At 41.6% G+C, this 57,671-nt stretch carries 33 protein-coding genes, 7 pseudogenes and 1 riboswitch (2 of these 41 cut by a window edge); of the genes and pseudogenes, 14 read left to right on the top strand and 26 right to left on the bottom strand.

The window, feature by feature from the left end; translation table 11 throughout:
* The 5 genes in view from JCM10512_RS08075 to JCM10512_RS08060 are tightly spaced (at most 28 nt apart) and all read right to left on the bottom strand, a layout consistent with a single transcriptional unit that may run on beyond the window.
* Positions 1–164 carry the 5' portion of a DUF5017 domain-containing protein gene (locus JCM10512_RS08075; protein ID WP_044162019.1) on the bottom strand. It extends 769 nt beyond the left edge of the window, so only the first 164 of its 933 coding nucleotides appear in the window; its start codon is at positions 162–164; its stop codon lies off the left edge, out of view.
* 28 nt (positions 165–192) lie between these two features.
* Entirely contained in the window at positions 193–1,821 is a 1,629-nt protein-coding gene (locus JCM10512_RS08070) for a RagB/SusD family nutrient uptake outer membrane protein (RefSeq protein ID WP_044162090.1), read from the bottom strand.
* 26 nt (positions 1,822–1,847) lie between these two features.
* On the bottom strand, positions 1,848–4,898 hold the full coding sequence (locus JCM10512_RS08065) for a SusC/RagA family TonB-linked outer membrane protein (RefSeq protein WP_200869097.1): 3,051 nt from the start codon (positions 4,896–4,898) through the stop codon (positions 1,848–1,850).
* The gene (locus JCM10512_RS24560) at positions 4,879–5,010 is read right to left on the bottom strand and encodes a hypothetical protein (RefSeq protein ID WP_262482592.1); all 132 of its coding nucleotides are present in this window, start codon (positions 5,008–5,010) and stop codon (positions 4,879–4,881) included. Before JCM10512_RS24560 ends, JCM10512_RS08065 begins: the two co-directional genes overlap by 20 nt.
* 27 nt (positions 5,011–5,037) lie before the next feature.
* Positions 5,038–6,195, bottom strand: coding sequence for a glycoside hydrolase family 88 protein (locus JCM10512_RS08060; RefSeq protein WP_244437015.1), 1,158 nt, complete (start codon positions 6,193–6,195; stop codon positions 5,038–5,040).
* Between the two features lie 280 nt (positions 6,196–6,475).
* Here JCM10512_RS08060 and JCM10512_RS23600 point away from each other — a divergent pair.
* A pseudogene (locus tag JCM10512_RS23600) lies at positions 6,476–10,535 on the top strand (hybrid sensor histidine kinase/response regulator transcription factor).
* Between the two features lie 498 nt (positions 10,536–11,033).
* Here the strand turns inward: JCM10512_RS23600 and JCM10512_RS08050 are convergent.
* From JCM10512_RS08050 to JCM10512_RS08035, 4 genes are all read right to left on the bottom strand, one after another.
* Complete coding sequence (locus tag JCM10512_RS08050) at positions 11,034–11,873, bottom strand: histidinol-phosphatase (protein WP_044162017.1); 840 nt, start codon at positions 11,871–11,873, stop codon at positions 11,034–11,036.
* Between the two features lie 52 nt (positions 11,874–11,925).
* Entirely contained in the window at positions 11,926–13,809 is a 1,884-nt protein-coding gene (locus JCM10512_RS08045; protein WP_044162016.1) for an ABC-F family ATP-binding cassette domain-containing protein, read from the bottom strand.
* Positions 13,810–13,823: 14 nt separating this feature from the next.
* Complete coding sequence (locus JCM10512_RS08040; RefSeq protein ID WP_148298323.1) at positions 13,824–14,633, bottom strand: DUF3805 domain-containing protein; 810 nt, start codon at positions 14,631–14,633, stop codon at positions 13,824–13,826.
* A gap of 98 nt (positions 14,634–14,731) precedes the next feature.
* Complete coding sequence (locus JCM10512_RS08035; RefSeq protein WP_044162012.1) at positions 14,732–15,928, bottom strand: hypothetical protein; 1,197 nt, start codon at positions 15,926–15,928, stop codon at positions 14,732–14,734.
* Between the two features lie 1,122 nt (positions 15,929–17,050).
* Here JCM10512_RS08035 and phoB point away from each other — a divergent pair.
* The 6 genes and pseudogenes from phoB to JCM10512_RS08005 all read left to right on the top strand — a co-directional run bounded on the left by phoB (position 17,051) and on the right by JCM10512_RS08005 (position 23,855).
* A pseudogene (gene phoB / locus JCM10512_RS08030) lies at positions 17,051–17,739 on the top strand (two-component system response regulator PhoB).
* A 14-nt stretch (positions 17,740–17,753) separates the two neighbouring features.
* Entirely contained in the window at positions 17,754–19,535 is a 1,782-nt protein-coding gene (gene phoR, locus JCM10512_RS08025; RefSeq protein WP_044162086.1) for a two-component system sensor histidine kinase PhoR, read from the top strand.
* A gap of 68 nt (positions 19,536–19,603) precedes the next feature.
* Positions 19,604–20,539, top strand: a complete 936-nt coding sequence (locus JCM10512_RS08020; RefSeq protein WP_044162010.1) for a DUF5106 domain-containing protein — start codon at positions 19,604–19,606, stop codon at positions 20,537–20,539.
* Positions 20,540–20,557: 18 nt separating this feature from the next.
* Positions 20,558–20,773, top strand: a riboswitch (cobalamin riboswitch).
* Between the two features lie 284 nt (positions 20,774–21,057).
* Positions 21,058–21,927 carry a hypothetical protein gene (locus tag JCM10512_RS08015; protein ID WP_044162008.1) on the top strand — a complete coding sequence of 290 codons (870 nt, stop codon included), beginning with the start codon at positions 21,058–21,060 and terminating at the stop codon, positions 21,925–21,927.
* A gap of 178 nt (positions 21,928–22,105) precedes the next feature.
* Positions 22,106–23,479 (top strand): tryptophanase TnaA, encoded by a 1,374-nt coding sequence (gene tnaA, locus JCM10512_RS08010; protein WP_044162005.1) that lies wholly within the window; start codon positions 22,106–22,108, stop codon positions 23,477–23,479.
* A gap of 82 nt (positions 23,480–23,561) precedes the next feature.
* Positions 23,562–23,855, top strand: coding sequence for a GNAT family N-acetyltransferase (locus JCM10512_RS08005; RefSeq protein ID WP_044162003.1), 294 nt, complete (start codon positions 23,562–23,564; stop codon positions 23,853–23,855).
* An 18-nt stretch (positions 23,856–23,873) separates the two neighbouring features.
* Here the strand turns inward: JCM10512_RS08005 and JCM10512_RS08000 are convergent, their stop codons facing one another.
* From JCM10512_RS08000 to mutY, 4 genes are all read right to left on the bottom strand, one after another.
* Positions 23,874–24,500, bottom strand: coding sequence for a 4'-phosphopantetheinyl transferase superfamily protein (locus JCM10512_RS08000; protein WP_044162000.1), 627 nt, complete (start codon positions 24,498–24,500; stop codon positions 23,874–23,876).
* Positions 24,501–24,502: 2 nt separating this feature from the next.
* Positions 24,503–25,855 (bottom strand): gliding motility-associated protein GldE, encoded by a 1,353-nt coding sequence (locus tag JCM10512_RS07995; RefSeq protein ID WP_044161998.1) that lies wholly within the window; start codon positions 25,853–25,855, stop codon positions 24,503–24,505.
* 79 nt (positions 25,856–25,934) lie between these two features.
* Complete coding sequence (locus JCM10512_RS07990; RefSeq protein ID WP_044161997.1) at positions 25,935–26,378, bottom strand: single-stranded DNA-binding protein; 444 nt, start codon at positions 26,376–26,378, stop codon at positions 25,935–25,937.
* Between the two features lie 135 nt (positions 26,379–26,513).
* The gene (gene mutY, locus JCM10512_RS07985; RefSeq protein WP_044161995.1) at positions 26,514–27,557 is read right to left on the bottom strand and encodes an A/G-specific adenine glycosylase; all 1,044 of its coding nucleotides are present in this window, start codon (positions 27,555–27,557) and stop codon (positions 26,514–26,516) included.
* Positions 27,558–27,770: 213 nt separating this feature from the next.
* On the opposite strand from mutY, the gene JCM10512_RS07980 reads away from it, so the two are divergent.
* Positions 27,771–28,046, top strand: a complete 276-nt coding sequence (locus tag JCM10512_RS07980; RefSeq protein ID WP_044161994.1) for an HU family DNA-binding protein — start codon at positions 27,771–27,773, stop codon at positions 28,044–28,046.
* 284 nt (positions 28,047–28,330) lie between these two features.
* A pseudogene (locus JCM10512_RS07975) lies at positions 28,331–29,904 on the top strand (Rne/Rng family ribonuclease).
* 1,004 nt (positions 29,905–30,908) lie between these two features.
* Here the strand turns inward: JCM10512_RS07975 and JCM10512_RS07970 are convergent.
* The 10 genes and pseudogenes from JCM10512_RS07970 to JCM10512_RS07925 form a co-directional block, all read right to left on the bottom strand.
* Positions 30,909–33,455, bottom strand: coding sequence for a zinc-dependent metalloprotease (locus JCM10512_RS07970; protein ID WP_044161991.1), 2,547 nt, complete (start codon positions 33,453–33,455; stop codon positions 30,909–30,911).
* Positions 33,456–33,840: 385 nt separating this feature from the next.
* Positions 33,841–34,776 carry a phosphoinositol dihydroceramide synthase gene (locus JCM10512_RS07965; protein ID WP_081741255.1) on the bottom strand — a complete coding sequence of 312 codons (936 nt, stop codon included), beginning with the start codon at positions 34,774–34,776 and terminating at the stop codon, positions 33,841–33,843.
* 21 nt (positions 34,777–34,797) lie between these two features.
* Positions 34,798–35,466 (bottom strand): CDP-alcohol phosphatidyltransferase family protein, encoded by a 669-nt coding sequence (locus tag JCM10512_RS07960; RefSeq protein ID WP_044161990.1) that lies wholly within the window; start codon positions 35,464–35,466, stop codon positions 34,798–34,800.
* Positions 35,467–35,488: 22 nt separating this feature from the next.
* Positions 35,489–35,980: a GtrA family protein gene (locus JCM10512_RS07955; protein WP_044161987.1), complete on the bottom strand. Its 492-nt coding sequence runs from the start codon at positions 35,978–35,980 to the stop codon at positions 35,489–35,491.
* Positions 35,965–36,444, bottom strand: coding sequence for a phosphatidylglycerophosphatase A family protein (locus JCM10512_RS07950; RefSeq protein WP_044161985.1), 480 nt, complete (start codon positions 36,442–36,444; stop codon positions 35,965–35,967). Before JCM10512_RS07950 ends, JCM10512_RS07955 begins: the two co-directional genes overlap by 16 nt.
* 114 nt (positions 36,445–36,558) lie before the next feature.
* Positions 36,559–37,846: pseudogene (locus tag JCM10512_RS07945) on the bottom strand (inositol-3-phosphate synthase).
* Between the two features lie 108 nt (positions 37,847–37,954).
* Positions 37,955–40,507: a DUF5686 and carboxypeptidase-like regulatory domain-containing protein gene (locus JCM10512_RS07940; protein ID WP_044161983.1), complete on the bottom strand. Its 2,553-nt coding sequence runs from the start codon at positions 40,505–40,507 to the stop codon at positions 37,955–37,957.
* Between the two features lie 82 nt (positions 40,508–40,589).
* A pseudogene (locus JCM10512_RS07935) lies at positions 40,590–43,195 on the bottom strand (sensor histidine kinase).
* A gap of 179 nt (positions 43,196–43,374) precedes the next feature.
* Positions 43,375–44,761, bottom strand: a pseudogene (locus tag JCM10512_RS07930) (NAD(P)/FAD-dependent oxidoreductase).
* Positions 44,762–44,838: 77 nt separating this feature from the next.
* Positions 44,839–45,744: a glucosaminidase domain-containing protein gene (locus JCM10512_RS07925; RefSeq protein WP_044162081.1), complete on the bottom strand. Its 906-nt coding sequence runs from the start codon at positions 45,742–45,744 to the stop codon at positions 44,839–44,841.
* A 111-nt stretch (positions 45,745–45,855) separates the two neighbouring features.
* On the opposite strand from JCM10512_RS07925, the gene cdd reads away from it, so the two are divergent.
* The 5 genes from cdd (at position 45,856) to nudC (ending at position 51,551) form a co-directional block, all read left to right on the top strand.
* Positions 45,856–46,338, top strand: coding sequence for a cytidine deaminase (gene cdd, locus JCM10512_RS07920; protein WP_044161981.1), 483 nt, complete (start codon positions 45,856–45,858; stop codon positions 46,336–46,338).
* Positions 46,339–46,340: 2 nt separating this feature from the next.
* The gene (locus JCM10512_RS07915) at positions 46,341–47,180 is read left to right on the top strand and encodes a helix-turn-helix domain-containing protein (protein WP_044161980.1); all 840 of its coding nucleotides are present in this window, start codon (positions 46,341–46,343) and stop codon (positions 47,178–47,180) included.
* Between the two features lie 119 nt (positions 47,181–47,299).
* Positions 47,300–48,670 (top strand): FAD-dependent oxidoreductase, encoded by a 1,371-nt coding sequence (locus JCM10512_RS07910; RefSeq protein WP_044161978.1) that lies wholly within the window; start codon positions 47,300–47,302, stop codon positions 48,668–48,670.
* Between the two features lie 348 nt (positions 48,671–49,018).
* Positions 49,019–50,614, top strand: coding sequence for an ABC-F family ATP-binding cassette domain-containing protein (locus tag JCM10512_RS07905; RefSeq protein WP_044161976.1), 1,596 nt, complete (start codon positions 49,019–49,021; stop codon positions 50,612–50,614).
* Positions 50,615–50,726: 112 nt separating this feature from the next.
* On the top strand, positions 50,727–51,551 hold the full coding sequence (nudC, locus tag JCM10512_RS07900; RefSeq protein WP_044162080.1) for an NAD(+) diphosphatase: 825 nt from the start codon (positions 50,727–50,729) through the stop codon (positions 51,549–51,551).
* Positions 51,552–53,370: 1,819 nt separating this feature from the next.
* Here nudC and JCM10512_RS07890 read toward each other — a convergent pair.
* The 3 genes and pseudogenes from JCM10512_RS07890 to JCM10512_RS07880 all read right to left on the bottom strand — a co-directional run.
* Complete coding sequence (locus JCM10512_RS07890) at positions 53,371–55,131, bottom strand: phospho-sugar mutase (RefSeq protein WP_044161973.1); 1,761 nt, start codon at positions 55,129–55,131, stop codon at positions 53,371–53,373.
* A gap of 105 nt (positions 55,132–55,236) precedes the next feature.
* Positions 55,237–56,877: a C69 family dipeptidase gene (locus JCM10512_RS07885; RefSeq protein WP_044162078.1), complete on the bottom strand. Its 1,641-nt coding sequence runs from the start codon at positions 56,875–56,877 to the stop codon at positions 55,237–55,239.
* Between the two features lie 22 nt (positions 56,878–56,899).
* Positions 56,900–57,671: pseudogene (locus JCM10512_RS07880) on the bottom strand (M23 family metallopeptidase); it runs 880 nt beyond the window's last position.

Raw genomic sequence — 57,671 nt, 5'->3', positions numbered from 1 at the left:
GCCGGATTACCACTAAATTCGAACGTAACATCATCTTCTACATAAATCTCTTTCAGGTTATTGCTGATAGTCACATCGAAATCAACATCATCCACTTTCTCGGAATCACAGGAGACCAGCAGTCCGCCTGTTACTATTAATAGTAAGTATAAATATCTTTTCATGGTTCTATTCTATTATTAAGGTTCATAATTACCAATTCGGGTTTTGTCCGCAAGTGGGGTTTGTATTCAGCTCTGCCTGAGGTATAGGGAAGTAAAGATGTTTTTCCACTACATTAAGACCCGGAACAGCTTTCACACTTGTAACATCATAACCAATCTGACTACCGTTTTCATCTTTAGCTTGTTCGCTTAACAGTCGGATGCGGTCGATATAATACTGCTTACCCCAACGACGAAGTTCCATACGGCGTGGTACCTCAAAGCACAACTCACGCGCACGCTCTTCCCGAATAAACTCTCTGAACTCCTCTGCTCCTGCAAAGTCGCCCAAGCTAACCTTACTAGCTCCTGCACGCTCCCGCACCAGATTAACCGCATCAATCGCTTCTTGCGTAGGATTCTTCGAGAATTCGTTCGCAGATTCGGCAATCATCAACAACACATCGGCATAACGCATGATTGGGTAATTGATGGAAGAGTTGTTCCGCGCCCAAGGACGAACCGGATCATATTCCGCACGCCATTTACCAGGGTTTCCATCTGTCTTAGTTAGTTTCTCCATCTCGGTAAACATTGTCTTTGTCACTTTATTGTTTACGAGTTCATATTTATAGTCACCAAAGTTCCACCATTTACGCACATCATTATTCTCATACATCTTCATCAGAATCCGGCTACCATCGAACCAAGCATAAGCAAAAGGAACGTCTTGATCTGTTTGCACACCCTGCATGATACCTAAGTACAAGCCTAAGTAGCCACTTTCATTCGATTTATCCAGTCCGTTACCGTAGAACTCTACTTCAAACATGCTTTCCTTGTGATTCAAGTCATACTTATTGGAACACATATTGATGAACATCGACCGATAACCGTCTACGCCTTTATCCGATTGATAGAGTTCGTGCAATTTGCTGTCTCTCACCTTACGTGCATAGTTCAACGCCTCTTCCCAATTATCCATTTCCATCGGATAACCGGAGCGCCACATGTAAGTACGGGCCAGTAAAGCTTGCGCAGTAGTCTTCGAAATACGTCCGGGAGCATTCAATTCGTCCGCAGGACGGCAACCTTTCTCAGCATCAAGCAAATCTTCTATAATTTGTTCGTAGATTTTAGCCTGTGGAGACCTCTTCAATTGCTGCTGCGATAAGTCGCGTACCACTTCCAAACGCAAAGGTACATCTCCCCAGAAAGCAACCAAGTTCATATAATACAATGCCCTCAGAGCTTTTGCTTCTGCTAAATACATATTCTTCTTAGTCTCTCCGCCACACTCTTCATCTGTGCGTTGAGAAAGCAGACCGATATAATCATTCGCCCGGTTGATACCTTCATACAAATCTTTCCAGGATTGTTCAAGGTCCGCGCTGGTATTATTATAGTTATAGTTAGGCAACTGAATGTATTTTTTGCCATACTCACGGTTATAGACCATGATATCGGTCCCTGCATCCAAGTCACCCCAGATATTCAGGCCGTAAGTGCCTTTTGCTCCTAATTTATCATATATACCGGCTAATCCGGCCATGCAACTGGCTTGATCGCGATAAAGATTATGTTCATCAAGATTGCCGTAGACTTCTGTATCCAAGAAGTCACAGGATGAAAAAGTCAAGGTTAATAAACCTACTGCTATAAAGAATATTTTTTTCATATGGTTGATCATTATTAGATGTAAATTTATAATCCGAGTTTGATACCAAAGGTATAAGAAGTCGTCTTCGGATAAGAAGAATAGTCGAATCCACGTGTAAGGGCAGAGTTACGAGTCGAAACTTCTGGATCGTATCCCGTGTACTTTGTCCACGTCCATAAGTTTTGTCCACTTACATATACACGTAGCGAACTGATACCAAAACGTTTGATTAGCTTCACCGGGAAGTTATATCCCAACTGCACATTCTTCAGGCGCAGGAAAGAAGCATCTTCCACCACTCTACTCGTGTTAACATCTAAACTGCGTTCTACAGCACATAAGTAATTGGTGTAGTTTCCATCTGTATAGGTTCCGTCACTGTTGTACACTCTCGGTGTCCAGTGATTCGTTGCAGTAGCCAACTGGTTAAGGTGTCTTCCGCGCAGATCTTCCAACCGATGACGGTTGTAATTGACTACATCGTTCCCATACGACCATTGGAAGAATACATTCAGATCGAAACCTTTATATTCGAAATTGTTTGTAAATCCTCCGGTATGAATAGGCAGTCCATTACCAATCACAGTCTGGTCTTCCGGCGATACTTTGCCGTCACCGTTAACGTCACGTAGTTTCATATCTCCCGGTTTAATGTTATTGCGCTCTTCGGTATTATTAGGAATACCATCTTTCAATACGAAAACGCCTGGCGATACTTCATTAAAATCTTCATACTGATAAACTCCGTCATATACGTATCCGTACATCTGAGAAAGTGGCTGACCGATGCGGGCGATATATAAGTTCTTAATGGTAGGATATTGAATACCTGTTACTAAGAAATCCTGATCTCCCGAAAGCCCGGTAATCTTACTCTTGTTGAAAGAGATATTAAAGTTTGTAGTCCATTTAAACTGTCCACCTTTACCTCCAGTAAAGTTCACCGTATTGATAGAGAACTCCATACCACGGTTGCGGATGCTACCTATATTTTGCTGGATCTTATCGAATCCGATAGATAGAGGGACCTCAGCATTCAGCAATAGATCTTTCGTTTCTTTGTTGTAGAAGTCAATTTCTCCGGTAATCCGATTCTGGAAGAGACCAAAATCAAGTCCGATATTCGTTTGATAAGTAGTTTCCCACTTCATGTTTTTGTTAGGCATCTGGCTTATGTAAATAGCCGGATTGTCCATCGAGTTGTTGAAAGCATAGCTTTGGTCACCTAAATAGAGTAATTGCGACGGATAGTCTCTGTATGTATTACAGTTTCCGGTTGCTCCCCAACCCACTCTGAGTTTTAGGTTAGACATCCATTCTTTGGCCGGTGCCATGAAAGCCTCTTCAGAAACTCGCCATCCAAAAGATCCGGAAGGGAAGTAACCCCATTTATTATAAGGGAATCGAGAAGTTCCATCGGCACGAACAGTAGCCGTCAACAGATAACGTGACCGCCAGTCGTAGTTGACACGTCCAAAATAAGAAGCCATGTTATGAACAAAATTGTTGGTGGTTATCGTTTCCGGAGTACCCGAAGACAAGCCCCAGAAACCTAATGCATCCCAAGGTACCATAACCGACGATGCTCCTAGATTGGAAGACGTACGACTGTTTAATGAACCTCCAAGCATCGCTGTTAGGTTATGCGCACCAAATCTTTTCTTATAAGTCAACGTGTATTCATTCGACCATCCGTCCCACTCTCTAAAGCTGAACTTACCATTCGAATGGCGAGAAGAATAACGCGGGTCTCCCCAATACGTATCGGCATTATCATACGTTTCACGACGATCGATACGCCAGTTATAAGCAAAAGTAGCTCTAAAAGTAAGATCCTTGGTTAGCATCCAGTTCAGATAAGTATTCATACTCAGCTGACGACTACGCGTTTTCTCGTATGTATTTTCAATCGTCTTCACCGGATTGTACGGATAGTTAGGATGTTTCTGCAACAATGCGTCCTCATCTTCGTCTTCATCCGAATAGAACAACGGGCGATAAGCCAATACCTGATACAGGAAATACTGGGTATCTCCACCACCACCTTGTGAAGGTGCAGATCCTTTCGATATATTATTCGAGAAGTTAACAGTCACTCCCGCTTTCACGTTTTTGGATATTTGTTGGTCAAGCGTAACACGTGCCTTTAAACTTTCATACGAAGAGTTGATAATAACCCCTTGTTGGTTGTAGTACGAGACACTGGAGCTATATTTAGTCGTTTTGGTTCCTCCCGTTAACGCCAGGTGATGACTAGTCATAGGAGCCGCACGGAAAACTTCATTCTGCCAGTCAGTAGAAGGTAGATTGGCATAATCTTCCAACACACGGTTGCGTCCCAACGCCTCATCATAACGATAATAAGTATCGGCCATACCCGAAGCACCCAATATTTCATTTTGCCAAGCTACATAGTCTTGTCCTTGCAGAAGCTTTAGGTTTTTAGGAGCCGCCTGATACGTAACATATCCGTCATACGTCACACGCGGAGCACTTTCCGTACCTCGTTTAGTCGTAATAATAATTACTCCATTCGCACCCCGTGCTCCATAGATAGCTGTAGCCGAGGCGTCTTTCAGCACGTCAATCGATTCGATGTCGTTCGGATTCAGCGCAGCCGGATTAGCATCTTCTGTTGCAAATCCATCAATTACATAAAGGGGTGTACCGTCCGATGCGTCCGAGATCGTATTACTTCCTCGAATTACAATATTCGTTTCAGCTCCCGGTTGTCCGTCACTCGATACAACTTGTACGCCTGCCACACGACCGCCCAAAGCTTGATCGAAAGAGAGAACCTGACTTTTGGTCAAATCAGTCATGTCGACCTTGGCAACCGATCCGGTCAAGTCGCTTTTCTTCACGGTGGCATATCCCACCGCTACTACTTCATCCAGCGTAACTCCGTCTTCTTTTAGAATAACATCCAATGTTTTCTTCGTACCAACAGTTACTTCCTTGGTTGCATAACCGATGAAAGAAATAACCAAGACAGAAGATTGTTTCGGTACAGAAATCGTAAACTTCCCGTTCACATCTGTAATTGTTCCCTTTTTCTCGCCTTTTAGTGTAATGTTAGCCCCAATAATGCTCATTTAGTTCGTCTACCACTTTACCGCCAACCGTTATCTGCGCAAAAGCAAATGAGAAGGTGCAGAGCGCCAGCAGTAAGAAATTAATTCGTTTTAAGAGTTGTACATTTTTCATAAGTATGATAATTGGTTCTGATAAGTATTATTTTTCTAAGTCACGTTTTCTGATTAAGGCTTCCAAGAAATAGTAATCAGCATAATTCAGCGGAGCATCGATTTCGGCACCATGCGGTATACTTCCCACAGAGTGCATCAGGATAAAGTTTCCATTTGTACCGACGGGTGCTCTATACGCAGGAGTGCTCAAGCTCTCTATGATTTTGTCGGCCGTTTCTTTATACTTTGCATCCGATAGATAGGTATGCAGTTCATATAAAGCGGAAGCTGTTACGGTAGCAGCCGATACATCCCGAGGTTCATTCGGTATATTGAGTGCATCAAAGTCCCAGTAAGGTATCAAGTCAGCAGGAAGATTCTTATTCGTAAATATGAAGTTATAGATTTTGAGTGCCTGATCTAAATAAGCGGGATTATGCTTATAACGATAACACATAGTATAGCCATAAAATGCCCAAGCCTGTCCCCTCGCCCACGATGACTCGTCGGCATAACCTTGTGCGGTCTGTTTGCCACGTACGGCTCCGGTTTCCGGATCATAGTCGACTACATGATAACAGCTATTGTCTGCGCGAAAATGATTTTCCAACGTTTTATCGGCATGGCTAACTGCTATATTATAATAGGTAGAGTCACCTGAAAGACGAGTAGCCTCGAACAATAGTTCCAGGTTCATCATGTTATCAATAATCACGGGACATTTCCATCCGCGTTTGGCCTGCCATCCTTTATCCGAATCCCATGACTGAATAACACCCGCCTCCGGACGAAAGCGAGTAGCCAGTGAGCGAGCTGCCTGTACAACGATTGGTGTATAGTCGATGTCACCTAATCGCATTCCGTTCAGAAAACTACATCCCGCCATAAAGCCGACATCATGATGCCAGGTCAGGTATTGTACGGAGTCGATAGCTTCCGTATATTTCTGTCCCAACGTTTTCCACTTTTTATCTCCGGTGAGCTGGTACATATACCACATGCTACCCGGAAAGAATCCACTGGTCCAATCGTCGAAAGGAACGTAAATGACCTCTCCCTTATCATCAATAGTGCGAGGATTCAATATTCCACCACTATGTTCAATCACATCCGTTTGCAATGAATACTGAGACACAGCATTTGCTATATTATCAGCAATCAGGCCAACATCCTGATTTAATGTTTTCGTTTTACATCCGCTCATCGACACCCATAAAAGGAAGGTACCAACAAATAGCCATAAAGTGTTTTTCATACGCATTACATTGTTATTTTTTAAGTTTATATGGCAAATATAGCCCGCATATTCTAAAGAGGCAGTCTAATAAATTCAAACGATGTACAAGATATGTACAGACACCTCACAAACAAAGTTTGTACAAAAAAAGCACATATAATGTACAAAAAGGTAACATTAAAAGGCCGAAAAACCGATAAAAAAATATATATTTGCCTTATTTTCAACATAAACCTTAAGGAACACTATGAAATATATTAAATCAACACTCGCAATCATTATTTTTTCACTACTCTGTTTAACCGATGTATATTCTCAAGAAATATCATTTAATCATCTGGTTACTGAGAATGGACTCTCTAATAATTCAGTCATCAGCCTTTATCAAGACGCTAAGGGTTACATCTGGATAGGAACACGCAACGGGGTTAACCTTTATAATGGAAATGAGTTTATCACTTATAAATCCCACAAAAGTGATCCGAATAGTTTAATCTTCAACAATATACAAAAAATAACCGGAAATGGCAAGGATGAAGTTTACTTCATGACTCCGAAAGGTGTGTCGGCACTTAATACAACCAATAACCAGTTTACGACTTTGATACAAGGATACATACGCGCTATGCATTATCATAAAGATCTGTATGTAACCAAGGATTCTCACATTTATCGCCACAACGGAAAGCAGTTTGAACCTTACTATACCCTGAACAACTGCTCGAACATCGGTGCACTTTATGTATGCGACGATTATATGTTGATCGGGACCGAAGAACATGGACTGTTTCGCTTGGATAAGCAGAAAAAGCTAACTCAGTTGCTCCCCAAAGTCAACGTTATCAATATATTCCAAGATTCTGTTGGACGGTTCTGGATCGGGACCTGGGAAAACGGACTTTATGTGATGGATGGTAATTCAATGAAGAATTACCTGCATACAGAGTCGGACCCAAAAAGTATCAGCTCTAACTTTGTACGTAGCTTTTGCGAAGATAAACAAGGTAATATGTGGGTTGGCACATTTAATGGGCTAAACCGTTTTAATACACATTCAGGTACTTTCAGTTGCTACCAGAAAAGTGAAAGAGAACACAGCCTGACTCACTCTTCGATCTGGAGCTTGCTCTGTGACGAACAAGGAACCGTATGGATCGGAACTTACTTCGGAGGAGTTAACTATTTCACTCCCCAATATCAAGTCTATCACCATATCCAGGTTTCTAAAGTCGAAGCCGAAGGCTCAGTTTCCCGATTGTAGCTCCTATTGTAGAAGACAACCAACACAACCTATGGATTGGTACCGAAGGCGGTGGGGTTAACAAATATACGCCCGGAGAGGGTACTTTCCAATGGTTTAAACATGATAAGTATAAAAACAGTCTTTCACAAGACAATGTTAAATCGTTGTATCATGATTCAAAGAACAACATTCTATGGATCGGAACTCATTTAGGAGGGTTAAACAAATTAGATCTTCGTAGCGAGCAGTTCACACATTATCAATCGAACCGGGAATCCCAGAGTTCACTGCCCTCAAACACGATCAGAGACATTGTTCCCTATAAAAAGAAACTGATTTTGGCAACTCATGCAGGCGTGTGCATCTTTAATCCGGAGAATGGGAAAAGCGAACTTATCTTGCATAAGGAACCCTATAACATCGCTATGGCCAATACACTGTGTGTAGACCATTGCAATACACTATGGGCTACCGGCAATGGAGAGGGTATTTATAGCTATCACTTCGACACACACGCAACTAAAAACTATAAGCATAACCCGGCTCTCAAACAAAGCCTGAGCAGCAACAGTATCAATCGCATTTTCCAAGACAGCCAGAAAAGGCTCTGGATATGCACCAGTGAAGCCGGGATAGACATCTACCGATACGAAACGGACGACTTTGAAAATCTGGACCAACAAAAAAACGGTATCGAAAGCAACTGCATCTATGATGTGTGCGAGCTGTCACCCGAAAGACTTTTGTTTATCACGGACGTTGGTTTCTCTATACTGGACTATGCGACCCGCACATTTACCAACTACAACCGAGGGGTTGGCGTACCTTTATCGGCAACAAACGAGCGTGCATTGTTCAAAGCCTCCAATGGGGACATATATATAGGTGGTATGAACGGTATGATCGCTTTCCGTGAGAAGGACATAGATCGCACCTGGCAGAAATATGAGATCCATCCTTTCCGACTGTTTGTCAACGGCGAGGAGGTTGAAGTAAACGACCAAACGCAGATTCTGGATAAAACGTTGGAATACACAGATAAGCTAGTCCTAAAACATAATCAGTCGATGTTCAGCATTGAGTATACGACTTCCAACTATATTCCTTACAACAAAGATGAGATGGAGTTTTATCTGGAAGGATTCTCCCGAGTTTGGACTAGTACACGGGGACAGCACAATATTACGTACACCAACCTAAACCCGGGAAGCTATACACTCATCGTTCGGGCCAAAAACAATCCGTTTGTTCCCGAAAGTAAACTACACATCGAGATTCTTCCACCTTTTTACCTGACAATATGGGCTTATCTCTTATATGCACTAGGCATTAGCCTGATTTCTTTTTATCTGATTCGAGTTTATAATCATCGTATTAAGTTACAGGAATCACTGAAGTACGAAAAGAAACATGCCGAAGACATCGAACATCTCAACCAAGCCAAGCTGCGTTTCTTCACCAATATATCACACGAGTTCCGTACGCCATTGACATTGATTATCGGACAGATGGAAATGTTATTGCAAATTCGTTCGTTCACGCCAATCGTCTACAATAAGATATTAGGCGTGTATAAGAACAGCCTGCAACTGCGAGAATTGGTCACCGAACTACTTGATTTCCGCAAACAGGAACAAGGACATATGCTCATCAAAGTCAGTGAACATAATACGGTAAGCTTCGTTTATGAGATTTACCTCCTTTTCCAAGAATATGCCATACAAAGGAATATCACCCTGAATTTCTACAAAAGCCACGATAATCTGCCGGCTTGGTATGATACGAAGCAAATGCAGAAAGTTATTAATAATTTGCTATCGAATGCTTTTAAATACTCCAAAGAAGGAGGCGAAATATCCGTATCGGTACGCAAAGGGAACCAGGAAGTTATTATAGAAGTAACTGACAATGGCTGTGGCATCGATTCTGAAAACATACAACGCATATTCGAACGCTTTTATCAGGTGGATCAGGTAGAATCGTTGCTAACTGGTACCGGAATCGGATTATCACTTAGTAAAGGCATTGTAGAGTTGCATCATGGCACGATCGAGGTATTTAGCGAACCGGGAGAAGGTTCTACCTTCTGTATACATCTTAAAACAGGCAAAGAGCATTTTACTTCCGAACAGCTTACGAATAATGTTCAAGACTCTTTTTCTTCGCTGCCTGAAGAAACCTATGCCCTTGACGGCCTACTGGACGAACAGGAAATACTCAACAACGAGAGCCCGATCGAAAGCTTTCCGGTAAAAGAAGAGAGATTAAGATCTTAATTGTGGAAGATAACGAGTCACTGAAAGAGATGCTTGTCAAGCTTTTCACACCGTTCTATACCGTAATAACAGCTTCCAACGGGCAAGAGGGATGGGAAAAAACGTTGTCCGATCATCCGCACATTGTGTTGAGTGATGTAGTCATGCCGGAAATGTCGGGTACAGAGCTATGCAAACGAATTAAAGAACAGATAGAGACTTGCCACATCCCGGTCGTACTGCTAACTGCCCAAACTTCGACAGAACATAACCTGGAAGGGTTGCGCACCGGAGCGGACGACTATATTACCAAACCATTTAATATCAACATCTTGCTATCGAGGTGCAACAATCTAGTAAACAACCGTATTGTGTTGCAAGAGAAATTCAGTCAACAACCATCCGCTACACCGCAAATATTAGCGACCAATCCTTTAGATAAAGAACTGGTAGATAAGGCAATGAATGTGATTGAGCAGCATCTTGACAATGTCGATTTCAATGTCAACATTCTAGCTAAAGAGGTTGGAATTGCACGTACCAAACTATTCACCAAACTGAAAGACATCACCGGACAGACTCCGTATGAGTTCATCATAACAATCCGCCTGAAGCGAGCAGCGCTAATGCTTCGGGAAAATCCGGAGTTAAATGTTTCGGAGATATCCGATCGACTGGGATTCTCTTCTCCCCGACAGTTCAGTAGATGTTTTAAAGAGAAATATCAGGTCGTTCCACAAGCTTTCAGAAGAAATAAAAAAGAGGATGAATCGGATACAGATCATGGTGAAGAGTATATAGATGAGTAAAAAAAACGATTTGTACGCATAAAGCACATGAGATGTATATTTTGGGCACCTATCTTTGCAAAAAAAGCCTTTCCTTTGTAATGTTGCTTTTAATAGATACACACATTCACCTCGTGAGGTATAAACACAAATGCGACCTTATATATATTAGCCCCCAAACCAGTTCTCACTTGTCCTTCAATAAAATGGCGAGTGGGACGACTTTCAAGGAGCAAACGGTTCCCAAAGAAAGAAAGAAAAAATAAAAGAAGTAATACTAGGCTAACTAAAACGTTCTTTGATTCTGTTCAAAAAAAAGCGAAATCATCCATACATTTATGCGATGACAGACAGTCGGAGTGGACTTAAAATAGACGTTCGTGGAATATGACTATTGCACGAAATTCAAATATCCCTCCATTTGTTTATTGCCACTTGTCGATCCCCCCATTAGTCTTACAAAAACAAGTGGCAATGGAGTGGCAAAAAGAAAAGGTGTTTTCTTTTTGCCACTCTTCTTTATTGAATTGAAACCTCTACCCAACCACCTTGATGCCATTCGATCACCGAATCAAAGCCGGCGGTTTTCAAAGCCGCCAAAGCCTCGGGACGCCCGGAGTTTATTCGTTCCGGATAATGAGCGTCACTATTAACCTGTACCCGTATTCCCAATTCCTTGAATAAAGGGAAATAGCGTTCGTTCGGATAAAAAGTCCCCAGTGTATGATAGGCCTTAGTATTAATCTCAACAATATATTGCCGACGGGCTATTTCTGCAAAATAATCACTCACCAGGAGATCGTACCAAGATTCATCCAACAAGCCCGGCCGATAAAGAGACGCATTGTAATGCATCTTATCTGCATGCCCCACAATATCGAAGCCTCCCAGCTCAACCATACGACGCAGTCGGCTATAATAAAGACGAATCACAGAGTCTAAATCTCCCTCGAAATGGGTGTCCACCAAGCCACGATACACATCAGCCGGCGTATCGATGTCGACTATTGTACCTTCAGGATTGTACAGCATATGCACGGAACCTATCCGGTAGTCAAGTGGCAACTTCTGAAAATAAGGGATACCCGGATGGCTTTCTTCATTCAAATAATCGATTTCAAGCCCAATCACCAACTCGATTTGATCAGCATATTTCTCCTTTAAACGACGAAACTCAGCAAGATAATCGTCCATGCAATCCCGCTCCATAGTCCATGCAGTAGCAAACGGAAGCGGAGCATGGGAGGAGATCCCATAAGACGTAAATCCTTCGCTAACGGCAAATCGAATAAATTCATCCATGCTCGCCCGCCCGTCACAATACAGGCAGTGGCTATGGTAGTTGGTCAGGTTGGTCATACGGCAAGTATATGGTTTAGTAATTAGGTTAATAAGCAGGCGAATCGTAAGCTCAAGCAGATAGATTAGCCTCTATTTCACTCAACTCCAACCAGCGCATCGTCTTTTCGTCAATAAGATCGTTTACCTCAGGCAAACGCTTCGACTTCTCGGTCAACTCATCTACCGAAAGCGTACCGCTGCAAAGTGACTGTTCGATCTGTTCTTTTTCTACTTCCAGATCAGCAATTTCTTGTTCCAACTGTTCGAACTCTCGTTTTTCCTTGAAACTCATCTTCCGCTTTTCATTCAAACGAACGCGAACTGTCTTTTCCTCTTGCGGCTTCTCTGCTTCTTTCTCTTTTTGGGATTTGGCCTCTTTCCAGTCGCGGTAATCGCTATAATTCCCGGGGAAGTCGCGTATATCACCCTGTCCGTTGAACACAAGCAAATGGTCGACTACCTTATCCATAAAGTAGCGGTCGTGGGATACGACAATCACGCATCCTTTGAAACTTTGCAAATACTCTTCGAGTACATTCAGGGTTATGATGTCGAGGTCATTGGTAGGTTCGTCTAAGACCAGGAAGTTCGGGTTACGCATCAAGACTGTACATAAGTAAAGCCGGCGACGCTCTCCCCCACTGAGTTTAGAGACGTAGTTATGTTGGGTTTCAGGAGTAAACAGAAAATGCTGAAGGAATTGAGACGCACTCAGTTTCTTCCCATTACCTAGTTCGATAACTTCGGCAATGTCCTGAATGACATCAATAACCTTCATTTGCTCATCAAATTGCAATCCGTCCTGCGAGTAATAACCAAAGCGGACCGTCTCCCCTACATCTACCGTACCGCTATCAGGCTTTACCTGCCCCAGCAGTATCTTGATAAAAGTAGACTTACCGGTACCGTTATTCCCTACAATTCCCATTTTCTCATAGCGAGAAAAGATGTAGGAGAAATCATCCAGTATCGTCAGATCATCGAAACGTTTGCATAAGTGATCGGCCTCAAAGATTTTACTTCCTATATAAGACGCTTTTACCTCCAACTTCACATTATCGGTATTGAAACGCTGCTTGGCAACTTTTTCCAATTCATAAAAAGCGTCTTCACGATAACGGGCTTTGTGGCCACGAGCTTGTGGCATACGCCTCATCCAATCCAACTCCGTACGATAAAGGTTGTTGGCGCGCTCTATCTCAACGTTTTTCGAATCGACGCGTTCCTGCCGTTTCTCCAGATAATAACTATAATTACCTTTATATTGATATATCTGACGATTATCTATTTCAACAATTTCCGAACAAACGCGATCGAGGAAATAACGGTCGTGCGTTACCATCAACAGACTGAGATTTGTCCGACGGAGATATTCCTCAAGCCATTCGGTCATATCCAGGTCCAAGTGGTTGGTCGGTTCATCCAAAATGAGGAAATCCGGCTCCGTTATTAACGTGTTTGCCAAAGCTACCCGCTTGAGCTGTCCGCCCGAAAGTTGTTTTACTTGTTGGTCGAAGTTGCGTATCTTTAATTGAGTCAGAATCTGCTTCGCCTTTTGCTCATACTCCCAGGCTTTCTCCTGATCCATACGATTCAAAAGCTCATCCAATCCCGGATGTCCTTCGGTCTCCATGCACCGTTCATACTCCTTAATCAGTTCCACGGTACTGTTACCATGGTGAAAGCATGCTTCGAGCACAGTCAATTCCGCCGGGTACTGGGGATCTTGTTCGAGATATCCTACACGCAGGTCACGGCGAAAAACTACGTTTCCGCTATCATATCCCTCCTTGCCGGCAATAACATTAAGTAATGTGGTTTTTCCGCTGCCATTCTTGGCAATCAATCCTACTCGCTGGCCTTCGGCTATGCCAAGTGAACTATTTTCAAGAAGAACTAAATCGCCGAATGATTTAGTCAGATTGTCTATTTGTAAATAAGGTATTACAGCCATATATGGTTAATTCATCACTTTTCGTCTTTTAAAGCACTCTGATAGGTCTCAGTCACATCGCAGACTTGCCCTGCCTTAACTTTACTCCATATCAGTTTCATAGGGTCGATCAGGTGACCATTATATTGCAAAACGGGCGCTTCCCGGTTTCCGTCAATCAAGGTCATCCACTCTACTCCCTCTACCTCGTTGGCAAGAATGATACAGATTGTAATACCGACAGCCATCCACTCATCCCGCTTTTTGGGAGCAATCAGTCCACTGTCGACAATCTCTTGCAACTTAGCCAGGTCATCTTCCATTCCCTGAAAATCTTTCTTCAGTTTTTCCTTGACCGTAGAGACCACCCATTCATAGCTTTCATTTACCTGATAGATTTCCAACAACCGAATCGGAATCAATTCGGCTGGATACTTTTGTCCCTCTTTACGGATCTCAAGGGTAGCGATGATTGCTTCCGCTTCGCTCACACTTGTTCCTTTGGGTACTGTAAACGAACATTCGAAAGCGATGTGGTCTATACCGGTAACCCACAAATGGGTGGTATAGTATGTACCTTCCTCCTGAAACATCTCTTTGCTATAAGCACAGGCTAAGGTACCTATCTTCACTAGCGAAGCGGAGTCGTTATTCTTCAGTTCCTGCCGAACGGTCTGGCTTCCATAATCAGCGTTTCCTTTATAAGCGGATATTCGGAAGTTTCCTGTCCAAACATCGGGATTATAGAACAAAAATGAGTTCTCACCGTCTTCGAACTCATTCCAATCCGAAGGATATATCATGGAAAACCATGCTCCGGGAGAGATATATTTCTTACCTTGCATCATTCTACGAGTTGATTATAAGTTGGACAAATGTACAACAAAAAAGAGAAACATACTAATAGGATCGTGATATTTAAGAGAAGTGTACCGTGCGCGGTTCACTTTCCGATTGGCTGAATTTTCCGTCGTACTTCTTTGGATATTTCCAGAAACATATAGTTCAGTCTGCCCGAATGGATACCGGATTCATTATCCTTATATTTCTTATTCGCGTACTGTTTGGACTTATCAAAAGTCAGCAATGACATTTCGTTCTGCGATTTTCCAACCATCGTAGAGTCCAATTGCTCGTCCGGAAAGAAGTCGTCGAGGTCTACATCGCCAATCATAGTGGTTTCAAGAAAGTTCTTTTCTTTATGCGAGTTATCGGTGTAATAGCCCACAAACATATGCCCGGGCGTCCGAACCAGAATCGGCTCAATATTGATAGCCCGAAGAAGGGAAGCAAACAGAACGCTACCATCCACACAGTTGATTTGCGAAGATTGCAACGCATCATCGAACGTGCGTACACGTTGTGAGAAAACAACGTTACTAGAAAGGCTCGTATTAGAGACCGAGCTATATTGGAATTTACGTTTCTGTAATACATTCCAAAGGGCATAAACTTGTTTGTCTACCGCTCCCTTAGCCGAGTTCTGATAACCCAAAAAGCGATTCACGATTTTGGTATTCAGGGCTTCGCGAAGCAATTGGTCGATCATTGGATTCTCCTCATTGACATAAGCAGCAAAGAAAATACCGGTATCATGGAATGTCACTCCGTTGGTAACATAACCCAGGAGGCATTCATTGACGCTTCGCACAGAGAATGTACGAACGCGCTGTCCCAAGTCTTTTCCATTCAATTCAGCGGTAACAGCTACACTAATGGGTTCGGCCTGAACGTTGTTTTTCAAGGCTTCGTAATTCCAAATAATATCGGGATAGATCGTATATTCTGTCCGCGCTTTGTCAAGTACGAACTCCGACACCGAGCGAGAATAAAAAGGGGTCTCCGCAACTTCTATTCGCACCCGGCTATATGCAGCACCGGATTTCAGCCGGACTGCTATGCATGATTTCGGATTTCCCAGTGCTAGAGAATCAGAAGGTTTAATAACTTGCGCATCCGTAGTGGCAACGGACAGGATAGCAGAAGGGAATATATTTCCACCCAAATCATCCGCTATTTCAAAGCTGGAATTAAACGAAGAGCATTTGAAAATCGACATGACTCCTGCCAAGAGAATAAGCAGTACAATGCCTGCTCCTATTACTTCGCGTCGATGTTGTTTCAGGTCTATTCTTACCATTGATTTTTAACTTATCTTTATAGAATCTTCTATGCGTCAGCAAACTTATAAAATTTCTAGGTATAAACGTATTTAATCAGCGAATAGTTTACTCCACAAATCAAAATAATTGCTCACGCTTGCTACGGATCGTTTACCTATTTTCATCATCCAAAGTCAATCCAATACAGCCATAATTCAAACAGATAGTAGTTATATCAGGAAAGTAGACTGTTAAGCGATGCGACTACATGGACAGTAGGGCTTGTTCAGAAAAAGTCGGATCGTTTTCTCTCACATCCGTTCTTTTCCACGCTGTTTCTCTGATTTACACGCGATAATACTTCTGATAAAAAACAAATGGACTATTCATTCCGGGAAATCCGGATGTAAATGGTATGAAAATAAAGTTTCGCTTTTGTCTTTCAGCTTTCAGTTTTAGATATAACTTATTGAACAATAGACGATTTAGGCTGAAGCCTATTACCAATACAGGTTTCAGCCTTCTCAATAGGGTTAGAGTAAGCGTCTAAAATCCCGGAATGAGCAAGTTAAAAAGCCATTGCTTATACATCCATGCATCCATAAACTTCATAGCCAATACAAGTCGGCCGAACAGCTGACTTATGTTGGCCGATCGGCTGACCTAGGTTGGCTGCTCCGCATACCCAGCCTAAAAAAGATTCTTCGCGGAAGTTCGGTAATCTATCAAGATGAGTTTAACACCTGAAAGCACTGAAACCTATTTCTTCTACTTTCAGCCCTAGGTTTCAGGATTATCCAATTAGATAGCAACAAATTAGATAGCAAACTGAAGGACTGAAGGCAATAACTACACACGTGTATAGGGGAGATTGGTGTGATATTAACGATCGATTACCAGGTATTTGGCAGGATAATAGGATGCCAATGTGCAAGTCGAAATTGGCGGATGCAGAGATGGAGACTGATCTTTGAAAACATCTTATTTTTCTTCTCCGGGGCTTTGCCAGACTTTAGAGGAAATTTAACGTGTAACCTAAATGTAATATTTGTTTCATTTGTCCGTAACAAACTTCATTCATCTTTGTACCGAAATAAAATAAAAGCTTAACTTTGTGTTTGCAGTACTTTATTTTAATACATTTTTAATACATATATCTTATGAATGATTACCGTATTTTAGTCGTTGACGATGAAGAAGACCTCTGTGAAATTCTAAAATTTAATCTCGAGAACGAAGGCTACACAGTAGATACTACCAATCGGCCGAAGAAGCATTGAAAATGGACATTAGCAGCTATCAGCTACTTCTACTCGATGTAATGATGGGAGAAATATCGGGTTTCAAACTAGCCAATATGCTAAAGAAAGACAAGAAAACAGCCGAAGTCTCCATTATCTTTATCACTGCGAAAGATACTGAAAACGACACGGTTACGGGATTCAACCTCGGAGCGGACGATTATATTTCCAAACCATTTTCACTCCGCGAAGTCATTGCCCGCGTAAAAGCTGTATTGCGCCGCACCGCCACTGCCGAAACAGAAAAAGAACCCGAACAACTTGTTTATCAATCCCTGATTATCGATACAACCAAAAAGAAAGTAAGCATCGATGACCAAGAAGTATCTTTAACCAAAAAAGAATTTGAGATTCTACTCCTCTTGGTACAAAACAAAGGACGCGTATTTTCCCGAGAGGATATACTAACGCGCATCTGGAGCGACGAAGTCTATGTACTCGACCGTACAATCGACGTAAACATCACCCGCTTACGGAAGAAGATCGGGGTTTATGGGAAATGCATTGTAACCCGCCTGGGCTACGGTTATTGCTTTGAAGCTGAATAATAATAACTATGATCATGAAACAGTCCACCTCTCGCAAACATTTTCTAACGTTCAGTGGAAAATTATTTCTGTCAGTCACTTCCTTGTTTCTGACGTTTATCATCTGTTTCATAGCCTACCAATATCAGCGCGAAAAGGCGTACAAGGTCGAATTGCTAAATATGCAACTGCAAGATTATAATAGCCGCTTGTACGAACGACTCAGCATGCATCCCGACTTAAATAAAACAGCGAACGAGTATATCCGAAGTCATACCCTGACCAACTTGCGCCTCACCTTGATCGATTTGCAAGGGAATGTCATCTACGACAGCTATAAAGCACATAAACATCCGCTCGAAAATCACCTCAACCGGAAAGAAGTGCAAAAGGCTTTGGAGCACGAACAAGGATATGATGTACGCCGTACTTCGGAAACGACCGGTGTGTCTTACTTCTACTCGGCTACTCGGTATGGAGATTATATTGTTCGCTCGGCTCTCCCCTACAACGTCAGCCTGATCAATAACCTAAAGGCTGACCCGCATTTCATCTGGTTTACCGGCATCACCTCGATCCTCTTACTAATCATCTTCTATAAGTTCACCAAAAAGCTAGGAACTTCCATCAGTCAGCTACGGGAATTTGCCATGCGTGCCGATCGGAATAAACCGATTGAGATGGATATGCAATTCGCCTTCCCGCATAATGAACTGGGAGAGATCTCTCAGCATATCATCCAGATCTACAAACGACTGCATGAAACGAAAGAAGCGTTGTATATTGAACGAGAAAAACTGATCACCCACCTCCAGATATCTCATGAAGGACTGGGTATTTTCACCAAAGACAAGAAAGAGATCCTGGTCAACAACCTCTTCACTCAATACAGCAACCTGATTTCGGACTCTAACCTGGAAACAACCGAAGAGGTTTTTGCTATTAACGAACTGAAAGATATTACCGGTTTCATCAACAAACATCAGGAACAACGCTCCATCGGTAAGAGTGAAAAACGAATGTCGATCAATATCAATAAGAACGGCCGTACATTCGTCATCGAGTGTATCATCTTCCAAGACGCCAGCTTCGAGATTTCAATCAATGATGTCACGCAGGAGGAAGAACAGGTACGTTTGAAGCGTCAACTAACGCAAAACATTGCCCATGAGCTCAAGACTCCGGTCAGCAGCATTCAAGGGTATCTGGAAACGATCGTCAACAATGAAAACATAGCACCCGAAAAGATGAATGTCTTTCTGGAACGATGTTATGCACAAAGCAACCGCTTAAGCCGGTTACTGCGCGACATCTCCGTGCTCACCCGCATGGACGAAGCCGCCAATATGATCGACATGGAACGGGTGGATATCAGTGTGCTTGTTGCCAGCATCGTTAATGAAGTTTCTCTGGAGTTGGAAGAAAAACATATTACCGTAGTCAATTCACTGAAAAAGAGTATTCAGCTAAAGGGTAGTTATTCGCTCATCTATTCAATATTCCGAAACTTGATGGATAATGCCATCGCTTATGCCGGCACAAACATCCAAATCAACATCAACTGCTTCCGTGAGGATGAACATTTCTACTATTTCAGCTTTTCAGATACCGGTGGCGGTGTATCGCCCGAGCATCTGAGCCGACTCTTCGAACGCTTCTACCGGGTAGATAAAGGTAGATCGCGTAAGCTGGGCGGCACAGGATTGGGACTGGCTATCGTAAAGAATGCTGTTATCATTCACGGGGGTAATATCTCAGCTAAAAACAACCAAGGAGGCGGACTGGAATTCATCTTTACATTATCAAAAGAGAAATAAAATTTTGAATAGAGCAAAATGCTAATTATCTTTGCATCTACTAATCGTAAATACAAAAATAGTTGGTAATGAAAAAGAATATAAAATTACTTCTTCCCGCATATTTCGTTCTATTGTGTGCTTGCAACAGTGGTAGTGCTTCTAATCAAAGCACCAATGCCACCTCTTCGGATACGATAACAACCTTTATCTTACCCAGCATTCCCCCCATGTACACAACTCCGGAGCAACGGGCTGATTTTCTTATCAAGCATTATTGGGATCACATTAATTTTGCTGATACCAACTATATACACCACCCTGAGGTTACCGAACAAGGATGGGCGAATTACTGCGATATCTTAAACCACGTTCCACTGACAACTGCTCAAGAAGCAATACGAGGCGTGATGGACAAAGCAAATGTGGAAAGAAAGGTATTCGACCATCTGGCTGACTTGGCCGACAAGTATCTTTACGATCCAAACTCGCCCATGCGTAATGAAGAATTCTACATTCCGGTGCTGGAAGCGATGATCGCTTCCCCCCTACTGAATGAAACTGACAAGATACGTCCGATTGCCCGCCTGAAACTGGCCGAAAAGAATCGGATCGGCACCAAAGCACTCGATTTCACTTATACATTGGCTTCCGGCGGACAAAATTCTCTTTATCATATCAAATCGCGCTACACACTGCTATTCATCAGCAACCCCGGTTGCCAAGCTTGCGGTGAGACAATTGCCAAACTGAAAAGTATGCCCGTTATCAACCAATTGATTGCAAACAAAAGCCTGACCATACTATCGATCTATCCGGATGAAGAACTGGACGAATGGAAGAAACATTATAACGACTTCCCGACTGAATGGATCAACGCCTACGACAAAAAGCTTGCGATTAAAGAGCAGCAACTATATGATCTAAAGGCAATTCCTACCTTATACTTGCTTGATAAAGACAAAAAAGTATTACTCAAAGATGCTCCCGAACAAGCTGTAGAAGAATATTTGTTAATACACTAACCTAATTCAAAAAATATATCTATCTTTGTTGCGCATTGGTTCGCGACCCTCACCTTTATGACCCGAGGTTAGCGATTAAAAGGGAATCAGGTGTAAATCCTGAACAGTCCCGCTGCTGTAATTTCCATATCAAACGTTACAGGCACTTACTTTTGCCACTGGAGTATACATACCTCCGGGAAGGCGCCTGAAACAGGAACGAGTCAGAAGACCTACCATGCTACCTATTTCACAGCTTTCGAGGAAAAAGCATTGAATCTGATGAACCGGACTTTGTCTATCATTACATTCACCCCTTATTCAAAGAAAGTATGTATAAACCAATAAACTCTGCCAAGTTTATTAGGAGTGTCCGGTCGAAGTGATTTCGCCCGGACACTTAATTATAAACTTACAGAGCATTTAGACAAGATGCCAGACTGTCGATAAAACAAGTATACATAAAACACAGAGCTAGCTACTGTCTCGTATTCGTGATTTTATAACTATTAATAATAAGCTAAACGACCAAACAAATTATGAAAAAGTATCAATTGTTTTTAGCTGCAGCAGCTATCGCACTAAGTTCATGCGGCAACGATCATGATGTCTTTCCAGAAATACCGGAAGATCCTGAAGTACCCAAATTGGAAGTAGAAGTGCTTGAATACCGCCCTGCTCCCGGACAGTTTATCAACGAGAATTTCGATGTCAAAACGATGGCCGAAGCTAATGCGTATGCCGAAGGTCGCCTCAAGAGCGGTTACTTTGTCTCCTTGGGGGCTTTTGGAGGATACATTACAGTCAAAATGCCCGAGGAAATAAAGAATCAAAAGGGATATGACTTTGGTATCATAGGTAATCCGTTTACGAATAGTTCGGAACCGGGCATTGTATGGGTATCTGAAGATACGAACGGCAACGGTATTGCGGATGATACTTGGTACGAGCTGCTAGGAAGTGATGAAGCGAAACGCAACTATTCAGTTACTTACCACCGCCCTGCCGAAGTGGGTGACATAGAATGGGAAGATAATCAGGAAGGAAGTGGAGTCATCAAATATCTTCCGCAATTTCACGACCAAATGTACTATCCCAACTGGATTAAAGAAGATGCTTACACCTTGACAGGAAGCATGCTGGCACCACGTACGATCTTTGAAGACAATGTATGGAAGAACCAAGACTTTGAATATGGCTATGCCGACAATCTGGGAAAAGACAGCGCCTTTGACAAGGACGGCCGGTATCTGTACAATCAGTTTGACTTGGATAATGCAATCGATCTGAATGGAGAAAAGATAACCCTGAAGAGCATTCATTTCGTAAAGGTACAAAGTGCCATTCTAAAGGACGTGGAAGCAATTGGCGAAGTATCTACAGAAGTTTGCGGATTCGTTCTTTTCTAAAAGTGACTCCCAACAAGGGAGCAAACAATCTTAATAAAAAGGATTTCCTGATTCGAGACTTTACCTACCGGCATAGAATAAATAAAAGTTGGGATCTGATTAACAAAAAGTAAAAGTTTTCTTGGCTATTTCAGCTTTTCATCTTACATTCGTCAGACTAATACTAAATTATACGACCATGGAATTACCTTTTGCTGAATCCTGGAAAATTAAGATGGTAGAGCCTATCCGTAAAAGCACTTACAAAGAGCGGGAACAATGGATTAAAGAGGCACACTACAATGTATTTCAACTCAAATCCGAACAGGTCTACATTGATCTGATTACCGACTCCGGCACAGGCTCTATGTCCGACCGCCAGTGGGCCGGCATGATGCTGGGAGATGAAAGTTATGCAGGCGCAACGTCTTTCTTTAATCTTAAAGAAACAATCACCCGCCTTACCGGATTCTCGTATATAATCCCCACACATCAGGGAAGAGCCGCCGAAAATGTTCTCTTCTCCTACCTTGTTCACGAGGGAGATATTGTTCCAGGTAACTCACACTTCGATACTACCAAGGGCCATATCGAAGGACGACATGCCATCGCACTGGATTGCACCATCGATGAAGCGAAACAAACTCAACTAGAGATTCCTTTCAAAGGTAATGTAGATCCGATAAAACTCGAGAAGGCTTTAGCCGAGCATGCCGATCGCATCCCGTTCATCATCGTGACTATTACCAACAATACAGCAGGTGGGCAACCCGTGTCTATGCAAAACCTACGCGAGGTACGTGCTATTGCTGATAAATATGGTAAACCGGTTCTTTTCGACTCTGCCCGCTTTGCCGAGAACGCCTATTTTATTAAAATGCGCGAAGAAGGTTATCAAAACAAATCGATTAAGGAGATCACCCGCGAAATGTTCGATTTGGCAGATGGCATGACTATGAGCACCAAGAAGGATGGCATCGTCAATATGGGAGGATTTATCGCCACACGAAAAGAAGATTGGTATGAAGGCGCCAAAGGCTTCTGCGTACAATATGAGGGTTACCTCACCTATGGCGGTATGAATGGGCGCGATATGAATGCATTAGCTATCGGATTGGACGAGAATACTGAATTCGATAACTTAGAGACACGCATCAGGCAAGTGGAATATCTGGCGGCAAAACTGGATGAGTATGGCATCCCCTACCAACGTCCCGCAGGCGGACATGCCATTTTTGTAGATGCTCCTAAAGTGTTGACACATGTGCCCAAAGAGGAGTTCCCGGCGCAAACACTTACTATTGAGCTATACTTGGAGGCAGGAATCCGTGGATGTGAAATTGGTTATTTACTTGCCGACCGTGATCCGATTACGAAAGAGAATCGTTTCAATGGTTTGGATTTACTCCGACTGGCAATTCCACGACGCGTATATACCAACAATCACATGGATGTAATAGCAGTAGCTCTTAAAAATGTATATGATCGGCGTGAACGCATAACGCATGGAGTACGCATCAGTTGGGAAGCACCGTTAATGCGCCATTTCACAGTAAAACTGGAACGAATTTGACAATAATAACAATAACGTATCGAACAAAAGACACAGATAGTCTGTTAATCGGTTCAGAATATTGATATTAATCCACTAAACAATGACTAGAGATTCTAAATTTATTAATAATGAAAGCGAACATCAATATGAGTTCCACGTTGAAGGATATGTAGCTAAAATAGAGTACCTCAAGTCTGCGAATGGGGAAATCTACTTAACTCACACAGGAGTACCTGCGGAACTGGGTGGGAAAGGAATAGGTTCGCAACTTGTAGAAAAAGTACTGAACGACATTGAGCAACAAGGCCTACACGTGATTCCGCGGTGTCCTTTCGTTAGTGATTATATTCAAAAACATCCGGAATGGGAACGAATCGTGCTGAAAAATTCCTAATCCAATTATCTTTTTAAATTACTCTACCAACCACGTCAATACAAAGTCGGGAAACAACAGATAAGAAATTGCATATATCTGTTGTTTCTCCGTCCAATATTCTTGTATCCCAAACGTACCATTAGATTCTGGAGTAAAGTGATCAAGGCGCATCAAACGCAGATCGGCACTGGCATCCTTGAACGATTTAAATAGAGTTTCCTTAGCGGACCAATGCAACAATAACCCCCAAATGAGGTCATCGGCATAGGCAAAGGCTTGTTCATCGGCACGCATAAAACGAGATGTGATTCTTTGTATTCGTAGTCCATACTTTTCAATATCAATGCCAACTGTTGCGTTTTCAGACAGTATGACGGCAACGTATCCTTTGGTATGAGAAATACTGATGAAATAAGAGTGATCAGCCAAAAAAGGTTTACCGTCAGCTTCATAGCCTATCTTGATATCTTCATTCAGAAGTGTAAAGACAAGCATACGAACGGACAACCACTCGCGTCGACGAGACTCAGCAGTGAAGCGCAACATCGCATTTGCATAATAGTCTCTGTCGGGAAGTAGTTCCAGCAGTTCATCAACTGTTTCATCCATCTTCCACACGCCCAATTGAAATGTACGCTTCTTATGATGCAAAAATAAAGCCATACCTATTCTTTCACCTCTCCAGGTTCTTTACTAGCGGGATGAATGGTAAACTTGACCTTTAGAATGCGACGGCTATCCATCTCCAAAACTTCAAATTCGTAGTTACGATAGGCTACCTTTTCATGCAACTCGGGAAATTCTCCTTTGATCTCTAGCAATAGGCCGGCCAGTGTATCGGCATCACCCAGTACTTTTTCAAATTCGGACTCACTGACTTTGATTATTTTATAGAAATCGGTAAGCTGCGTTTTAGCTTCGAACACCCATGTGTGATCATTCAATACGGCGTAAGTACGTTCTTCATCATCATATTCATCATGTATCTCACCTACAATTTCTTCAATGATATCTTCCATAGAAACAAGTCCTGAGGTTCCTCCGAACTCATCGACCACAATAGCTATATGGATTTTATTCGCTTGAAAATCGCGCAGGAGATCATCAATCATCTTGGTTTCCGGAACAAAGTAAGCAGGACGAATTAAGGACTGCCAACGGAAATTATCTCCCTTACTGATATGCGGTAATAAGTCCTTTATATACAAGATTCCCTTGATGTTATCTCTCGATCCGGAATAAACCGGAATACGCGAATAGCCGTTTTCAATAATACATTGCATAACATCTTTAAAGGGAGTACGAAGATCCAAGTCAACCATGTCGATCCGAGAGGTCATCACTTCCTTGACTGCTTCATCACCAAAGCGAATGATACCTTCCAAGATATTACTCTCTTCGGACAGTTCATCCTTATCAGTAAGCTCAAGGGCATGAGAAAGTTCATTGACCGATATATTGTGCCGCTTCTTTACGAAATGCTTATTGACAAAAGTACTGGAGCGAACTAAAACAGCGATTATCGGATAAAACAGCTTCTCCAGAAAACAGATAACCGGAGCAGCCGAACGGCAGAAAGCTAAAATGTTCTGTGCCGAGTAAATCTTGGGCATAATTTCTCCAAACAACAACAAAAGGAAAGTCAATATGACGGTCAGAATCAAGAATTCCGCCACGGGGGAATTAAAATCAAACACATTCATAAAGAAGAAGTTGCAGAGCATAATGATGGTCACATTCACAAAATTATTCGTGACCAGTATCGTAGCCAGCAAACGCTCCGATTTTTCCAAAAGCATACTAATTTTCGCATCGGAAGGATGATTACGCTCTTCAATGTCGTTCAAGTTTGAAGGAGAAAGTGAGAAAAAGGCAATTTCAGAAGCCGAAGCAAATCCAGAAGCAAGCAAAAGTATACCTGCCAATACAATAGCTATAATAGCTAGAAGAGAAGGTGGGTTTAGAGTAATTCCGTTAAAGATTTCAGCCAGTTGGCTTAAATAATCATCTGAGTCCAAAGATTGTTTTTTTAATTAATAATTAAGATGTGTCAGTTGACAATCGGGAATCAAACTTGTCTAATTCCCGATTATGAACTTAAAACGGCAGATCGTCTGCCGGACTATCTTGTTGTACTGATTCCGCTTGCGGTGCTTGAGCTTGTGCAGGATTCGGCTGTGGAGCAGGAGCCGCTCCGGTGCTAGCACCTTTCGGAGTCAACATCTCCATATTATCGATATAAACTTCGGTTACATAACGCGTCGCACCCGCTTGATCATTGTATGAACGAGTTCTTATCTTGCCTTCCAGGTAAAGTTTGTCTCCTTTATGGACATATTTATCTATTATCTCAGCCAAACGGTTAGAAGCTACGATGTTATGCCATTCGGTACGTTCCGGAACCTGAGTTCCGTTAGCAAGTGTATAAGCGCGATCGGTCGTTGCTAAAGAAAAAGTAGCCACTGCCGAACCTGTATCGAAGTATTTCACACGAGGATCTTGTCCTACGTTTCCCAATAATATCACTTTGTTAATAGCCATATATGCTTTATTTTTTAATTCAGAAAACACTTTATTCGCCGTCAAAATTAAAAAGAATAACAATAGAAAGCAAGTATTATGATCACTTTTGTGAACGAAAAAACGGTTTTATTATTCACGACTTATTTTCTCTATCTAACTGATATACTTTTCAATAAAAGTATGTATCAATCTGGAAACAGCATATTGTTCGAGTTCATTAACTCTTATTTTTTGATATCGAGAAAAAGAGACGGATTCTTCGGGCAAGGTCACTTCATAGAAATTCGCATAGATTACTTGGTGAGAAAGTACGTGCTTCACGTTCCGGCAGACACAACGAATCAACGGTTCTTCGCCGGGAGCCAACATAGCCTGAAAGTCTGCTAATGATAAAAACTCATCTTCAGACACAGCAGTAGCTGTTTCTATCAATGGAAATTCGAACAAGTTTTGCCAGATATCGTTTAGGGTCCGTTTGCTAATAAAGGTATACGCGCCCACGCGTACATATATATAATTCAAAAAACGATCCCGACTTTTCACTTTATACTTTTTGACCGGCAGCTTCGCCACTCGTCCTGTGGCATATCCCAAGCAAGTCTCACTCAGCGGACATGACGTACAGTCCGGCGACTGTGGCGTACATTGGAGAGCACCAAAATCCATAATACCTTGATTATAGAGAGCCGGTTGCTGCTTATCAAGCATTTCATCAGCTAATGAAGCAAAATACTTCTTCCCCTCTGTCGAGTCAATCGGAAGATCAATACCAAAATAACGGGAGAGTACCCGGTATACATTTCCATCTACAACAGCACAAGGCATATTGTAGGCAAGTGAACAAATCGCTGCAGCGGTATACTCACCTACTCCTTTCAAGGCCAACACCCCCGGATAAGTTTTCGGGAAGCGCCCATTCATACTTATAGCAGCAGCATGCAGATTACGCGCACGGGAGTAATAACCCAACCCTTGCCAGTATTTCATAACCTCTTCTTCTTCCGCATCAGCTAGCGTTTGTATATCAGGAAAGCGTTCGATAAACCGAAGATAGTAGTTATATCCCTGTACAACACGAGTTTGCTGAAGAATTATTTCTGAAATCCATATTAAGTATGGGTCTTTGGACTCTCTCCAAGGCAGGTCGCGTTTATTCACTTTATACCACGCTACAATAACTTTACTGAAAACATTCATGCTATGCTATGTAATTGAATTCTAAATATTTATTCTATCCTTACGATAAATTGGCTATACAAAAATAGCTCTTTTAAGTGGAAGGATAGACACCTCTTACACTTTTTTAAAAAAATGTGCAAGATATATTTTTTTTAGGACGCCAAAAAGCTATATATTTGCAGTCCAAAAAATTAGCAAAAAACCAAATAATAATATTTTTTTTATAAAGAGATGACTAAAGCAGATATTGTAAACGAAATTACAAAGAAAACCGGAATTGATAAGGTTACTGTTCTTACCACAGTTGAAGCATTTATGGATGCAGTGAAAGATTCTTTGGCTAACAATGAGAATGTATACCTTCGCGGGTTCGGCAGTTTCATTGTAAAGAAGAGGGCTCAGAAAACAGCTCGTAATATTTCTAAAAATACTACGATCATTATCCCCGAGCACAACATCCCGGCTTTCAAACCGGCTAAGACATTTACAATTTCAGTAAAGAAATAAAGAAACAAGAGTATTAACCCATAAAATTTTGAAGCTATGCCAAGCGGAAAGAAGAAAAAAAGACATAAAATGTCTACGCACAAGCGTAAAAAAAGACTAAGAAAGAACAGACATAAAAGCAAAAAATAATTTTTAGTCTAATCCAAACAGAAATAAAGAACAAACTTGCAAAGCAAATATCTTTCAAGTTTGTTCTTTGTTTAAGAAGCTGACCCAAAAATGAACAAACTGTCAAAATAGTTGTTCATTCTATTAGAACTTAATAATAATAGAAATCCCAAACAGTGACAAGCGAACTAGTAGTAGACGTACAACCCAAAGAGGTATCTATCGCCTTACTTGAAGATAAGAGTCTGGTAGAACTTCAGAGCGAAGGAAGAAACATTTCCTTTTCTGTGGGTAATATGTATTTAGGACGTGTTAAAAAACTAATGCCCGGACTAAATGCATGTTTTGTAGATGTCGGTTATGAGAAAGATGCTTTCCTTCATTATTTGGATCTGGGTCCTCAATTTAACTCACTGGAAAAGTTTGTAAAGCAGACTTTAAGCGACAAAAAAAGACTGAACTCCATCAGTAAAGCAACCCTCCTCCCCGACCTTGATAAAGATGGCACAATAGCCAATACACTCAAGGTAGGACAAGAAGTAGTGGTGCAGATTGTAAAGGAACCGATATCCACCAAGGGACCAAGACTAAGCTCCGAAATATCATTTGCCGGACGCTATCTGATTCTTATCCCTTTTAACGATAAGGTTTCTGTGTCTCAAAAAATTAAATCGAGCGAAGAGCGCGCACGCCTGAAGCAATTGCTAATGAGCATTAAACCCAAAAAATTCGGGGTAATTGTTCGTACTGTGGCAGAAGGAAAACGCGTTGCCGAACTCGACGGAGAGCTTAAAGTTTTGATTAAGCATTGGGAAGATGCCATGAGCAAAGTGCAAAAGGCTACCAAGTACCCAACTTTGATTTATGAAGAGACGAGCCGCGCTGTAGGTTTACTGCGTGACCTCTTCAACCCTTCGTTTGAAAACATCTATGTCAATGACGAAATGGTGTTTCACGAAATCAGAGATTACGTTGCACTCATTGCCCCTGAACGGGCAAATATAGTGAAGCAATACAAAGGGCAACTTCCTATTTACGACAATTTCGGTATCACCAAGCAAATCAAATCGTCGTTTGGTAAAACAATATCTTACAAGAGTGGTGCCTATCTGATTATTGAGCACACTGAGGCGCTTCACGTAGTAGACGTGAACAGCGGAAATCGCACCAAGAATGCCAACGGGCAGGAAGGTAACGCACTCGAAGTAAATTTGGGGGCAGCCGATGAGCTAGCCCGACAATTACGATTGAGAGATATGGGTGGTATCATTGTAGTAGACTTCATTGACATGAATGAAAATGAAAATCGTCAGAAGCTTTACGAACGTATGTGTGCTAACATGCAAAAAGACAGGGCAAGGCATAATATCCTGCCGCTCAGCAAATTTGGCTGATGCAAATCACGCGCCAGCGTGTGCGCCCTGCAATGGATGTAAATACAACTGAAACCTGCCCTACCTGCTTCGGCAAAGGCACGATCACATCATCCATTCTTTTTACAGACACTTTAGAGAGTAAAATTGATTATCTGGTCAATAAGTTGAAGGTGAAGAAATTCTCACTCCACATCCATCCGTACATTGCTGCTTACATCAATCAGGGACTTGTCTCTCTGAAACGAAAATGGCAGATGAAGTATGGACTCGGTATTAAGATTATCCCTAATCAAAAATTAGCTTTCTTACAATATGTATTCTATGATACAGACGGTGAAGAAATCGACATGAAAGAGGAAATCGAAATCAAATAACAAAAAAGGGGCTATCCGGAAAGTTGGATAGCCCCTTTTTTGTTACTAATTTCATCATCGGGGCTTGATATACGTACTTTGCACAATGATACAACACTCTTATGAGTTAATCACTTTTTTGCGTATCATCCAGTATATCAACTGCTTATTTTGCGTCTTCTTTTGGTCATACGCAGAAGTATGAGGAAGCTATAAACAGAAAGTAGCTTTATTCACAAATTTCACGCTAGTTTACTTACGCTCATATAAGTTGTTTTCGCGATATGCTCTGTTAGGCTATCACATAGCAGAATCAGGCGTACAAGAGTTGACTTGTCTTAGAGACAAGTAGGGTTGGAGTCAATCAAAGATAAGGGTAAGAAAAAGGTGAGTTGATTGATTACAGGCAGAAGGCTACATAAAGTCAACGCATTGCGTTCTTTTGCACAACTGCCAGTTAGGAATATCTAGTTCCACCGCTTCGGAAATTAGTTTCATCTAGAGAAGCAAACTGTTTCATCAGCATGAGAATTTTGTTTCACCCTTATGAAACATTTGTTTCATCACGAAGAAACTTTTGAGAAAAGGGTAAGGTTGTGGCAATATCCAGATTCCGTTTACACATTTGCATTTATTCTTTCTGATTCGCTACGCTACTTTATTGAAAGGCTTCTGATTTACTTCATAGTCATTTCCTATTCTTCTCGGCTGGGTTCACATAAGAGATGGGCTGCATCAATAGACTACTTATTCTACAAAATAATCTATTCAAGCGAGTGAATAAATGTATCCCAAAAGAAGACGCAATATATCAAACTATCAATCAGAAGTTTACAGCAAAAGATGACTATGACTAGATGTTGTTTACATTTTGTCTACCTAGCTTTGTATTAAGGGAAGTAATGCATATCCTCTTATTCCTGCAAACCATAGCACGCAAATTACGATCATTCTTGCTCTAGTAACTAAAAAAAGGAGATGCCCTTTTGAGACACCTCCTTTTTTGTTATATCTTAAATCCGATATTACTTCCGCTCATCGAATGCCGCGCTAATTAGTGCTTGTAAGTTTTGATAATGACTTCTGACTACTCCACTAGATGCAGCTGCCATTCCTGCCAAGCCTCTACGGAGTTCAATCAGATGCCCACGAGCAATAGCAGGTGCATCGGAAGGAGCTTCGAAAGCAGAAGCCACTGATCTTACTCCTGAAGAACTCTTCGGCTTATCAAGCAATGAAATTAATGCATTCACATACGTTTTCTGCAAACCGCGCTGATAAACATCGGGACGCTTGCCACCCAGCATATCGCTCCAGATACTCTTCTTCAAATCAGCAAACAGTTCAACCGCCGTATAAGCTTTCGAGCCGTTAACCAACTCATTAGCTGTCATTTTATCCAGCGTGCCCTGGCTGAGCAACTGTTGCAATCTACTTGCCTGCAAGCGATTGATTACAGTAAAATAGTTAACTCCGGTTCTTTCCGCAAGCTTACTATCAGCCAACCAAGTAGGTGTAGTAAACAATTCTTTATTCAGGAAAGCGATTGCACGTTTCTGTATCTCTTTAGGTACATACTCAATAGCCTTTGTCTCGGTTTGCTCTACAGAAATCGGATTGCGATAAATACCGGCAACGTTGGTAAGAACATGTCCCGTATAAAGATTGAATTGACCAACTACATTCTGATAAAGTGCATAAGCCTTTTCATAACCTTCATTCGGTTCATAGGTCCAATTCATGATTTCGGGCATGATACGTTTTAAATTCTTAATACCGTATGTACTTGCCAGCATTGCATCATTACCTAAGTCTTCACTCTGGTTACGCGGATCATTCCGGTCACTCTCCGTTCCAAAGGTATACCGATTATCTTCTTTCAGTTTTTCGATAATCCACTTGTTCATATAAGCTGTTTCCGCATCGGCTGTTGCATACTGTGGCATCCAACGGTATCCCCATTCGATAGCCCATTTATCATAGAGTCCGATGCGAGGAAAGATACCCGCATGAGAAATACCATCTTCCGGCTGTGCCACGTAGTTGAAGCGAGCATAATCCATAATGGAAGGAGTATGTCCGTTAGCTTCTACCCACGCTTTATCACGTAGCTTTTCTACCGGAACTGTATGTGAAGAACCAAAGTTGTGACGCAATCCCAGCGTATGCCCTACTTCATGCGAAGAGACAAAACGGATTAACTCGCCCATCAGCTTATCATCGAACATCGGTTTACGGGCTTCCGGATCAACGGCAGCCGCTTGAACAATGTACCAATTGTATAGCAAACTCATTACGTTGTGATACCAGTTGATATGCGTTTCAAGTATTTCACCACTGCGAGGATCGTGTACATGAGGTCCACTTGCATTTGGAATATCAGAAGGTTTGTAGACGATAGCCGAGTGACGTGCATCTTCAAGACTCCACGTCGGATCATCTGTCGGCGCTTCTTTACCTATAATCGCATTTTTAAATCCAGCCTTCTCAAAAGCCGCTTGCCAATCGTTCACTCCCTGAAGAAGATAAGGTACCCACTTTTTAGGCGTATTCGGATCGATATAGATAACAATCGGATTCTTCGGTTCTACAAGTTCTCCCCGAAGGTACTTCTCTACATCCTCGTCTTTAGGCTCTAGCTTCCAGCGGGTAATATTCGCTTTGGCCTTCACGCCGTGTGGATTCGCATCAAAATCTTTGTATCCAACAGCAAAATAGCCAACACGGCTGTCAAATAGTCTCGGCTTCATGGGTTCTTTAGATAACAGAAGCATTGAACTATTCAACTCATAAGTTACTGGAGTTGTAGAAGCAGGAGCCATCATTCCAGCTATCCCGGGAGAAGCTGCTCTTCGGCGTTGGAAAGTGCGAACCGTGCGCACTTCAATGTTGCGCGGAAAAGCTTTCAATGTATCGATATAGCTGGCATCATCAATCATATTTCCGATTTCAGCACCATTTTTGGCACGATTTGAGAACGAAAACATTTCATTGTCTCTGCGAATATAATCAGTCATATCAATGACATAGTTGGTAGTCTTCCCTTCCTCACGTACTGTTTTTAAAGGAAAAGTAGCTATCACAGGCTGCACATTTGAGTTCATCACAGCCTGATACAATCCCAAGGTATCCGAAGAATGTTCTATATAAGAGATTTCACGAACAAACAATTTATCGCCTGGCCCTTTTTCAAAACGAATCACCTGGTCACTGATGAAATCACCCGGATAACCCACCTTACGTTTTTGGTTGTCAACCGGGGCTTTAACTATCCGGTTTACAATCAACATGTCACGTCCAAAAAGGGAATCTGCTATTTCAAAATAGTAACGGTCGCCAACATAATGTACTTTTAAAAAGCCATTCATTGTTTTTGCTTTTCCAGTAATAACTCTTCCATAGGGTTGAAGAGAACTTTTTGGCTTACCGGCGAGAGAATCGGTATTAGCCTTAGCTACTTGTTCAGTTTTGCCTTTCTTTTTTTTCTTCTTTTTGAAAATATCTGTCGACTGTGCTCCAATAGTTGGAATCAGCAACGTCAGAATCATCAAACTTGAAACGATTTTCTTCATACGTTTGCTTTTTTTTAGAGTGTTTATGCCCACAAAGATAATTATTTAAAAAAGATCCACAATGATGCGTATAGTAGTAATCGAATTATCGAATGAAAAGATTGATTATAAAAAGAATAGATTGATACTTTAGCAGACTATATTCCGATAATTAAGAAAAGAATGATCCGGTTGAGCAATAATGTTTCACATTCCTTTCCACGCGCTTTTTTCTTTCGAAGAGGTATTCTATCAATGCTAAATACCCAATGCGGGAGAGGTGCCCCTAAACAGATAAGGTATAACTCTAAAGATTGACAAAGAGATACCCTATATCAAGAGTATCTCCTTTAATCAATCGCATGTTTTATTATTTTTTTAAATCGTCTGTAGACTTTACGTGCTATTATTGAATATAGCGATAGTATCTATCAAAGAACCTCCGAAAGCCTGAGAGCTTCATCAATCCTTTCTCAAATAACAAGATACCCAACAATGCGCAAGCAATTCCAAGCAATACATCAATGATGTAATGATGGCATGAATATACAGCCGTAGCCCATATACCAACCATAATCACCGAGAACAATGTGATCACATACCATTTGCATCGACGTATGACGGCATAAACCAAAGCTACAACCATGTAAGCGGCATGCAACGAAGGAACAGCCGCAAATACATTCGCATTGCGTCCATAGATAGAGTTAAAGACATTCAGTCCTGTCAACTCATCAAAACGCCCCAATCCGGCAACATTTCCCGGCGTGTTAAGCACAGGTTCAAAACCATAGTTAATGGCATACCAAGGAGGAGCAGCCGGATGTATATAGTAACCCATAAATCCGATCAGATTGACAAAAAGGAAAACCATGGCAAAACGCAGATAGATATTTCGCGACTTGGTTAAATACAGCCAAAGACCAAAAGCAATGGGAACAGGTACCCAGCATAAGTAAAAGATGCCGGCAAACAAATCGGCCGTTGCCCAATGATGTTGAGCGAAATACTCACAGGGAATCAACAGAGCACCATTATCTGTGACACCAAACAATGATTTCTCCAGATTATACAATCCGGCTACATCAATTGGATTTACTTGGTAATTGGGGCAAATACGCATCCAATCATACGAAATACCAAAAATGGCAAACGGAAGTAAAGCTACTGCCAGTTTACGAGTGGGGAGTCCAGCAAAAAAAAGGATTAAATAAAGCACTGCCATTAGCATGTGCTCAAAGCGAAGTCCTATAAAAGTAGCAGTCAGAATAAGAAAGATAGACATTCCTCCGATAACAGTCCACATTTCTTTTACCGACAACTTCTGAGTTTTTTTTATCATTATATGAAAATTGTATTCAAACTATTCTTCTTTACGCTCATTAGCCAACAGAACTTTGCGGCAATGATTAACACGTACAAAAGCGGTTATGTTGGCCAATACGGCAACTACAGTCAAAGGCACAACTAAAATTAGAATCGGATCAAACAACGTAATGTTACTAAATATACCGCAGAACAAAGCTCCAAGAGCAGTCAACACGACACGTTCAGGGCGTTGCATAATTCCCACTTTACATTCAATGCCCAGACCTTCGGCGCGAGCACGCACATAACTGACCATCAACGAGCCGATAAGTGCAACAAATGCAATAATGGAATAGATGAAATAGCCTTCCACCAGTAAGTAGTAGCATATACCGAAGAATGTCACCAATTCGCTATAGCGGTCGAGCACAGAGTCATAAAGCGCTCCAAAGGTAGAACTCATATTGCCAACACGAGCAACACGTCCATCCATCATGTCAAACAATCCCGCGAAAAGAATGATTCCACCGGCCCATCCAACATAAGTAAGTTCCCCATGATCGGCATAAGCACACGCATAAATAAGCAATCCAGCGGCGAACACATTCAGTATGAACCCGGTAGTTGTGATAAAGTTGGGAGTAATTCCTATTTTTACCATCCCGTTAATAAGTGGATTGATTATCTTATAAATCAACTGCTGCAAATAATCTCTGTAGTTCATATCTATTATTCTTCTGTTTATTTCATTTTCTAAAAAACCGTTTGACGTCTATACTTCTATACACAAAAAAACGTTGCATATTATAATTCCAAAATAAAGCAACAATTGCTGAAACCAATATTTTGGGGATAATAAAAAAGTCGCCAAAATGCTGACTTAGTGTATCGCGCACCCACGGAATTTCGGCAAGAGTCTCCGTTAGGTAGTAAGTTCCCCAAGTATTCAGCCAAACACTGCAAACCCAAACGATTATATATTTTACAGCGACATTAGTTTTCTTCCCTTTCGATTTAAAGGTCCATTTATAATTAATAACGCAGTTGAGTATTCCACCATAAGTTGCACCCGCCAGGGTCGCATAAACATAATATACATCGAAGAGTTTTACTAATAAAATAGTTATCAGAAAATCTGCGATGGTTGCCATCTGCGCAGAAACTTGCGCACGTAAAAATACAAAGAAGCCTCCTTTTTGTGAAATTATTCGCAGTATTTTTTTTAGCCAACCAGACATCTCACTCCTATTAGTAGCAAAAAGCTATATACACCTGCCAAAACATCGTCCATCAACACACCGATTCCACCGGGTAAACTCTCCATTTTACGTATTCCCAAAGGTTTCCAAATATCCAGCATACGGAATAGAACAAAGGCGGCTATTACATACCAATACCACTTATCATTATTGGGTACCGCAAGTAAAGGTATCCACACGCCTATCATCTCGTCTATCACGATACGTGACGGGTCTTCACCCCAAAACAGTTTCAACCGATTGGCAGACCAGACACCGGCAAAGGTGAATACGATCACCAAAGCTACTGTAGCCCACAATAAAATATGAAAAGGAAGTAAGAAGTAGAGTATTACCCAAATAATTGAAGCAAGCAATGCCCCAGCTGTACCGGGAGCAAAAGGAGAAAATCCGGCACCGAAACCCGTGCCTATGAGAACAGGAAGAAATGGAGGAGTCTTCACTAATTATGAATTTAAGATGTTTATGACGTTAAAACCAAAAGTTGAGGTTAAATATTCACCTTGTCAGAAGGCAAGGCAAATACTCAATCTCAACTTTGCTATATTACTTTTATATTACGCCAAGTAATCAGGTTCTTTTTCACCAACCATGTTACGCAGTGTCTGTTTTACCATTCTCCACTGAGTAAACAAATCGTGTTCAGACTCATGTTCACCATCATGCATCGGGCTCTTACAGAAGAATGACAACCAGGTTTGAATGCCAGACATACCAGCACGCATCGCTAAGTCAGAGAAGAGAACTAAATCCAATGCGATTGGAGCAGCCAAGATTGAGTCACGGCACAAGAAGTTCACTTTGATTTCCATAGGATATCCCATCCATCCGAAAATGTCAATGTTGTCCCATGCTTCTTTGTTGTCCTTGCGAGGTGGGTAATAGTTGATACGTACCTTGTGATAAACGTCTCCGTACAAATCAGGGAACTTCTTAGGTTCAAGAATTGTATCAATTACAGAGAGTTTACTAACCTCTTTTGTTTTAAAGTTTGCAGGATCATCAAGAACCTCACCATCACGGTTACCAAGATGTTTGTAGAGAACCATCCGCTAACACCTAGCATACGAGTTTTAAACATCGGTGCTAATACGGTTTTCAGCAATGTCTGACCACTCTTGAAGTCTTTACCAGAGATGGGTACATTCATCTGCTTAGAGAACTCCCACATAGCCGGAATGTCTACGCAAAGGTTCGGAGCACCCATTACAAACGGAGCACCTTCAGCAATAGAAGCGTACGCATAACACATACTCGGCGAAATGACCTCTGTATTGTTTGCCTTCATCGCTTTTTCCAAAGCCTCGAGCGACATATGCTCTTCAGACATCGGAATGTAGATTTCCGTACTTGCAGCCCACAGCATAACAATGCGATCACAGTTATTCGCAGCCTTGAAGTCACGGATATCCTGACGGAGTTGTTCTACCATGTCCCAGCGGGTAGCAGCATTTTTAACATGCGTACCATTCAGACGTTTTGCCCAGTTGTGATCGAAAGCTGCCGGCATTGGTTTAATAGCTTCCAACTCTTCTTTCACACCATTAAGGTCTTTTTCTTTTAAGACTTCGGCATACAGAGAAGCTTCATAAGCATTTTCTGGAAAAATATCCCAGCCACCAAAAACGATGTTTTCCAAATCAGTCAAAGGCACAACGTCCTTGATGAGTTTTTCATCGTTATTTTCCATGCGCATTGTAGCAAACTGAGTAATGGCACCTATCGGTTTCGCCAGTCCCTTACAAGAGGCTAGTGTACCTGTAATCATTGTAGTAGAGACCGCTCCACCCACTCCAACTACCAAAACGCCGAGGCGGCGGTAGCCGGCTTAATTTCTTGTTTCATTTCTATTCTATTAAAATTAAACTAAAATTGTCGCAAATTTACGACTTATTAATCATTAATGTAGTGTTTGTTTGTCATATATACATTGCAATTAGCAGGATTTAACTTTTAAAAGGTCATATGAAGACTAATTCTTAACCCTGAATTATCTACGCCGGGCAACTCCCGATATGTCAACCGCCAAAGATAATCAAATCTTAGCACTTTAAAAATATTTTCCACGCCAACTCCAACTTCTACATAAGGAGTCCGCCCCATTGTGGAAGTAGTTGTTGCGGGAAAAGCAAACAAACCATCACTCAATGCCGGGTTATTTTTATCACTCAAGTTTCCATAAAGCCCTCTACATGAAAGCACCTCCCGCCACTTCAATTTCTTCAATAAAGGGACCCGGTTGAACAGCCAGCCATTCAAAAAGTAAGTAACGTCCCACGAGAAATACTCATCATTTATAAACTCCATGGCATTCATCAAAGAGTAGGATTCCGGCTGTATTGTGTAAGAGAGGTTAGCATTAGGCATGATCAAAAGTGGGAATGGAACTTTATCCCATACTTTCCCCGCTTTTAGTATTACATCTGTATAGCCAAAAGCTGAAAACCAAAACCTTTTTTGTATACCGGCCTCTGTGTGATTGTATGTGTAATCGCTACCCAGAACTCCCTTACCGGCAATGGCATGAGACAATGTGAACACCGGAGCATCCAACGATACAGGGAATCGATTCCACTGTGTTTGAAAAAACTTTTCATTAGGAGCATAACGCAATTTTAATTCGGCCGCTGTTGTAGAGAACTGATTCACAGGATCATTTACTTCTCCATTCTTCTGCAAAAAAGGGATTAAAGAAGAAGTTTCATCGGTTCTGCGTCGAGCCGTCAGCTGGAAAGAGAATCCGGAATAAAACTCATTTGTATAGGTCATTTCTGCCTGCTGATAATAACCGATCCGATCGTCCTTCTTTCGTTTGAGAGCCAGAAAAACATTGTCCTTACTTGTATAAAGATAATTCTGTCCATACTGGTTAACGTCCGATTCATAGCGCATCTTCAGTGAATGGATTGGAAATTCGTTGGCATACTCTTTCTTCTTTTTAAAAGAATACTCAACTTCTGCCAACCCTTTGAGCCGGTTGTCATTAAAGCCATACGCCATATAGCCTTTTCCAAACCAATGAGGGTTTAGCCAGGCGGTAGTCATTCCTCCCACACGAACACGAGCTCCTTCAAGCGAGTTACCACTGATAGTCGCATTCATCGGACCGATATAGAAAAGCGGCGCTTCTTTGGAGGTCGGTATATAGCCGGTGAAGAGAACTGTCAAGACCTTCTCCGTCCAAAAGTAAACCGGATAGCTGCGCAACTGAGTCATTAAGTTATCAACCGAGTTTTCTTGCTCGGTAATCGCTTCATCCGGACGATTCTCTGTCCAAAACGCTGCCGAACGAGATAAGGCCTCATTCCCCTCAATAATGCGCTCAGGCTTTTCAAACACCTTGGCTTTCTCTTCAGTCGGCTCAAATGAGTAGTTATTATAATCAGCTATACGCCGAGCAAAAATACCATCGGTATTTTCTGCCAGCTTAAATTCAACAGTAATGCTTTCATGATCCAACATACGTGTCCCATCTTCGGCCCGTTTAAACTCTTGTTCGAGCAACATATAGTCGACAAAGTTTAGGTTAATCTTCTTCGGGAAATTAAGCACGGCACGCTTTACAAAATAGGTAGAATCCAGAGTCACGTACAAATGTCCTGTAAAGCCGAAAGACTCGGAGTTATAGGGTACAAAAGTCAGATCGACACAACGTTCGCCAGCAACCTGCAAAGTGTCCATTAAGTAATATTTATAAAAGCCGGTAGCCATGCGAGATAAGGGGCTTACAAACTTATTTGTAAAAAGCGAGATATTATTCTCATAAATATCCACATCCTTAAAGACTTCATTAATGGCCGCTTGCATCCCTTGTTTAGAGAATATTTCATCTACCCCGGCCTGCTTTCTGGCTTTAACCACCTGTTTTTCAGACTTTGGATAGTTCCGGTAATAATCGGTAGCTAAAAGTTCACGAGCCGAAACTGTCAAAATAGGTTTCCCGGTTACGGCGGATGTATCAACATACTCGGTCAGAAACTTAAATTTGCGATAAAGCCATTTTTGTTGTTTTTCCTCATTGAAATTATTCAACGCAAAGGTAGTCTTTTCATAACGATCTCTTTGCCAGTACTCCTTTTCATTGGGAGAGTGATTCTTGCGTTGCTCAATCATTTGCCTGACAAAGTCGACGGCCGGATTATCTTTTTTGCGATAACGCTCGCGCTTAGGCTTAATGGTTACTTCATTCAATGAATAAGATGTAGGTGAGAGAGCAATATTGAAACGGGGCGCACTTGCCGGATTGATTGAGTTGCTATAATCATTATAGCCTATCGTAGAGACAATAAGACGTGCCTGCGAACGACTAGTCTTGAAATAAAAGCGCCCGTCACTTCCTGTGGTTGTTCCTTCGGAAGTTCCTTGCAAATGAACAGAAGCATACGGTATAGGTTCTTTGGTTAACGAATCAGTTACTACTCCTTGCACTATATGTTGAGCACTTAGCGAGAAACTGAAAGCCAATAAAAGATAGAGCGCAAGCACACTTTTTAAAACTAATCTCATACCTAGATCCTATTGAATTGAGACGACAAAGGTATGGGGTCTCGAAAAGGAAAAAAAGGTCCATTTGGTGGAAAAAATGTCCCTATTCGCAGATGTTTGGAATCCGAACACTAAAACAAGTTCCTTCACCCAGTACCGAAGCAACGTGTATTTCTCCATGCAACCGCTCTACGATTGTCTGGCAAATGCTTAGTCCTAATCCGGCTCCTTGCGTAAAGTTATCCACTTTATAAAAACGCTCAAAAATGTGTTTTATCCCCTCTTCGGAAATACCAACTCCTGTATCTGCTACGAATATTCTCGTATAGTCTGTTCCAGCCTCTTCTTCATAACCAACGGTAATAGAACCACTTAACGTGAACTTAGTAGCATTATTTATTAAGTTGTTAACTACTTGTTGCAGGCGAATGGAATCTGTTATCAAGCATTTGTTATCGTTTTCAGGCATATCCAGTCGCAATTCCACACCAGGAGGCATATTCAACTGCTGCGAATCGTAGACGGTTTTCAGAAGTAAAGGCAAGCTATGACTTGCACATACAAACTCCATCGTACCGGATTCAATTCGGGACAAATCGAGAATATCATTTATCAAAGTCAGCAATAAGGTACAATTCTTATTAATCGTTTCAATGAACAACGCGATTTCTTCCTGCGAGAAGCTACTCATATCACTTAATAAATCAGAGAAACCGACAATGGCATTCAGAGGAGTACGTATTTCATGGCTCATATTGGCAAGGAAGGCCGATTTTAAGTTATCAGCTCTCAAGGCTTCATCGCGGGCATGCCTCAACTCTTGCTCCACTATTTTATATCGCTGTATGCTTTGACAAACTCCCAATATATTATATGGCAGATCATCAGACATTCCTTTGATTACAGAAGATCGGTACTCCCACCATTCATAGATGCCCTTTGCGTTCCGTTGCCGAAAGTTTAGGCGGCTACTATTAGTCTCGCCTGCTAGTATTTTATCGAAATAAGATCGTATCTCATTCAGATCATCCGGGTGAATCATATGATCCATCTCTTTCCGAGAAATCGAAATAACCGATGGCCCATATCCAAAAGTGGACAAAAAACCGGGAGGGAATAGTAAGCTATCAGATTCCAGATCATACTGCCAGGGGTAAATGGCACTTTCTTCCAACGCCATATCAAAAAAGCGTTCCTGCATTTCTTCACCGGAAATATTACGAGCTGAAAGCACCATACCAATCATCTGTCCCTTTGTATGTATAGGTGCAATTTCACCGGAAACCAGAAAATAATGTCCTTCATGTGTCTCTTTCAAAAAAGAGTCCGGAGGAATCATAACACTTTGTTCGGTCTCAGCAACCTTGAGAAGCATCTGTTGTAAGATATCTTCTCCATTATTATAAATACTAAAAATACTTCCGGCAGGCATACCCTCATAAGGACGGTTAGCGTATTCTTCCGGCAGATTTATTAGTTTATGCAGCGAGTTATTGGTAAAATGAATGCGCAGCTCCGTATCATACGTAATAACGGCATCACGTATAGAGTGTAAAACGGTATCAAACTCATCGCGCTGCTCCACCAGTTTATTTTGTATTAACAAGCGAGTCTGAACTTGTACCTTCGCTTAGCTTCTTTACGATTCAAACGAATCAGCCAAATAACGCACCCGGTTAACAACAACAAAGCCAAAGGATACAGGAACATAAATAGTAATTTATTCCTCTCCCAATAAGATTCATTCACAATGAAACCATAAGAAGAGACCGCACTGGGATCGACCTTAAAAAAGGCCAATTGCTTAGAATCATAAATAAAGCCTTGCGGTGTTTCTCTTACTCCCAGATCTTTAGGTTTATCTCCCCGCAACACGAAAGCAGCATATCTTCCCGCATTATAAGCAGAGGTATAAGCATCGTCATCATAAACACAAAACACACCATTTTTGAGTCCGAGATTTTGACAAGCGAAAAAAGGAGCTTTGGAATTCTTACCCACAAATGAAAGATAGGGAGTCCACTTTGGAGCGATAACTACACGATTGGTGCTATTACGTGGGTAACATACTGCTGAAATGACATCTTGCGTAGTCTTTACCTGTGTATTATACACTTTCATGGTATAGTCTGAATATATCTCATGAAAAAGGTTCCAGCCTGTTAAAAAGCTTTCCAAACCTTTATTACTCAGGAAACTGTTATCAACGATGCAAATGACTTCCTTTCGCTCTGGAAATATCCGATTAACTTGTTCCAAAAGAGCGAAATAGTTTGGATTGGAAGTAAACCCGCATACATTGGGCAACCTCTTGATTAAATCCATATCCGGATACTTTATGCCGAAAAAGACAACAGGAATTTTTAATGGTAAAGAATCGTTGGAAGCGTAAAGGGAATAAAAGGCCTCATCATTAGCCGTTACAATTAAATCAGTTTTCCGTTCCCGAGCCCTTTCACAAAAGCGTTTCATCAAGACTTTCTCTGATTCAAACTTCCAGAAATTAGCATCTAAGTACTCAGTCGTTACAGTTGCCTTTATACCGTTTTGTTTGATTCCATTTATCAACCCCTGAATCAGTTGATCATGCCAGGGAGTTTGAGTATTATATGATTGGATAAAAAGTACATTATAAGTCCTTTCCACCGCCATGAGACGGCAAGAGAAAAGCAAACAAAAGGCAATTAGACAGTAATACCGTCGATCCATAACAAGATTCTATTGCTTTTAATTATTTAATGCGTAAATATACATCAATTACATTGAAAATTAAACAGACACATCATTCTTTTGTTCTTTATAATATTTGAAAAAATGCAAAAAAACAGAAAGCGTTCTTTTACATTTAGAGAATAAAGGACGTCTGAATACTCAAAGACGTCCCTTATTTATTTACTCTTATGACTTATATTATGCTTTGTCTTGCTCCAAAGGCTCATCATTCGATTCTTCTCCCAATGGGTTGTCGCTTCGATAATTTCCCGTTCTCGTACTTCTTTTGCTTTACGGGCATAGATAATCATACGCATCGATTGATCGTACGTAAAATAGTTCCATACCCAGTTCAACAACACGACTACTTTATTTCGTACGCCCAGTATAGAACGTAAATGAACTACCAACCACATAACCCAAGCAAACCAGCCATGCATCTTCACTTTGCTAAATTCAGCTACTGCCTTATTACGGCCTACTGTAGCCATTGAACCAAGATTGCGATAATGGAAAGGTTTCATCTTCTTCCCTTTTTCCAATCGGATTAAGTTCTTAGCTAATAGTTCTCCCTGCTGAATAGCTACTTGTGCCAACTGCGGATGACCGGATGAGTAGTCTTTATCTGCAACTTGAAGACATTGATCGCCAATCGCAAAAACATTGTCCATGCTTTCTACTCGATTGAACTCATCTACTTTAATGCGGCCTCCACGCCCTATCACGGCTTTATCTAGATTGCCGAAAGAGACTCCGGTTACTCCACTCACCCAAATAAATGTGCGGGTAGCGATTTCACTTCCATCTTCCAACATAACCTTGTGGTCGCGATAATCCATCACCTTCTTATTCAGAAGAATGTTCACACCCATCTCACGCAAGAACTGTTCGGCATGTTTGGATGACTCTTCGGACAAACCGGCCAACAAGCGCGGTCCCGCTTCAATCAAATAAATATGCATCAAACTGGCAGGCATATCCGGATAATCGACCGGTAAAACGAATCGTTTCATTTCCGAGAGAACACCGGCTACCTCGACTCCGGTAGCTCCTCCGCCAACCACAACAATGTTCAAAAGCTCTTGTTGCTCAATTTTGGTCGAACAAGTCAATGCACGTTCCAAATTCGCCAACAAAGCATTGCGAAGTCCCATTGCCTCCGATACGTTCTTCATCGGCATCGATTCTTCCTCAATCTGCTTATTGCCAAAGAAGTTGGTTGTTGTGCCTGCGGCAAGCACCAAATAATCGTAGTCAATTTTCCCGATAGAGGTCTGAATCATATTCTTTTCGGGAAAAAATTGCACGTACTTCCGCCATTCGGAAATAAAAATCCTTTCGACGCTGGAAGATTTTACGGAAAGGAAAAGATATGGAACTAGGCTCCATACCCGCCGAAGCTACCTGATAAATTAAAGGAGGGAATTGATGGTAGTTGTTCTTATCGACTAGTACAACTTGAAAGCCCGAATTCTTTAGCTTATTAGCTAACTTCAAGCCCCCAAATCCACCGCCAACAATTACAATACGTTTTTTTTCATTCCTTTCAACATTAAAGCTCATACTAAATTCCTATTTATTTTATATTACAACAAAAATGATCGTTATTCTGTTTACAAATAGTCTTACTATTTTTTCAATTAACGCAATCTCAACCGATCGCCTATTTCAGGAATATAATCGCCCTCTTTGCGATTCATCTTATAAAGATTCTTCAATCGAATACCAAATTTCTGCGAGATTCCATGCATAGAGTCTCCATCCCTTACCACATAGACCGAATAGGGCTTAGAAGCTTTTTTCTTTTTACCTTTCAAGTAGATAATATCTCCATCTACCAGCGTATAGTCCTGCTGCAAATCATTATGTCTCACCAGCTTCTTCCAACTGATGTCAAACTCCTTACCCAGTTCTTTGAAAGTATCTCCATCACGAGCAACAATATAAGCGATATCATTGGCCAGATAGACCGGATGCGGTTCGAGTAACCACGGATTTTTCTTAAGTTTACGCTCCGTATAAACTCCCTTCCGGTCGTATTTATATAAGTTATAATCTTCAATTATCGTTATCAACCGATTGGCATAAGAAGGATCGGTAGCATAGCCGGCTTTTTTCAAACCTCGAGCCCATCCTTTATAATCGGTTATATCCAACTGAAACAGAAAAGCGTAACGCGCACCTCTTCTCAAAAACTCGGAATGATCTTCGTATGAAGCACGTGGATGCGCATAAGCCCGGAAACATTCATCACGAGCGTCATCATCATGACGCACGGTACGCCCACGCCAACTGCCTCCACATTTAATGCCGAAATGATTATTGCTTTTACGAGCCAGTTCGCTAGCGCCTGCTCCACTTTCCAAAAGTCCTTGTGCCAATGTGATGCTGGCAGGTATTTTAGAAAGCTTCATTTGCTCCACAGCCAACTCACTGTATTTCTCTATATATTCAACGTAGCGGGTATTTTGTCTTTGTGCTTGCACCGAAAGAACAAATATAAGTGCAAAGCCAATAAGGACAAATCTGTGCAGTTCTTTTCTCATGTTTAATATACCTGTATGTTTAGAAGGTACAAAATTCATAAAAATAATTGGGATTATCAATCTCTTTCCTAACTTTGTGACATTAAATGTAAAACTAATCAGTTTGTGCGCATGAAAGACCTAACCATTACCGCTATAATCAAAGTATATCAATACGATGAGCTAAGTAGTTCCGATCAGAAATTAGTAAAAACCGCCATGGAAGCGACTGCACGAAGCTACGCTCCCTATTCTCGTTTTTCTGTGGGAGCCGCCGCGTTATTGGGCAATGGAACTATAGTAGAAGGAACCAATCAAGAGAATGCCGCTTACCCTTCGGGAACCTGTGCCGAACGCACTACGTTGTTTTATGCGAATTCTCAATACCCCGATCAGCCGGTAACAGTTTTAGCTGTTGCCGCTCGGACAGAAAAGGATTTCATAGAGACGCCTATCCCGCCTTGTGGAGCTTGCCGTCAAGTAATCTTGGAAACAGAGAAGCGATACGGACACCCTATCCGAATTCTTCTTTACGGGAAAGAATGTGTTTATGAAATTACGAGCATCCGCGACTTATTACCTCTGTCGTTCGATGCATCAGCTATGGAGATTTAATTATGACTTTACAATACCAAACCCGATTAAAAGGAACACTTGCAGTAACCGATACGTACTTCACCGAGCAAAAATTGCAGAAAGAGAAAGGCTTGTATAAATTTTTATGGGTACGTAAAGGATATATTATCGTAGAAATAGATCATCAGGAAATGACACTCTACCAAGATGATGTTATCTCGCTGACTCACTTGCAGCATTTGGAACTAAAAGCCTGCGAAGGAGAGCACCTGACCCTACTCTTCAATAGCAACTTCTATTGTATTTACGGAAACGACCGTGAAGTATCTTGCAGCGGTTTCCTATTCAATGGGTCCTCTCACCTGGTACGCTTTACGCTGAACGAGAGTGAGCATAAAGAGCTGACTAACATTGTTGGAGCATTGAAAAGTGAATTTAGTATTGCTGACAGTTTGCAAGAGGAGATGCTGCGCATACAGCTTAAGCGTTTCATTATTCAATGTACACGTATAGCACGCAACCGTTTGGATATAACACCCAAAAAAGAGTACAGTTTTGAAGTTGTTCGCAAATTCTACAATCTAGTAGATGAACACTTTCGGACAAAAAAACAAGTACAGGATTACGCCGATATACTTTATAAATCGCCCAAAACTCTTTCAAATATTTTCTCGATATGCAATCTGCCTTCTCCTTTACGAATCATTCATGAGCGTGTAGAAGTAGAAGCCAAGCGACTCTTACTTTACAGCAATAAAAGCGTTAAAGAGATCACTGATATTCTAGGATTTGAAGACCAAGCTACATTTAGCCGTTTCTTCAAAAAAATGACCGGACTGAGTGCAATTCAGTTCAGACATGAGCAAGCGAATATTAGTTAATTATATTAACTTAAAGACATAAACACTAGTGCATGTAACTTTTGGCAAAAATGAGAACAAAACTTCTTCTCATATGTTATATAGCGAAATACAACAAGCTAAACGAATGAAAAGAAGCAATGAAACAATATGATGCTATTATTATCGGCTCCGGAAAAATCAGCGAAACACTTGCTATTAAACTATCCGGCCGTGGTTGGCGGGTTGCTATAATCAACCCCATCGACAAGACAGAAGGAGAAGATCGTCAGGATTTAACCGACTCCCTTCACTCGCTAGCATATGAGGCTGAAGTAGCCAGTTTATTATATTATGACGACTACCCCAAACAAGCCAAAATATACAAACAGGCTATCACCCGCAAAGACAGACTCAGTTTCTTCCTCAAGGAAACGAATAGTGACAAGTTAAAGCGGTCACCCAACGTAGCTATTTTTATAGGAGATGCTTCATTCACTTCAAGGGATACCGTAAAGGTGACCTCTGGCAATGATTACATAGAGCTTAAAGGAAAAGAGATCTTCATTCATGCAGGATCTGCTCCGTTGATTCCTCCCATCGAAGGGATCGAGACAGTTGAAAACGCGTATATCAATCATGAGATTCTCGATCGGAATGAGTTGCCAAAGCATCTGATTATAGTTGGCGATAGCTATGCGGGACTAGAGTTTGCTTCCATGTATGCTAACTTTGGAAGCAAAGTGACCATCCTTGAAAGTAAAGATCGCTTCATGCCTTTCGCCGATCGTGATGTAGCCAATTATATTAAAGAAGTTATCACAAGAAATGGCATTGAGATCCACTTGGATGCACATGTACGTTCGCTACTCGATACAGAAGACGGAATTGAGTTGACATACACCAGTCTGTCTGGTGATAACCCCAAGATCCTAGAAGGGAGTGCGGTACTAGTAACCACCGGATACCGACCCCTGACCGATACGCTCCGCCTATACGTTGCCGGAGTCAAAACCAATGTACAAGGAAATATAATCGTTAATGATCAACTACGCACCAATACCCCTCACATATGGGCATTGGGGACTATTAATGAGGGCTTTCCACTTTCCCCACTCTTACAAGATGACGTAAGGATTGTCTGTGATCAACTTTTCGGTGAAAGAACACGGAGCGCCAACGACCGGTCCCCCACTCCTTACACATTAGCCATTGATCCTCCTTTTGCTCATATTGGCATCAACGAAGAAGAAGCCTTGAAAAAGGGACATTCGATTATAGTTACTCGTTTACAAGCCAGCACAGTAACCCATTCGCGTATTCTACACCAACCGGATGGTATACTAAAAGCTATTATCAACCACCAGAACGGAAGAATTATGGGATGTACGCTATTCTGCGCCAACGCTCCGGAGATGATAAACATTGTAGCTATGGCCATGAAAAAAGAACAACATTACAGTTATCTAAGGGACTTTGTATTCTCTGCTCCCAGCATGAGTCAGAGTTTGAATGATCTGTTCAAGATATAATACATTATTACAAAAGCAGAAGAGTCGGATAGGTAGAAATCATCTATATCTTTCCGACTTTTCCGCCTTCTCTATCCCACTAGGCAAGAAAATTAGATACTTATATCGCTTGCTTTATCTAAAAGTTGCTATATCTTTGCAGTGAACTTACTTCATACAAACAATCATGTAATCAATTCGAATTAGACAACTTTCCTCAAGTAACGCATTTCCGGTTATTCACATAATCTCTAAAGCCGGTTATTACCCATACGACTCGTACGGATGTTTTTTGTGATAGATTTGTCTACCCTCCCCGATTTTCTCTTTTCAAAATCCGATTACTCACATTCTAACTCAAGAATTACAATGTGCATTCATATTCAACAGGTAAGTTATATCCATCCTGATAAGGAGGTCCTATTTGAAAATCTCACATTTTCGATTAACAAAGGACAGAAGATAGCCTTGATAGGCAATAATGGATCAGGCAAGTCGACCTTGCTGCAAATTATAGCCGAGAGATTACAACCATCATCCGGCAGTGTGTCGCATCCGGATCATTTATACTATATTCCTCAACATTTTGGGCAATACAACACCTTGAATATTGCCCAAGCCTTACAGATAGATGCAAAATTGGAAGCCTTGCATGCTATACTCAATGGCAATGTTGAACCGGCCGTATTTGAGACTCTCAATGACGATTGGACGATTGAAGAACGCTCGTTAGCCGCCCTCGAATCTTGGGGATTGGGACATTTGTCGCTTTCGCAGTCTATGCAACAACTGAGCGGTGGAGAGAAAACCCGCATTTTCTTAGCTGGTATAGCTATTCACAATCCTTCCGTCATCTTAATGGACGAGCCAAGCAACCACCTCGATCTCACGAGTCGGAAAACACTCTACGATTGGATATCCAAATGCAAGATGACTCTGCTAGTAGTCAGCCATGACCGTTCACTCTTGAACCTACTGCCCGAAACCTGTGAACTAGAGCGTAGCCAACTAACTTACTACAGTGGAAATTACGAATTCTATAAAGAACAAAGAGCCATCCGACAGAACGCTTTGCTACAAAGTCTCGAAAATAAAGAGAAAGAATTGCGGCAAATACGTAAGCTAGCACGGGAAACAGCCGAACGCAAAGAGAAGCAAAATATTCGCGGCGAAAAAGCAAGTCAGCAGAAAGGGCTCCCTCGCATCTTGATGGGAAAGCGGAAAGACAATGCCGATAAAAGTACCAGTAAGCTTGCAAGCATCCATACAGAGAAAGCTGACAAACTGATGGGTGAACGTAATCAGCTCCGCAGTTCGCTGTCTCCACTTTCGGAACTGAAAACCAACTTTGAATCTTCCTCTTTGCATACCGGAAAGATTCTGATTAATGCGGAGAACATTAATTTTCGCTATCCCGAAGGAAACTGCAACCTATTGGAATCCCCTCTCACTTTTCAATTGAGAAGTGGTGATCGTATACACATTACCGGTAAAAATGGAAGTGGGAAAACAACGCTACTGAAATTGGTTACCGGTGAACTGATACCAACCACGGGGAGGATCGAGCGAGCCGAATTCTCATACGTATATCTCAATCAGGAGTATTCCATCATTCAAAACGAGCTTACCATCCTACAGCAGGCGGAGACTTTCAACAACCGTCATTTACCGGATCATGAACTCAAAGTGATTCTGAATCGCTATCTGTTTCCGGCTACCGTCTGGGAAAAGCCGTGTAGTAAACTCAGTGGCGGCGAGAAGATGCGCCTTGCTTTTTGTTGCCTGATGATTGCGAACAACACACCCGACTTGTTTATTTTAGACGAGCCAACAAACAATCTCGACATTCGGAATATTGAGATCATCACCTCAACAATTCAAAGCTACTCGGGTACAATACTTATCGTCTCGCACGATGAAGCCTTCAGAAAGGAAATTGGCGTAAATCAAAGAATCAATTTGTAGTTGAATATGCAGAATACAGGAAAAGTATTACCTTTGCATATCCAAAACCCGGATGGGGTTTGGAATGATAAGAACGTGCTCTCGGCATGTGTTTTACTATAGTTTTAATGTTATGAATTCAAATGCTCAAACTTTGTGGTTTATCTTTCACAAAGACCAACTACTGCTTCAAAAGTCAAATAACACCTTTTATATTCCTTCTGGAGTATATCCTCCGATTACGGTTCCGGAAATGGCTACCGTACATGAGATTACCACATTCGATGGCAATCCGTGCAAGGCTTTCTCCTTACCCGAAGCTATTGAAGAGTCGGAAGCGATGACGATGGTCGGTCTACGTGCCAGCTACGATTTGCTACCTGTTCAATATTACCAGATAGCCGGAAAAGCCCGCGAGATTCTTCATTGGGATCGGAGCAATCGTTTCTGTTCTGCATGTGGTACAGCCTTGGAACAAATAGAACCAATCATGAAACGCTGTCCTAACTGTGCGCAGGAGGTTTATCCCGCCATATCAACTGCGATTCTGGTTCTTGTGAGAAAAGGTGATTCAATATTATTGGTACATGCTCGCAATTTTAAGGGAACATTCAACAGCCTGGTTGCCGGTTTTCTGGAAACCGGAGAAACGCTGGAAGAGTGTGTAGCTCGCGAAGTTAAAGAGGAAACCGGATTGGATGTGACTAACATCTCTTATTTTGGCAACCAGTCGTGGCCTTATCCAAGTGGACTAATGGTGGGTTTTATAGCCGATTATGCCGGAGGTGAAATTCAATTGCAGGAAGAAGAATTGAGTTCGGGTGAATTCTATACGCGCGACAATCTCCCGGAACTTCCCAGAAAACTTAGTTTAGCACGAAAAATGATTGATTGGTGGATTGAAGAAAAAGCAGGCTACGAAGTATACACACAACACTACTGCAAACGAACTATATAACGAGAATGAAACGAATATCCACTTAAAAGTACCAGTATCGGTGTATCTTTTCGTAGCCTGCTTGTTTTAATTGAGATTATACATATAAAACAAAGTTCTACGAAGAAAGGTTAAGAATAGAGCTTAAAGATTGCAAAGGAATTAAAAGAAAACTATTATCAATCATCAAAAGCTCTTGCAGACGTGCAAATTGAACTCCCAGCCCATAAGCCGATACGTGACTACTTCCCTTCTCCTCTCACATAATAGTTATTTTCGGAAATTTTCTGCCACCAGTCAGCCATAGCCAACCTATTTTAGCGGTAAGAAAGAACTGAAACAAGCAAAGAAACTCTTCTTGAAAAGCTGTTTGGGGTAATACCTTTTTGGGTTTTGCATGACAGTTCTTCGGATCACTTGCAAAAGTCTGGAGATCTCTCTTTTTCTCTGAGTACTGCTTAAGTTTCGACTCTTTTGGCAAACTGTACAATATCCGTGTAGCCATTCTGTGTTCCTAATTTCATCATCGGGGCTTGACAGAAGCACTGTGCACAATGATACAACACTCTTATGACTTAGTCACTTTTTTTTGCATATCGTTCAGTATATCAATTAATTGCAATGCGCCTTCTTTGTTTTGATCACTTGATCTTGATGAGCGATAGCCATTGCTCATTTTCTCCCAAAATAGAGCTTTCAATTCACCAAACAAGCCTGTTTTAGAACCGTATTGCAGGCAAGTATTCGTAAATTTAAGAAGTCTTTTTTCTATGTTTATGTCCTGTTATTTTCTGTTGCACATATTGTGCGACGCCTGTTCCACATTATGTGGGACACGTGTTTCACAATATGTGAGTCAGCTGTTCCACAGTTGTGGAACAGCAAATATTATGGGTAAAGATGTCTTTTACTAGTTGTTTACTACTATTTCCCGAGGGGATTTTGCCAAGTACTCAATCTTCGGAAATCGGTATTATCTATTGAGTAGATCAGGCTAAAAAAAAAGCAGACGCAATATATCGGACTATCAATCAATTGTTTACGGCAAAAAGTGACTATGACTCGATATCTGTTTACATTTTGTCACTTGCTTCAATTGCGTGTCTTATCGGTTACTTAGTTTATAGATATAGGCTATCTCCCTAGATTTCAGTTTAGGGGAATGATGAATATTCTCTTATTATTGTATAGATTAATGAAGATTCAGGCGTAATCCCCATACTTTTGCAGGTGATCCAGTTCTTCCTGAAAACAAGTGGCGTATTAGGTTGTGCCAACCGCTAAGAACAGCTGTGGCACTAAGAAACATTCGGATGACAATAGATTGTTATGCCTTCAAGCTCTGGAGCCTTTTCAAGTTACCTTGCACTAAAATTGAAGAAGAACCTTGTTTTTAGAAATTTGCTTGTGCTTGTCTCGTAGATTGCCTAATGGTTGGTAATAAAGTAAAGTGCTAAGATGTACTTGTGTGGCAGGGCAACAGATTTGTGAAAAATAGAATGCTGTCACTTACTCTCCGGGAAGATGAAGCCCTGTCTAATACGAAATACAGCTAAAAAGAATGAGAGATCCCTCAAAAATGATGAGAGATACGTCCAAAAAGGGGCAAAAATGCGGGAAAATGATGAGAGATCCCGCTTTTTAAAAGTATCTCTCATTGCATAATATATTGAATAATTGATAGTTAAACGCAAAACAATGAGAGCATGAGAGATAAAATATTTTTTCTTGTAGGGGGAGAAGTATGAGTCTGTGCAGGCAGCTTGCCAAAAGAAAGCCCTCTTATCGATTCTTCCCCGTTACGGTTCCGAATAGATAAGAGGGCTAAAATATTCTTTATCTAGAAAATAGGTTTTAGATGCCTAGTTGATTTTTTCACGGCTTCTACCTTTTCCATAGCTTCTTCATCGGCAGTCGCATAACAGTTGCGGCATCCCATCGAACCTTTCACTTCCATGTAGAACTTGATTTTCGGTTCGGTACCCGACGGACGAACGGAAACTTTATCTCCACTCATCGTGAAATACTGAAGTACATTCGAAGATTCCGGCATATCAATAGCTGTCACATTCCCTTTATCGTCTGTCTGCTTTAAGGTCTGATAATCTTTGATAAGTACCACTTTCGAATCGCCCAATTCCTTTGGAGGATTGCTCCGGAAGTTTTCCATCATTGCTTTAATCTCATCTGCACCGCTCTTACCCGGTTTCACAACATTTACGGTGAACTCCTTCGAGAAGCCATATTCCACATAGATATCCAGCAATACATCGAACAGCGTCTTACCCTGATCTTTGGCCCATGCGCAAATTTCGGCTAGTAACGTACAAGCGGATACGGCATCCTTATCACGCACAAAGTCCTCAGCTAAGAAACCATAGCTTTCTTCTCCTCCACCAATATAAGTTTTTTTACCTTCAAGCTCGCGAATTTCACGGGCAATCCATTTAAACCCGGTGTAGCAATCGAGCATTTCAATATTATTCTTATCGGCAATTACCTTGATCAGCTCCGTAGTAACAATGGTCTTAACGATAAACTCTTTACCGGTAATCTTGCCCATCGCTTTACGATTGGTGATGATATAGTATAAGAATAGCAGACAAGTCTGGTTGCCGTTGATCAACACCCATTCGCCTTTACTATCTTTGCATGCCATACCTACGCGGTCGGCATCCGGATCGGAAGCCATCACGATATCGGCATCCAACTTCTTAGCAAGCGCAATAGCCATTGACAAAGCTTCGGCATTTTCGGGATTCGGCGATACCACTGTCGGGAAGTTGCCATCTTTGATCATTTGCTCAGGTACTGTATGAACGTTTTCAAATCCCCACATCTTCAAAGCACGTGGAATCAATGTCATACCTGTACCGTGGATCGGCGTGTAAACAATGCTCAAATCCTTCTGACGTTTGATCACATCCGGATCAATGGAAAGCGTTTTCACTCTTTCAAGGTAATTGCTATCTACATCTTCACCGATAATCTGGATCAATTCAGGTTTTCCTTCGAATTTGATATCGGCGGCTGAAGCAATCTTATTTACTTCATCTATAATACCGTTATCGTGCGGAGACAATACTTGCGCACCATCATCCCAGTACGCTTTGTAGCCATTATATTCTTTGGGGTTATGAGAAGCAGTCAGAATAATACCACTCTGACAACCTAGTTCACGAATAGCGAATGACACTTCCGGTGTAGGACGCATATCTTCGAAAAGATAGACTTTAATACCATTGGCCGAGAAAATATCAGCTGACTTCTCAGCAAAGAGGCGGCTATTGTTACGACAATCATGACCTACAACTACCGAAATCTGAGGCAGATCTTTGAAGTTCTTCTTCAAGTAGTTGGATAGCCCTTGTGTGGCTGCTCCTACTGTATATATATTCACCCGGTTGCTGCCTGCTCCCATGATGCCACGCAGCCCACCTGTTCCAAATTCCAAATCCTTATAGAATGCTTCTATCAGTTCAGTCTTATCTTCATTTTCCAGCATTTTTTTTACTGCTGCCTGAGTTTCGGCATCGTATGCCGGAGTCAGCCACTTTTTAGCTTTCTCAGTGACTTGCTTTATAAGTTCCTGATTTTCCATATTCAATTAATAGTTTATTGGGTTAATTATTCTTTCATGCCGTTATAAGCACACAAATGTAAAAGAATAAGTTTATAATTCCTAGTTCTTCAAAAAAATAAATCACTATTGAGGTACTTTATACCGATCGCCTGTCTGCTTAATATATTCCTCCAGAAAGTCTTTCGGATAACCCGGACGAAGCACACCGGCAGGTTGCCCGATCGCATTGCGCTCGAACTGTCCATTCTTCACTCGCTTAACTACCCCATCGTTGTACTTAACAACAAGGAATGTGCCCAATTGTTTCCAAGTATCAAAAGTGCTTTGCGCTGTCATATTCGTATAATTGGTCAGGAAAGAAATAGCCGCCGCCTTATCTTTCGCTAAGAGTTTACTCGCCTTTTCCTCAATACCACTCTGAGCTTCGTTAAGCGTATTTTCCAGTTCTTGTTGCGTGGCGCGCAAATCACCAATCATCAAATCGTAGCGAGGATATACCATATTAGATACCCAATTGTATATCCAGAAAGCAGAATTCCATGAGAATGTGATATAATCGGCTCCATCTACACGCGAATAGCATACAGGCACTTTCGTCGTAGAACAATAAACGGGCGTAAACACAGTCATATTGGCGTCATCTACACCAAACCAAAGTACGCCTCCGATTGCATCCGGCAAATTAGCACGCATCTGAGACACAAATACAAAACCAGACTGTTGAGTCGAGATAGGACGCTCGTTGAAGTATTCCACATCACCTACCTTAAAGTTCAATGGCGACAAGCGGTAAGGTGTTTTATAGGGGCCGGCTCCAAAATCATTCGATATATCCAGCGGAGTTCCTTCGTAATGATCGCGCATCATATTCTTCACATCTTGCACGGATAGCTTCCGGTTTGGTTTAAGATAAAGAGGCATCGGCTCGTCTGTCTGGCCTTGAATATAAGGTAAGAAATTCTTTCCCTGATCGGTGTACTGGTTGAAGAAGCTCCATACACGGGCTTCGCAGAAACGACGTGCGCCAAAATCAAGTGGAGCGTAAGCCTCAGCAAAACTGAAGTCTTTATTTACTCCGTTAAAATAGCCTTTCTCACGTGCGAAAGAAATCACATCGGGTGAATAGAGACAATTCTCTTTATCATTCATATCGAAGCGATGAATACGGGATTGATTGGCGTGAGCAGAGATGCAATCGTCCGGAACACGAACAGCCACCCATACAGCTCCCCGAATACCTGCACCTTTACCGATCATTTCCATAATCCAAATTTCATTCGGATCGGCAATGGTGAACGATTCGCCTCCGCTATAATATCCATATTTCTGCACGAGTTCTGTCATAACCTTAATGGCCTCGCGAGCAGTACGCGACCGCTGCAATCCAATATAGATTAAGCTTCCATAGTCGATAATACCCGTGGAATCAGTCAACTCAGGACGTCCTCCAAAAGTAGTTTCAGCAATAGTCACCTGGTATTCATTGATATTCCCAATCACGTTATATGTTTGTTGCGCTTGTGCAATCGATCCCAAATACTGACCGCTATCCCACTCGTATACTTTCAATACAGCTCCTTTCGGATAAGTAGCCGCAGGATAATGATAGAGTTCTCCAAATAATCCGTAAGAGTCGGCCGAATACGAGACAATGGTAGAACCATCGGCTGAGGCATTTTTACCGACAATCAAGTTTGTACAAGCGAACGTGTTCGCCAATGCAAGCAAGAGCGTAGCCGCACAAAGAATAATTCTTTTCTTCATAATATATATCATTTTAATTAATTTACCAGACAAATGTTTCGCGTGATACGGTTTCATTGCCGCAGTTATCTGTTACTGTCAACTCTACGACATGTTTTCCACCTTTGTTTACCCGTTTAGGATCGATCTTATATTCCCAATAAGACTTCACGATGTTGGGACGTCCGAACAATGCGTATTTCCCGTCAACAGTACCACGATAGGACCGGATACCGGTTTCTTTATCTTTCAACCGATACACAATCTTTCCGTTTCGCCCCCATTGGTTCTTATTAATCGGAATAATCTCCGGCGGAACGGTGTCTACGGCAACCGTATAGGTACCCAGTTCACGAATGGATGCTTTCATAAATCCGTCTTCATATTGACCACCAATACTCGATTTACTCCCATTCGGATAAATACGAGCTACAAAGTATTTCGACATATCTTCCAAAGGTTTGCGACGTATGCCAATTCGAAGCTCGCACCCACCATGAAGCGCAATCGGTTTGTCATTCAATTGGTATGTGAATGCCACCGAACCACTATCCGCGGTTACCTGATAATGAATAGGCACATCATCATACAGCATACCTTCGGGATAACCAGCATAAGCCCGGGCTCTTGCAAGTAATTGGTCTTATTCCAAGCGAATAAATATTTCTCTCTGTGCTCGAAAGGTTCGATAGGCTGTTTGCACCCGCGCACAACAAACGAGTAGCGGGAAGTATTCCCAAAAGCGTCTTGCAGCGTATATAAGAAACGATAATCGCGTTCTTCATCAATCGTTACCAACCCACGGTTGTCATTGG

This window comes from Bacteroides reticulotermitis JCM 10512 (assembly GCF_000517545.1).
Taxonomy (GTDB): domain Bacteria; phylum Bacteroidota; class Bacteroidia; order Bacteroidales; family Bacteroidaceae; genus Bacteroides; species Bacteroides reticulotermitis.
The sequence above is the reverse complement of the archived record's forward strand: the minus strand, read 5'-3'. Positions and strand labels throughout refer to the sequence as shown.

Excerpts from the sequence above, each read along its gene's own strand:
- JCM10512_RS08070 (WP_044162090.1), bottom strand. The coding sequence starts at position 1,821 with ATGAAAAAAATATTCTTTATAGCAGTAGGTTTATTAACCTTGACTTTT.
- JCM10512_RS08065 (WP_200869097.1), bottom strand. The coding sequence starts at position 4,898 with ATGAGCATTATTGGGGCTAACATTACACTAAAAGGCGAGAAAAAGGGA.
- JCM10512_RS24560 (WP_262482592.1), bottom strand. The coding sequence starts at position 5,010 with ATGAAAAATGTACAACTCTTAAAACGAATTAATTTCTTACTGCTGGCG.
- JCM10512_RS08060 (WP_244437015.1), bottom strand. The coding sequence starts at position 6,195 with ATGAGCGGATGTAAAACGAAAACATTAAATCAGGATGTTGGCCTGATT.
- JCM10512_RS08050 (WP_044162017.1), bottom strand. The coding sequence starts at position 11,873 with ATGACCAACCTGACCAACTACCATAGCCACTGCCTGTATTGTGACGGG.
- JCM10512_RS08045 (WP_044162016.1), bottom strand. The coding sequence starts at position 13,809 with ATGGCTGTAATACCTTATTTACAAATAGACAATCTGACTAAATCATTC.
- JCM10512_RS08040 (WP_148298323.1), bottom strand. The coding sequence starts at position 14,633 with ATGCAAGGTAAGAAATATATCTCTCCCGGAGCATGGTTTTCCATGATA.
- JCM10512_RS08035 (WP_044162012.1), bottom strand. The coding sequence starts at position 15,928 with ATGGTAAGAATAGACCTGAAACAACATCGACGCGAAGTAATAGGAGCA.
- phoR (WP_044162086.1), top strand. The coding sequence starts at position 17,754 with ATGAAACAGTCCACCTCTCGCAAACATTTTCTAACGTTCAGTGGAAAA.
- JCM10512_RS08020 (WP_044162010.1), top strand. The coding sequence starts at position 19,604 with ATGAAAAAGAATATAAAATTACTTCTTCCCGCATATTTCGTTCTATTG.
- JCM10512_RS08015 (WP_044162008.1), top strand. The coding sequence starts at position 21,058 with ATGAAAAAGTATCAATTGTTTTTAGCTGCAGCAGCTATCGCACTAAGT.
- tnaA (WP_044162005.1), top strand. The coding sequence starts at position 22,106 with ATGGAATTACCTTTTGCTGAATCCTGGAAAATTAAGATGGTAGAGCCT.
- JCM10512_RS08005 (WP_044162003.1), top strand. The coding sequence starts at position 23,562 with ATGACTAGAGATTCTAAATTTATTAATAATGAAAGCGAACATCAATAT.
- JCM10512_RS08000 (WP_044162000.1), bottom strand. The coding sequence starts at position 24,500 with ATGGCTTTATTTTTGCATCATAAGAAGCGTACATTTCAATTGGGCGTG.
- JCM10512_RS07990 (WP_044161997.1), bottom strand. The coding sequence starts at position 26,378 with ATGGCTATTAACAAAGTGATATTATTGGGAAACGTAGGACAAGATCCT.
- mutY (WP_044161995.1), bottom strand. The coding sequence starts at position 27,557 with ATGAATGTTTTCAGTAAAGTTATTGTAGCGTGGTATAAAGTGAATAAA.
- JCM10512_RS07980 (WP_044161994.1), top strand. The coding sequence starts at position 27,771 with ATGACTAAAGCAGATATTGTAAACGAAATTACAAAGAAAACCGGAATT.
- JCM10512_RS07970 (WP_044161991.1), bottom strand. The coding sequence starts at position 33,455 with ATGAAGAAAATCGTTTCAAGTTTGATGATTCTGACGTTGCTGATTCCA.
- JCM10512_RS07965 (WP_081741255.1), bottom strand. The coding sequence starts at position 34,776 with ATGATAAAAAAAACTCAGAAGTTGTCGGTAAAAGAAATGTGGACTGTT.
- JCM10512_RS07960 (WP_044161990.1), bottom strand. The coding sequence starts at position 35,466 with ATGAACTACAGAGATTATTTGCAGCAGTTGATTTATAAGATAATCAAT.
- JCM10512_RS07955 (WP_044161987.1), bottom strand. The coding sequence starts at position 35,980 with ATGTCTGGTTGGCTAAAAAAAATACTGCGAATAATTTCACAAAAAGGA.
- JCM10512_RS07940 (WP_044161983.1), bottom strand. The coding sequence starts at position 40,507 with ATGAGATTAGTTTTAAAAAGTGTGCTTGCGCTCTATCTTTTATTGGCT.
- JCM10512_RS07925 (WP_044162081.1), bottom strand. The coding sequence starts at position 45,744 with ATGAGAAAAGAACTGCACAGATTTGTCCTTATTGGCTTTGCACTTATA.
- cdd (WP_044161981.1), top strand. The coding sequence starts at position 45,856 with ATGAAAGACCTAACCATTACCGCTATAATCAAAGTATATCAATACGAT.
- JCM10512_RS07915 (WP_044161980.1), top strand. The coding sequence starts at position 46,341 with ATGACTTTACAATACCAAACCCGATTAAAAGGAACACTTGCAGTAACC.
- JCM10512_RS07910 (WP_044161978.1), top strand. The coding sequence starts at position 47,300 with ATGAAACAATATGATGCTATTATTATCGGCTCCGGAAAAATCAGCGAA.
- JCM10512_RS07905 (WP_044161976.1), top strand. The coding sequence starts at position 49,019 with ATGTGCATTCATATTCAACAGGTAAGTTATATCCATCCTGATAAGGAG.
- nudC (WP_044162080.1), top strand. The coding sequence starts at position 50,727 with ATGAATTCAAATGCTCAAACTTTGTGGTTTATCTTTCACAAAGACCAA.
- JCM10512_RS07890 (WP_044161973.1), bottom strand. The coding sequence starts at position 55,131 with ATGGAAAATCAGGAACTTATAAAGCAAGTCACTGAGAAAGCTAAAAAG.
- JCM10512_RS07885 (WP_044162078.1), bottom strand. The coding sequence starts at position 56,877 with ATGAAGAAAAGAATTATTCTTTGTGCGGCTACGCTCTTGCTTGCATTG.